This is a genomic window from Duganella vulcania (assembly GCF_009857655.1).
In the GTDB taxonomy this organism is placed as follows: domain Bacteria; phylum Pseudomonadota; class Gammaproteobacteria; order Burkholderiales; family Burkholderiaceae_D; genus Rugamonas; species Rugamonas vulcania.
Genome location: NZ_WWCX01000030.1, coordinates 1 through 57,671, shown reverse-complemented (window position 1 = coordinate 57,671; position 57,671 = coordinate 1). Strand labels below are relative to the sequence as shown.

Here is a 57,671-nt window from a genome sequence, read left to right as displayed (position 1 = left end):
GCCTCGATGGCAACCGCTCCGGCCAGTACTACCAATACCTGGTGGACGTGGTGGCGCCATCGGCAGGCCTGGTGCGCAACCTCGTTACCGATCCCTACTCGATCAGCCTCACCACAGACTCGAAGCGCAGCTACATCGCCGACCTGAACGCCGCCAACCTGAAACCCGCCGGCTGGGATAAAACCCCCGCGCCGAAAAAGGTCGCCACCCAATCCGACATGACAGTCTACGAACTGCATGTGCGCGACTTTTCGATCAATGACAGCACCGTCAGCGCCGCCAACCGCGGCAAGTACACCGCTTTTACAGAAGCCGGCTCCAACGGCATGAAGCACCTGGCTGCACTGAGCAAAGCCGGCATGACCGACATTCATTTGCTGCCGGTATTCGACATCGGCAGCGTGCCGGAAAAAGGCTGCGTCACGCCCGCCATCCCGGCAGGCCTGGCGCCGGACAGCGAAGTACCGCAAGCGCTGGTCGCAAAAACCCAGTCCACCGACTGCTACAACTGGGGCTACGATCCCTACCACTACAACGCGCCGGAAGGCAGCTATGCCACCGATCCCGCCGACGGCGCCAAGCGCATCATCGAGTTCCGTCAGATGGTACAGGCGCTGCACAAGACCGGCCTGCGCGTCGGCATGGACGTGGTGTACAACCACACCTTCATCGCCGGCCAAAACGACAAGTCGGTGCTGGACCGCGTGGTCCCCGGTTACTACCACCGCCTGAACGCAAAGGGCGCAATCGAGCGCTCCACCTGCTGCGACAACACCGCCACCGAAAACCTGATGATGGCCAAGCTGATGATCGACTCCGTCGAACAGTGGGCGGTGCAGTACAAGATCGACTCCTTCCGCTTCGACCTGATGGGCCACCAGCCGCGTACCGCGATGGAACAGCTGCAAGCCCGCGCCGACCGCGCCACCGGCCATCACATCAACCTGATCGGCGAAGGCTGGAACTTCGGCGAAGTGGCCGACGGCGCGCGCTTCGTGCAGGCCTCGCAGCTGTCGCTGAACGGCAGCGGCATCGGCACCTTCAGCGACCGCGCGCGCGACGCCGTGCGTGGCGGCGGCGCCGGCGACAGCGGCGTGCAGATGATTACGCAGCAGGGCTACATCAATGGACTGGTGTACGACGCCAATGCGCAAGCGGGCAAGCGCCCCGCCAGCGACCTGCTGCAAACGTCGGACCTGGTCAAGGCCGGCCTGGCCGGTTCGATCCGCAGCTACCCGCTGCGCACCTGGGACGGCAAGACGCAACAGCTGCAGGACATCGTCTACGGCGGCAACCAGCCGGCCGGCTACGCCAGCGAGCCGGGCGAAGTGGTCAACTACGTCGAGAACCACGACAACCAGACGCTGTACGATATCAACGCCTTCAAGCTGCCGCAATCGACCACCAGCGCCGAGCGCGCGCAGGTGCAGATGCTGGGCGCCGCCATCAACGCCTTCAGCCAGGGCGTGGCCTACTTCCACGCGGGCTTCGACATCCTGCGATCCAAATCACTGGACCGCAACAGCTTCGAATCGGGCGACTGGTTCAACCGCATCGACTGGAGCTACCAGGACAACTACTACGGCACCGGAGTTCCGCGCGCGGAGGACAACGGCAAGGACTACGCCCTGATCAAGCCCCTGCTGCGCGACGCCGCCATCAAGCCGTCGCCGAAAGACATCGCCTATGCGCGCGACGCCTTCCGTGACCTGCTGGCGATCCGCTCCAGCAGCACGCTGTTCCGCCTGCGCACGGCGGCCGACATCAAGCAGCGCCTGCGCTTCCACAACACCGGCGGCGACCAGGTGCCGACCGTGATCGTCGCCCACCTGGACGGCGCAGGTTACGCGGGGGCCAACTTCAAGTCCGTCACCTACCTGATCAACGTCGACAAAGTGGCGCAGCGCGTGACGGTCGCGGAAGAAAAGAACCACCACTACCAACTGCATCCGGTCCACACCAACATGGCCGCAGCGGACAAACGCGTGGCCCTGGAAGCCAAATACGACGCGGCCTCCGGCACGTTTGCAATTCCGCCACGCAGCGCCGTGGTATTCGTAGAAAAGAACTAAACACCGTGATATCTTTTTGGCTCCCTATCGATCCAGAAAGAGATCACCATGAGACGCAACCCTATCGCAGCACTGCTGCTACTGCTCACGCTCAGCGCCTGCGGTGGCGGCGGCGACTACGCCGCGCAGGCTAACCGCGCACCGGTCGCCGTGGCCGGTCCCGCGCAAACCGTCGCCGCCGGTACATCGATCAAACTGGCGGGCAGCGGCACCGACGCCGATCAGGATCTCCTCAGCTACACCTGGACGCTGACCAAGCCCTCAGGCAGCGGTGCAACCCTGCTCAACGCCAAAGTCGCCACGCCCACCTTCTTTGCCGACCTGCCGGGCGTGTACACCGCCACGCTGGTGGTCGACGACGGCAAACTCAATAGCGCGCCGTCGTCCGTGATCATTACGGCGCAGTAGCCGCCGTACCTCGTTTGGTGCACCTCGTTTAGTGCGCCGCCATTAAACACGGCGGCCGCCAAGGCCCGCAGGTTCCCGGCGACGGCATAGCTGCTACACTAGTTTTTCGCCCGTCACCGTCGTCCACAACATGAAACTGCACACGCTCGCGCTGCCCCTCTTCTTCTTCGCACTGACCGCTTCCGCCGCGCCCATTGCCGATCCGGTTGAATTGATCAATCCCCTGATGGGCACCGCCAGCAAGCCGGAACTCTCGAACGGCAATACTTACCCGGCCATCGCGATGCCGTGGGGGATGAACTTCTGGACGCCGCAGACCGGCAAGATGGGCAATGGCTGGGCCTACACCTATGACGCCGACAAGATCCGCGGCTTCAAACAGACGCACCAGCCCTCGCCGTGGATGAACGACTACGGCCAGTTCGCCATCATGCCGGTGACAGGGAAACTCAAGTTCACGCAGGACGACCGCGCCAGCTGGTTCTCGCACAAGGCGGAAGTGGCGAAGCCCTACTACTACAGCGTCTACCTGGCCGACGCCGACGTCACCACCGAGATCGCGCCGACCGAACGCGCCGCGCAGTTCCGCTTCACCTTTCCCAAGACCGACCAGGCCTACGTGGTGGTGGACGCTTACGACAAGGGTTCGTACATCAAGGTGATTCCGTCGGAGCGCAAGATCGTCGGCTACAGCACGCGCTACGCGCGCGGCCCGCTGCCGAAGAACTTCAAGAACTACTTCGTCATCTACTTCGACAAGCCCTTCGCCTCGACCCGCATCTGGAGCGGCGACAAGCTGGCCGGCGACGTGATGGAACTGGCCAGCGACCATAGCGGCGCGGTGGTCGGCTTCAAGACCGAAAAAGGCGAGAAGGTCGGCATGCGCGTGGCCTCCTCCTTCATCAGCGAAGAACAGGCGGAGTTGAACCTGAAGCGCGAGCTGGCCTCCGATAGCTTCGACGCCACCGCACAAAAGGGCAAGGACATATGGAACAAGACGCTGAGCCGCATCAGCGTGGAAGGCGGCAGCGACGAGCAAACGCGCACCTTCTATTCCAGCCTGTATCGCATGCTGTTCTTCCCGAATAAGCTGTACGAGATCGATGCCAACAACCAGGTGGTGCACTGGAGTCCCTACAACGGCAAGATCCTGCCCGGCTATATGTTCGCCGGCACCGGCTTCTGGGACACCTTCCGCGCGCTGTATCCCTTCCTGAACCTGATGTACCCGTCGATCAACCGCGAGATGCAGGCCGGCCTGGCCAACGACTACAAGGAAAGCGGCTGGCTGCCCGAGTGGTCCAGTCCCGGCCTGGCCGATGTCATGATCGGCAATAACTCGGCATCGGTGGTGGCGGACGCCTACATCAAGGGCCTGCGCGGCTACGATATCGAAACGCTGTGGCAAGCGCTCAAGCACGGCGCCGACAACGAGGGGCCGATGAGCGCCGTCGGCCGCGCCGGCGTCAAGTACTACAACGAACTTGGCTACGTGCCGTATGACGTCAAGATCAACGAGAACGCCGCCCGCACGCTGGAATATGCGTACGACGACTTCACCATCTACCAGCTGGGCAAGGCGCTCGGCAAGCCGCAATCGGAGATCGGCATCTACGCGCAGCGGGCGATGAACTACAAGAAGCTGTTCGACCCGGAGACGGGCCTCATGCGCGGCAAGAACAAGGACGGCAGCTTCCAGTCGCCGTTCAATCCCTTCAAATGGGGCGATGCCTTCACCGAGGGGAACAGCTGGCACTACACCTGGTCCGTCTTCCACGACGTGAACGGGCTGGTGGACCTGATGGGCGGCCGCGAGAAGTTCGTCGCCAAGCTGGATCAGGTGTTCGCGCTGCCGCCGACCTTCGACGAGAGCTACTACGGTGAAGTGATCCACGAGATCCGCGAAATGCAGATCGCGAACATGGGCCAGTACGCGCACGGCAACCAGCCCATCCAGCACATGATCTACCTGTACGGCTACGCCGGCGCGCCATGGAAGACGCAGTACTGGGCGCGCGAAACCATGAACCGCCTGTACAAGGCCACACCGGACGGCTATTGCGGCGACGAGGACAACGGCCAGACCTCGGCGTGGTATGTGTTCTCGGCGCTGGGCTTCTACCCGGTCACGCCGGCGGTACCGCAGTATGTGGTGGGCGCACCGCTGTTCAAGAAGGTCACGCTGCGGCTGGAGAATGGCAAGACGGTGGTCATCAACGCCCCGGCCAACAGCGACAGCAAGCGCTATGTGAACGCGCTCAAGGTGGACGGCAAGGCCTACTCGAAGAACTGGCTGAGCCACGCAAGCCTGATGCAGGGCGCGGTGCTGGATTTCGACATGTCCAGCCAGCCGAATAAGCAGCGCGCCACCGCACCGGCCGACGCGCCCTACTCGTTCTCCACCGACCGCTAGCGCTTACTCCTGACCGATCAGGACGACCGTGTTCTTCGTGCCGAAGTTGACGCTGCCGCCTTTGACGACGGCGGTTTTGCCCGAGTAGTAGTCCTTGACCTTCTGGCCGTTGGCGAACACCCCGTGCAGGTTGATGCTGGTGGGTTTGTCGGCCGGCAGGTCCAGCGCGACGACCACCTTGTCGTGCAGCGCACCCTTGTCATAGGTGCGCTTGAAGACATAAGGCTTCGCTTGCAGCTGCTGGTGCACGCCGGTGCCGACCGCCACGTGGGCCTTGCGGAACAAGCCCAGTTTGGCCCAGTGCGCGCGCACGTCGGCGATCTTGTAGCCGTCGCGCTGCGCGTTTTGCTGCAGCTCGTCCCAGTTCATGAAGGAGCGCAGCTTGGCGTCGCCCACCGCTTCCGCCACATCGAGCTTGCGCGCGGTTTCGTCGCCGTAGTAGATCTGCGCGGCGCCGGGCGCCAGCAGCAGCTTGTTCGCGCTTTCGAAAGGCTTCTTGCGCGAGGCGTCGAACGGCTTGTCGTAGTCGTGCGAGTCCAGGTAGTTCAAGACCGAGTAGCCATCCAGCGCGCCGCCGTGCAGCATGTTCGAATAGCTGCTGAACAGCGATTCGTAATCCTTGGCGGCGTCGTACACCATGCCGAAATTGATCATGCTGTCGAAGCCGTTCTGGTAGTAGTTGGCAGTCTGCCCGCCGCCCAGGTCGAACACCTGCCCTTGCGCGATGTTGTAGTTGAAGACTTCCGCCGTCATGAAGAACTTGTCGTCGCTAAGCCTCTTGTCCGGATTGGCGCGCTTCCAGTCCTCGTAGGCGGCGCTGGCCACCGTGCCCAACTCCTTCCACACCTTGGCTTCGACGTGCTTGACGGTGTCGGCGCGGAAGCCGTCCACGCCGTACTTGCGCACCCAGTCCGAATGCCATTTCATCAGGTAGTAGCGTGGCGCGCGCGGATAGCCGGTGCGGGCGAAGAATTCGTCCAGCTCCTTCACTTCGCGTTCGAAGCGGCCTTCGCGCTGCCACTTCGCCGCCAGGTTTTCCGGCAGCTCGACCGGAGTGTCGCTGTCGGTGCGGAAGTCGGGCAGGTTCTTCACCAGCGTGCATTCGATGGTGGTCTTGGCGTCCTTGTAGGTGCACTGCGGGCCGGTGCGCACCCAATCGTCCGGCCAGACGTAATCGGTCTCGGTGACAGGGCCGGTCTGGTTCATCACCACGTCCAGCAGCACGCGGATGCCGTGCGCGTGCGCGGCGTCGACGAAGTTGCGGAAGTCGTTCTCCGTTCCCAGGTTGGCGTCGACCGCAGTGAAGTCGGCGGCCCAGTAGCCGTGGAAGCCGTAGGACTTGCCGGTGCCTTCGTCCGTGCCTTCGTGGATTTGCTCCACCGGCGGCGACACCCAGATAGCGCTCACGCCCAGGCTGTCGAAGTAGCCCTCGTTGATCTTGGTGGTGATGCCGGCCAGGTCGCCGCCCATGAAGCCGCGCAGCGGACCGGCATCCGCCTTGCGGCCGTAGGCCAGGTCGTTGCCGACAAAGGCGTTGTTGAAACGGTCCGTCAGCAGGAAGTAGACGGTGGCGTTCTCCCACAGGAATGGCTGGCGCGCGGCCGGCTTTGCGGCCGGCGCGGCGATGGCGGTGGTGCCAACTGTCGCGGCGCCGAGCGCCAGCGCCAAAGTCATTGCAAGGGGAGTCAATTTCATGCTGTCGTCCTTAGTTGTGGTTTTAGGTGATGACGGTCGGACGCGCACGTCCAGTCCATCCGGTGATGCCGCCGACCTGCTCGGCGATGAGTATCAATGCGGCCAAAGCCTGCTGGGTGAGCAGGTGGTGGTAAGTCGGATCGGCCTCGTAACGCTCCAGGTAGACACGCAGGGTGGCGCCCTCGGTGCCGGTGCCGGACAGCCGGAACACGATGCGCGAGCCGTTGGTCATCACGATGCGTATGCCCTGCTGCACGGCGACCGAGCCGTCGACCGGATCGGTGTACTCGAAATCGTCGGCGAAATCGACCACGTAGTGGCCCAGGTCCTGTCCCGCCAGCGTGGGCAGCTTGATGCGCAGGGAGGCCATGAGCTCATTGGCCGCCTCGGAAGCGACCGCCTCGTAATCGTGGCGCGAATAGTAGTTGCGGCCGAAACGCGCCCAATGTTCGTCGACCAGCTGTTGCACCGATTTGCCGGTGACGGCCAGCAGGTTAAGCCAGAACAGTACGGCCCACACGCCGTCCTTCTCGCGGATGTGGTCCGAGCCGGTGCCGTAGCTCTCCTCGCCGCACAGCGTGGCCTTGCCGGCGTCGAGCAGCGTGCCGAAGAACTTCCAGCCGGTCGGCGTTTCGTAGCACGGGATGCCCAGCGCCTCGGCCACGCGGTCGGCCGCACGCGAGGTGGGCATCGAACGGGCGATGCCTTTCAACCCGGCGCGGTAGCCCGGCGCCATGGTCGCATTTGCGGCCAGCACGGCCAGGCTGTCGGACGGTGTGACCTCGAACTTGCGGCCAACGATCATATTGCGGTCGCCGTCGCCGTCGGAGGCGGCGCCGAAGTCGGGCGCGTCGTCCTCCGCCATGATGGCGATCAGCTGTGCCGCGTTGACGGGGTTGGGATCAGGATGGTGGCCGCCGAAGTCCTCCAGCGGCACGGCGTTGATGACGGTGCCGGCCGGCGCGCCCAGCATGCCTTCGATGATGGCCTTGGCGTAGGGACCGGAGACCGCGTGCATGCCGTCGAAGCACATGCGGAAGCCGCTCCCGAACAGCGCCTTGATGGCGTCGAAATCGAACAGGCGTTGCATCAGCTCCGCGTAATCGGCCACCGGGTCGATCACCTCCACGTCCATCTGCTCGATGCGCGACGTGGCGATGCGGTCGATGTCGATGGCCGGGGCGTCGCTGATGCGATAGCGCGAGATGGACTCGGTGCGCTGGAACACCGCCTCGGTTACGCTCTCCGGCGCGGGGCCGCCGGCGGCGATGTTGTACTTGATGCCGAAGTCGCCATCCGGTCCACCCGGATTATGGCTGGCCGACAGCACGATGCCGCCCAGCGCGCCGTGCTTGCGGATCACGCAGCTGACGGCGGGCGTCGACAGGATGCCGCCCTGCCCCACCAGCACCCTGGCGAAGCCGTGGGCCGCCGCCATGTGCAGGATGGTCTGCACCGCCTCGCGGTTGTGGTAGCGGCCATCGCCGCCCAGCACCAGCGTTTTGCCGGCGCAGTCGCCCAGCGTGTCGAACACGCTTTGCACGAAGTTTTCGAGATAGGATGGCTGCTGGAAGACGCTGACTTTTTTCCGCAAGCCGGAAGTCCCCGGCCGCTGGCCAGGGAATGGTTTGGTTGCTACGGTTTGTATGCTCATGTTCGCTCCGCACGGGTGAAGGACTGTATTCGCAGCCCCTGTTTTACCTGTTCCGGCGAAACTGCGGCGCGCAAATACATGGTCAAGCGAACAATCTTACCTCAGCGGGCTACCGGATCGGCGTTATCGCGCACGGCCAGCGTCAGCGCGCCAGCCATCACCATGCATACGCCGCCCAGCATCAGGGTCTTGATCGGATGGCCGGCGAACCAGTACTTGGTCACATAACCCAGCAGCAGGCCGCTGACGATTTGCGGGATCACGATGAAGAAATTGAAGACGCCCATGTAGTAGCCCATGCGCTTGGCGGGCAGCGCGCCGGCCAGGATCGCATACGGCATGGTCAGGATGCTGGCCCAGGCGATGCCCACGCCGACCATCGGCACGAACAGCATGTTCAGGTCATGGATGGCGTAGATGCTGAACAGGCTGATGCCGCCGATCGTCAGGCAGCTCATGTGGACGAATTTGCGGCTGGTCATGCGCGCCAGGATAGGCAGGATGAAGGCGGCCAGCGCGGACACGCCGCTGTACACCGCGAACATCACGCCCACATGGTTGCCCGCGCTCTGGAACGCGGCCGATTGCGCGTCGGTGGTGCCGAACACGTTTTCGCCGATGGCGTTGGTGGTGTAGATCCACATCGCGAACAGCGCGATCCAGGTGAAGAACTGCACGGCCGCCAGCTGCACCATGGTCTTCGGCATGCGCAGGAAGCCGCCGAGGATTTCCTTGAGCGCGTGGCCCAGGCCCTTGGTGCGGCGCTGCTCGGCGCGGAAGGCTTCCATGTCGTCTGGCGGCGTTTCCTTCGCGGTGAGCACGGTCCACAGCACGGCCAGGAAGTAAATCGCGCCGCCGCTGTAGAACGAGTAGCGCACGGTGTCGGGAATGGCGCCGCCGACCGGCACGTTGCTCACGCCCAGATGGGTGAAGATGGTCGGCAGCAGCGAGGCGATCACCGCGCCCCAGCCGATGAAGAAGGTCTGCATCGCGAAGCCGGCGGTTTGCTGCGAAGGTCCCAGCTTGTCGCCGACGAAGGCGCGGAACGGCTCCATCGACACGTTGATCGCGCCGTCGAGCAGCCACAGGACGATGGCGGCCATCCACAACGCGGAGGAATTCGGCATCAGGAACAGCGCGATCGATGCCAGCAAGGCGCCGACAAAGAAGAACGGGCGGCGGCGGCCCCAGGTCGGGTGCCAGGTGTTGTCGCTCAGGTAGCCGATAATCGGTTGTACCAGCAGTCCGGTCACGGGCGGCGCGAGCCAGAACAACGGCAAGTCGTCGGGATTGGCGCCCAGCGTGGAGAAGATCCGGCTGACGTTGGCGTTTTGCAGCGCAAAGCCGAACTGGATGCCTAAGAAGCCTAAGCTCATGTTCCACAGCTGCCAAAACGACAGTATGGGCTTGCTGCTGGAAGATTGCATGCTGCGCGTCCCGGATTATTTTGAATTTGTAGCAAAATAACACGCAGGCCGGTGCGTGTCAATTGAAAGAGTTTCCCAGTAAAATAAAGGAAACAAGCCATCCCAAGGGCAGAATTTTGTAGTCAAATGTAGCCAAACAACAAAATCATAACAACCTCAGAGACCACCACACTTACATGAAAAGCAATTCCATCGCAAAACTTGCGGCAGTCTTGCCGCTGCTGGTCGCCGGCCAGGCCGGGCACGCGCAAAACGCCGGCCGCCACTTCGACAGCGTCACCCGCCGCGACGGCCAGCTGGAAGTCCACACCAGCGACGGCAGTTACGTCATCAAGCCCTACTCCGCCGGCATCGTCGAAACCACGTTCGTGCCGAACGGCGAGCAGCTGGATCCGGCCTCGCATGCGGTGGTGCTGGCGCCGGCCAACGTCAGGACCACGCTGGTCACAAAACTGAATAGCATCGAATATGCCACACCCGGCATCGTCGTCACCATTACCAAGTCGCCGTTCCAGATTTCGTATGCCTACAAGGGCAAGCGCCTGGTCGCGGAAAAGCATGGCTACATCAAGGTCAGGGACGACGTGGCCACCGGCAGCAAGGATATCAACAAGGGCGAGGCGCGCGAGCTGGAAGGCATCGAGTTCGCGCTGGACAAGGACGAGGCCTTGTACGGCGCCGGCGAGCGCGCGGTGGGCATGAACCGCCGTGGCCATCGCTTCACCTTGTACAACAAGGCGCACTACGGCTACGACGACAAGTCCGAACAGATGGGCTATGCGATTCCGATGGCGCTGTCGTCGAAGATGTACGCGATCCACTTCGACAATCCACAAACCGGCTACCTCGATTTCGACAGCAAGAAGAACGACAGCCTGACCTACGAAACCATCGGCGGCCGCAAGACCTACCAGGTGATCGCCGGCGACAGCTGGGAGGACGTGGTGGGCAACTACACCAGCCTGACCGGCAAACAACCGTTGCCGCCGCGCTGGGCCTTCGGTAATTTCGCGATGCGATTCGGCTACCGCAACGAGGCCGTCGCGCGCGACACCGTCAACAAATTCATCGCCGACGATATCCCGCTCGACGCCATCGTGTTCGACCTGTTCTGGTTCGGTAAAGAGATCAAGGGCACGATGGGCAACCTGGCGTGGGACAAGGACAGCTTCCCCAACCCCACCGGCATGATCGCCGACTTCCAGAAAAAAGGCGTGCAGACGGTGGTGATCACCGAGCCCTTTATTCTCGATACGTCCGGCAAATGGAAGGAAGCCGTCGAGCAGAAGGTGCTGGGCACCGACGCCGCCGGCGCACCGCTGGCCTACGACTTCTACTTCGGCCACACCGGCTTGATCGACATCTTCGGCAAGCCGGGCAAGGACTGGTTCTGGAACATCTACAAGGGCCTGCGCCAGCAGGGCGTGACCGGCGTGTGGGGCGACCTGGGCGAACCGGAAGTCCACCCGACCGCCATGCGCCACGCCACCAGCAGCGCCGACCAGGTGCACAACATCTACGGCCATCAATGGGCGAAGCTGGTGGCGGAAGGCTACCAGCAGGACTTCCCGAACGAGCGCCCATTCATCCTGATGCGCGCCGGGTACTCGGGCACGCAGCGCTACGGCATCATCCCGTGGTCCGGCGATGTGGACCGGAGCTGGGGCGGTTTGCAGGCGCAGCCCGAGATCTCGCTTCAGATGGGGATGCAGGGCACGGGCTATATGCACTCGGACCTGGGCGGCTTCGCCAACCCGGTGCTGGACAATGAGCTCTACACGCGCTGGCTGCAGTACGGCGTATTCCAGCCGATCTTCCGCCCGCACGCGCAGGACGAGGTGCCACCGGAGCCGGTCTATCGCGAAGACCGCACCAAGGCGCTGGCGCGCGAGGCGATCCGCCTGCGCTATCGCCTGCTGCCGTATAACTACACGCTGGGCTTCGACAACAACCAGAAAGGCCTGCCGCTGATGCGCCCCATGCTGTACGAGGAACCGGGCAACGCCAAGGTGCGCGCGATGTCGTCGACCTACTTGTGGGGCAAGGACTTCCTTGTCACGCCGGTGCTCAAGCAAGGCGCGACGACAGCCGATGTCTACTTCCCGGCGCGCAGCGCGTGGTTCGATTTCTACAGCGGCGAGAGGCACGCCGGCGGCGCCACCGAGTCGGTGAAGCTGAGCGACGACCACGTGCCGGTCTACGTGCGCGCCGGCGCCTTCATCCCGATGGTCAAGGTGGTGCAGACCACGCGCGACTACTCGACCAAACAACTCGAACTGCACTACTACCACGACGCCTCGGTCGGCGCTGGCGCGGGCAAGCTATATGACGACGACGGCGCCACCGCGCAAGCCTACGAACAAGGCAAGTACGAACTGCTGCACTTCGCCAGCAAGCTGCAGGGCCGCAGCCTGACCCTGCGCATCGCATCGGAAGTGGGCAAGCAGTACGAACGTCCCGAGCGCAGCATCGCGCTGCAGGTGCATAACGTGACGGCCCACCCGTCGCTGGTGCGCGTCGAAGGCAAGCCTGTCATCTTCGTCTGGGACGAAGCGGCCAAGGTGCTGAACATCCAGCTGCCGGCCAGCAATCAGCCTGCCCGGAGTGTCGTCGTCACCCTGTAAGCGTGTATGATTGTCGGCCATCGAATCGACCGGTTCGATGGCCATACAAGACTACAAGGGAGATGCCAGTGTCACCAAAAATCATCAGCACGCTGTTCGCGCTTAGCGCCATGACAGCCGCCAGCACCACCGTGCTGGCTGCCCCCGCAAAAAAACCAACCGTCGCGGAAGCCGAGCGTTTTCTCGCCGACACCGAAGAGCGACTCAATAAGCTCAACAACGAACAGTCCCGGGGCGCCTGGGTCGGTTCCAACTTCATCACCGACGACACGGAAGCCATCGCCTCCTTCTTCGCCGAACGCTATCTGACGGCGGCCGGCGAGGCGGCGATCGGCGCGCGCCGCTTCAACGGCTTGAAGCTGCCGGCCGAATCGGCGCGCAAGATGATGCTGTTGCAGCAGACGCTGGTCTTCGCCGATCCGAAGGAACGCGAACAATACGCGCAGCTGCAGGCCGCGATGAACGGCGCCTACGGCAAAGCCAAGTACTGCCCGAAAAAGCCCGACGGCACGGCCGACGCCTGCATGGCGCTGGGCGAAATGGAGAAGGTCCTGGCCAACAGCCGCGACGAGGCCAAGCTGAAGGAAATGTGGACCGGCTGGCACGCGCAATCGCCGTCCTACAAACAGAAATACATCGAGTATGTCGCCCTGTCGAACAAGGGCGCCAAGCAGATGGGCTTTGTCGATACCGGCGCGATGTGGCGCGCGCAGTACGACATGCCACCGGAGGCCTTCTCCGCCGAGATGGAACGCCTGTGGCAGCAGGTCAAGCCGCTGTATGAAGCGCTGCACACCTACACCCGCTACAAGCTGCGCCAGACCTACGGCCCGGACGTGGTGCCGCTCACCGGCCCGATTCCTTCCCACCTGTTCGGGAATATGTGGAGCCAGAGCTGGACCAACCTGTACCCGATCCTGAAGCCTGCGACGGGCGCCAGCAGCTTCGACCTGACCAAGGTGCTGGAAGAGCGCAAGACCGACGCCAAGCAAATGACGCAGTACGCCGAGCGCTTCTACACCTCGCTGGGCATGCAGAAGCTGCCGGAGTCGTTCTGGGAACGCTCGCTGCTGACCAAGCCGCGCGACCGCGACGTGGTGTGCCACGCCTCCGCCTGGCCGCTGAACGAGAAGGACGACGTCCGCATCAAGATGTGCATCACGCCGACGGCCGAGGACTTCACCACGATCCACCACGAACTGGGTCACATCTACTACTTCCTCGCCTACACCAAGCAGCCCTTCCTGTTCCGCAACGGCGCCAACGACGGCTTCCATGAAGCCATCGGCGACACGGTCGCGTTGTCGATCACGCCGAACTATCTGCAGAAGGTCGGCCTGATGGACAAGGCGCCGGATGCCGACGCCGACATCGGCCAGCTGCTGGAGCGCGCATTGAGCAAGGTCGCGATCCTGCCGTTCGCCTACTCGGTCGACAAATGGCGTTGGGACGTCTACTCCGGCAAGACCAAGCCGGCCGACTACGACAAGAGCTGGTGGCAGCTGCGCGAGCAGTACATGGGCATGAAGCGCCCTGTCGCCATCGACGCCAGCGGCGCGGGCTTCGATGCCGGCGCCAAGTACCACGTGGCGGCGGACGTGCCGTACGCACGGTACTTCCTGGCCGATATGCTGCAGTTCCAGTTCCACCGCGCGCTGTGCCGCGAGGCCGGCTACACGGGTCCACTGCATCGCTGCTCGGTGTACGGCAACGCCAAGGCCGGCGCCAAGCTGCAGCAGATGCTGGCGATGGGCGCGAGCAAGCCGTGGCCTGAAGCGCTGAAGGCGATTTCGGGCGAGGACAAGATCGACGGCGGCGCGCTGCTCGACTACTTCGCGCCGCTGAAAACCTGGCTCGATACGCAGAACGCAGCTTTCGCCGCGGCGGAGAAGAAGTAAGCCACTCCTGAGTGTATGTTAAGTTAATGATTTGGCACCCCATCGAAGGGTGCCAAATCATATAACTACACATATAACCTCAGGAGATAAAATGGGTCTTGGACTGGTGAAGAACGTCGTCATCGTCGGCGGCGGCACCGCTGGATGGATGACCGCCGCCGCGCTGTCTACGCTGATTTCAAACGGATGCAAGATCCGCCTGGTCGAGTCGGACGAGATATCGACCATCGGCGTCGGCGAGGCCACCATCCCGGTCATCCGTGGCTACAACCAGCTGATCGGCGTCGACGAAAACGAATTCCTGCGCCAGACCCAGGGCACCTTCAAACTCGGAATCGAATTCGTCAACTGGGGCAAGCAAGGCGACTCCTACATCCACGGCTTCGGCGTGATCGGGCGCGATCAGCTGCTCGCCAAGTTCTACCAGTACTGGCTCAAACTGTACCAGGACGGCCAGGTACCGGACATCGAACACTACTCGATCAACACCGTCGCCGCCCGCAAGAACAAGTTCCTGCGCGCCGTCAGCGACAGCACGGGCTCTCCGCTGTCCGATATCTCCCACGCCTTCCACTTCGACGCCGCGCTGTACGCCAAATACCTGCGCGGCCTGAGCGAAAAACGCGGCGTGCGCCGCACCGAGGGCCGCATCACTGAAACCGTGCTGCGCGCCGACGACGGCCATGTCCAGGCCATCGTGCTGGAAAACGGCGAGCGCATCGAGGGCGACCTGTTCATCGACTGTTCGGGCTTCCGTGGCCTGCTGATCGAGGGCGCGCTCAACACCGGCTACGAGGACTGGTCGCACTGGCTGCCGTGCGACCGCGCGATCGCCGTGCCGTGCGAATCCGTCAGCCCGCTGCTGCCCTACACCCGCTCCACCGCCCACGACGCCGGCTGGCAGTGGCGCATCCCGCTGCAGCACCGCATCGGCAATGGCCACGTCTACTGCAGCAAATTCATGGAGGCGGAACAGGCGGAGTCCATCCTGATGAATAACCTGGACGGCAAGCCGCTGGCGCAACCGCGTCACCTGCGCTTCACCACCGGCAAGCGCAAACGCGCCTGGAACAAGAACGTGGTGGCCATCGGCCTGGCGGGTGGCTTCATGGAGCCGCTGGAATCGACCAGCATCCATCTGGTGCAGACCGGGATCACGCGGCTGCTGACGATGTTCCCGCACAAGGGCTACGACCAGCCGGACATCGACGCCTTCAACCAGGCGACCGACGAGGAATACGCCGCCATCCGCGACTTCCTGATCCTGCACTACAAGCTCAATGCGCGGGAGGGCAAGCCGTTCTGGGACTACTGCCGCAACATGGAGATACCGGCCACGCTGCAACGGCGCATGGACCTGTACCGCAGCAATGGCCGCATCATCCGGGGCAGCGATGAACTGTTCACCGAAACCAGCTGGCTGCAGGTGATGCACGGCCAGGGCCTGCGTGCCAAGGGCTACCACCCGCTGGTGGACCAGCGCTCAGCGGAGGACATCGCCGCCTTCCTGGGCAACGTCAAGGAGGTGGTGCTGCGCTGCGCCGAGCATATGCCGACGCACGAGGAATACATCGCCTCGTGCTGCGCGGCGCCACCGCTGTAAAAACGCTTAGCGCATGCCGTAGTTGGGCCGCTTCATCTGCATCGCCGCCGATGCGCAGTGGGCGTTGATGAAGTCTTCGTGGCCCGGCATCTTGGCGGCGCAGTTCTCCACCACGGTCTTGATGGCGCGCAGGTGGGCCTCGATCTGCTCCTGCGGATACAGGTCCACCAAGGGGTGGTAGGACTGCGGCCGCATGCCCTGACCCAGCATCACCTGCAACCAGCTCACGGACGCGAACATCTCGTCCTTCTCGCGGTAGAAGCGGCCGTGCTGCTTGAACAGGTCCATCTTCTGCTTCAGGCTTTCCGGCACTTCCATCGTGCGGCAGTAGTTCCAGAACGGCGTGTCGTCACGCTCCGTCGCGTGGTAGTGCAACACCAGGAAATCGCGGATCTTGTCGACTTCGAAGTGCGCCTGGCGATTGAATTCGTCGATGTTCTGCTGGTTGAAATCGCGGTCCGGGAAAAAGCTCATCAAGCGCGCGATGCTTGACTGGATCAGGTGGATGCTGGTCGATTCCAGCGGCTCCATGAAGCCACTGGACAGGCCGATCGCCACGACGTTCTTGTTCCAGATTTTCTTGCGCTTGCCGGTAACGAAGCGCAGCGGCTTGGGCTCGGCCAGCGGCGCGCCGTCGAGGTTCGCCAGCAGCTGCGCGGTGGCTTCGTCGTCGCTGATGTATTTGCTCGAGTAGACGTGGCCATTGCCGATGCGGTGCTGCAGCGGGATGCGCCACTGCCAGCCGGCGGTGCGCGCGGTGGCGCGCGTGTACGGCGTGACCGGCCCGCGCGATTCGCACGGCACCGCCAGCGCGCGGTCGCACGGCAGCCAGTGGGTCCAGTCCTCGTAGCCGGTTTTCAGCGCGCCTTCGATCAGCAGCCCACGGAAGCCGGAGCAGTCGATGAACAGGTCGGCCTCGATACGCTCGCCGTTCTCCATCGTCACCGCCGCCACATGGCCGTCGCCCTCGCGCAGGATCACGTCGGCGATCTTGCCCTCGGTGCGGACCACGCCGCGCGCTTCGGCGAACTTGCGCAGGTAGCGGGCATAGAGGCCGGCGTCGAACTGGAAAGCATGGGCGATGTGCGACACCGGTGAGTTGCCGGCATCAACCGCACGCATGAATTTGTTCTGCGGCGCGGCCACCGCCGCCAGCGAGTAGGCGCCGAAGTCCGGCGCCAGCCCTGCCTGGTGTAGCTTGAGCCAGTAGTGGTGGAACTCGACCAGCCCCATGTCCTGGCCGATGCTGCCGAAGGTGTGGATGTAGTTCTCGCCCAGCCGGCCCCAGTCGACGAACTGGATGCCCAGCTTGAAGGTGCCCTGCGTCTCGCGCAGGAAGTCGTCTTCGTCGATGCCCAGCGCCTGGTTGAACAGTTTGATCTGCGGAATGGTGGCCTCGCCCACGCCGACCGTGGAGATCTCGTCCGACTCCACCAGGCGCACCTGGTAATGGCCGCCCAGCAGTTTGGACATGGCCGCCGCCGTCATCCAGCCGGCGGTGCCGCCGCCGACGATCAGTATCTGCTTGATGCGGCGGTCCGCTTGATTGTGCTGCATGCTTGTCTCCAGCTTTTGTATTGTCCGATATTGTGCACGAAAAAAAACACCCCCTGCCGGCTGCTGCTGACAGGGGGTGTTTTGGACCGGTCCGAATTACATCTTGTAGTTCAGGCCCAGCAGCATGGTGCGGCCGTACTTGGTGTACTCGCCCGGCACTTTCAGGGTGCCGTTGCTCAGGGTGGTCTGGTAGGCGGCGTCGTTCGCGTTGATCACCTGGAACAGCAGCGACAGACCTTTGTACTGGCCTTCCTTGAACTCGTAGCCAACCTGGAAGTCCACTTGCGCGGCGCCCTTGATGTCGGTGAAGGTGCGGTCGGCGCCGAAGCCGGTCACTTCGCCACGGAAGTTGGAGCGCTCGCTGCGGGTTACGCGTGCCGAGTAGCCCGACTTCTCGTAGAAGAACTGAACGTTCGACACGGTGCGCGACAGGCCAGGCAGTGCGCCGGTGGTGCCAGGACCGTCCGGAGCGATCTCGCTCTTGGTGCGGGAGATCGAACCGGTGGCGCCGAAGCCGTCCAGGCCAGTCCACAGGACCTTGCCGTCGATGGAGCCCGACAGTTCCACACCCTTGATCGAGCCGCCGGTGCCGTTGGCTGGCTGCTTCAGCGTGCCGATGTTCGATTTCGGCGTCACGCCATCGTTAGGATAGCTGGTGAAGTCGAACGGCAGGATCTGGTCGTAGATGTAGGTGCTGAGCTTCTTGTAGAAGGTCGCGGCACTGAAGTAGGTGCTCTTGTCGAAGTACTTCTCGTACGTCAGGTCGATCGCGTTGGCGCGCCATGGCTTCAGCTTTGGATTGCCGCCGTCGCCGGACCAGACCAGCTTGGTGGTGTCCACCGACGCGCTCGACGACGCGCGCAGCTGGTCCAGGCGTGGACGGGCCATCGTCTTGCCCAGGCCGAAGCGTACGTGCTGCTCGCTGCCCAGGTCGAAGTTCAGGTTCAGGCTAGGCAGGAAGTCGTTGTACGAGGTGCCCTCTTCCGCGGTCTTCGGCTTGTTCAGGTTGCTGGTGTCGACGTTGAACGCGCTGGAGCTCTGGTTGGTGTGGATCATCTGCACACCGAAGTTGCCCTTCACCGGAACGCCCCAGGTGTCGTCGATGCCGACCTTGGCGTAGGCGGTCGAGACCTTCTCGCTGACCAGCCAGTCCTTGTTGTAGATGTCCTGGTGGATCTTAGGCGTCTGCGTGTACACGCTGTTGAGGGCGCCCATGATGTCGTAGGCCATGATGCCAGGGATGCCGGCAAAGCCCAGCGAGGTCGGGTCCTGGATCAGGTTGGACGGCACGCCGATCGGGGTGCGGCCGTTCTTCAGGTTGACCAACATCTCCGCCGATTGGCGGGTCTTGTCGCGCTTGGTGAAGTTGACGCCGATGTCCAGGTTGCTGAACATGCCGTCCAGGCTGCGCTTGGCCGAGAAGCGGGCCGATTTCAGCTTGTCGGTCACTTGCGGATACTTGACGTAGCCGTCCTGGCCCCAGCCGCCCGAATCGCTCAGCTTGACGATCGAAGGATCGGCGTAGTTCAGGCCGGTGGTCACTTGCGGCAGGCCGGTGTTGTTGTCGCGGACGATCTTGGCGGTGTCGGTGTTGGCGGCGCCAGCGTAGGTTTCCAGGATCATGTCCTGGCGGTCAGCCTTCGAGTAGCTGAAGTCGGCCATGCCGGTCCAGTCTTCGTTCATGCGCAGCTTGTTGTTCCAGCCGATGGCGAACAGCTTGTCGCGGTTGGTGTTCAGGTCGTTGCGCAGCACGGGCTTGATGCCGCCCACGGTCGCGCTCTGCAGCACCTGGGTGCCGCCGTAGCTGGCGAACACCGGGTTGGCGTAAGTCAGGCCGCCGATCCAGTTGCCGGTGCCGAACTGCATGCCACGGATGGTGGTGTCGGAATCGAATTTCGAGTAGTAGGTGTCGACCATCGACTGGAAGTCGCGGTTCGGTTTCCACTGCACGACCGCCATCAGGCCGTCGCGGGTCTGCTTGGTCGAGCCGGCGTCGATCTCGTTGCCGGAGTTGGCCAGGCCGGTGGTGCTGCCGGTCTTCGGATCGATGCCGTAGCCCCAGCTGCTCCACTTCTGGTACTGGCCAGGGGAATCCAGGCGGGCGTAGCCAACCGCCACACCCAGGGTGCGGTTGTTGAACTGGTCGATATAGATGCCGCTCAGGCGGTAGCCCTTGTCCTTGTAGCCGGCGTTCTGCTTGCCCAGCGAGTTCTTCTCGCCGCGCACGTTGATCGCCATGGTGCGGCCCGGGAACTCCAGCGGACGCACGGTCTGCAGGTCGACGGTGCCCGACAGGCCCTGGCCAACCAGCGATGCGTCAGGGGTCTTGTAGACCACGGCGCCGTTGATCAGTTCCGATGGATACTGGTCGTATTCGACGCTGCGGTTGTCGCCGGTGGACGCCTGTTCACGACCATTGAGGGTGGTGGTCGAGAAGTCTGGCGCCAGGCCGCGGATGCTCAGCACCTGGGCGCGGCCGGCCACGCGTTGCGCGGCCACACCTGGCAGGCGCGACAGCGATTCGGCGATCGACACGTCCGGCAGCTTGCCGATGTCTTCAGCGGAAATCGCTTCAACGATGGATTCGGAATTCTTTTTAACGGAGATCGCGTCTTCGATACCACGGCGGATACCGGACACTTTCACCGTCTGGATGACAGGCGCGTCGGCGGCTTGGCCGGCAGTCGCGTCTTGCGCGTAGGCGGAACCGGAAATGGCGGACAGCAGCATTGCGCAGCCGGCGGCTACCGGGCTTAATTTAAATGCAACGCTGGTCGGAGCAGGGCTTGCGCCGCGCTGGTTGGTGGATTTCATCATCAAATGTCCCTCACTCGTCTAAAAACACACCCGCGACAACTACAGCCTGCTCTCGCACCATCGACTACACGGGTTCCAAGGATTGCAAACGTTCTAAAAGACGTTCTATGAAGAATTTTGTACTAAAACTAGATTCTGTGTCAATCAGACTTCAGCCGCGCTACGCCCGCAGAGTGGTGCCTGCCCTTGGGCGGCCCGTGAAAAAGCCGTGCGCGTTGTATTTCGGCTACAGAAGCAGGCTGTTGAAAGTGTAGTGGAACTACATATTTGACCTGAATGGGACTTCGATACGTAGCATTTCCGACGCCGCCGCCACGGCAAAGTTGCTGCACGGATAATTTTAAGACAGGCTCAACAATGAAATGTACTAAAACTAGAATCCTGCATTTGATGACCCGACTCTTTCATAGTATTCTCGGGCGGAACTGCACAGAAAAACAGCTGTAGTCCGACTACCTGATGGAGACACCATGAGCAAAATCCTCGCCGCCGCGCTGCTGTCAGCGCTGCCGTTCATCGCCCACGCCGGCAATTACCGCATCGAGCACATGGACCCGCCGCTGTGGTGGACCGGCATGCACAACGGCGCGCTGCAACTGATGGTGCACGGGCCACGGATCGCCGACCTGGAGCCGGCGCTGGCCTACCCCGGCGTGCGCATCGCCTCGGTGGAGCGGGTCGCCAACCGCAACTACCTGTTCGTCAACCTGGAGATCGCGCCCAACGCCGCGCCGGGGAAGATGGACCTGGTGTTCAAGCGCGATAGCCAAGCCGTACACTACAACTACCAGCTGCTGGCGCGCGCCGCCGGCTCGGCCCAGCGCGCCGGCTTCAACAGCAGCGACGCCATTTATCAGGTGATGCCGGACCGCTTCGCCAACGGCGATCCCGCCAACGACAACGCGGCCGGCATGACGGAACGCGCCAACCGCGCCGACGCCTCCGGCCGCCATGGCGGCGACCTGCGCGGCATGGCCGATCATCTGGACTACATCGCCGGCATGGGCTTCACCACCGTCTGGCCGACGCCGCTGCTGGAATCGAATTCGCCGGCCTACTCCTACCACGGCTACGCCACCACCGACCATTACCGCATTGATCCGCGCTACGGCAGCAACGAGGAGTACCGCGCCTTTGTCGCGCAGGCGCGCGCGAAAGGCCTGGGCGTGATCCAGGACGTGGTGCTGAACCATATCGGCGACAAGCACTGGTGGATGCAGGACATGCCGATGGCGGACTGGCTGACCTACCAGGGCAAGTTCGTGCCGACCGAGCACCATCGGGTAGCGCTGCAGGATCCGTACGCGTCGGAGGAGGACAAGCGCAACTTCACCGAGGGCTGGTTTGTCGAGAGCATGCCGGATCTGAACCAGGCCAACCCGCATGTGGCGACCTATCTGATCCAGAACGATATCTGGTGGATCGAGTATGCGGGCCTGTCCGGACTGCGGGTCGATACCTACGGCTATTCCAACACCGCCTTCCTGAGCCGCTGGTCCGGCAGCGTGATGGCGGAGTATCCGAAGCTGAACCTGGTGGGCGAGGAATGGAGTCCGCTGATCCCGGTGGTGGCGCACTGGCAGGAGGGCAAGCGCAATTTCAACGGCTACGAGTCGCACATGCCGAGCATGATGGACTTCCCGCTGACCGATGCGATGCGCCGCGCGCTGGCCGCGCCGGAAGGCGCCGAGCATGGGCTGACCAATCTGTACGAGACGCTGTCGCAGGACTATCTGTATCCGAACGCCGGCAACCTGGTGCTGTTCGAAGGGAATCACGACATGTCGCGCATCTACAGCGAGCTCAATGCGGACGACGGTTTGTTCCGCATGGCGATGGCCTTCGTCGCGACGGCGCCGCGCATCCCGCAGTTCTACGCCGGCACGGAGATTCAGATGACCAGCACCACCAAGGGCCGCGACGATGCGTCCTACCGGCGCGACTTCCCCGGCGGCTGGCGCGGCGACGCGGTCAACGCCTTCACCGGCGCGGGGTTGAGCGCGCAGCAGGCGGCCGCGCAGGCGTATGTGAAGAAGCTGTTCAACTGGCGCAAGGGCGCATCCGTGATCCATCACGGGAAGATGATGCACTACGGGCCGGAGCAGAACACCTACGTCTACTTCCGCTACGACGGCGCCAAAAAAGTCATGGTAGCCTTGAACAAGAACACCACCGACACTGTGCTGAAAACCGCGCGCTTCCATGAGATGCTGAACGGCGTGCGCGCCGGCGTCGACGTCATCAGCGGCAAGCGCGTTGCGCTCGATGGCGAAGTGACGCTGCCCGCGCGCTCGGCGCTGATACTGGAGATCGAACAATGAAGCTGTCCCGCCGCCGCCTTGGCGCCTTGTCCCTCGCCCTGCCCGCGCTGGCGGCCAGCGCCGCCACCACGCTGAGCACCAGCTATCCCACTTGGGACGGCAAGCAGGAGACCGTGCGCTACACCACGCCGGACGCCGGCGCCCAGCAGCGCAGCTATAAACAATCGACCACGATGCGCGTGCGCGACGGCGGCAAGCAGGAGATCAACTACGCTGAGGCGGAGGGGCTGCCGTCCGTCCGCAGCGGCAACCTGGCCTTCGATGCCTTGTTCGCGCTGGCCGGCGCGGAGATGAAGCAGGACTCGGTCCGCGAGATCCGCGACGGCAGCTATAACAGCGGAAAGCCCATCGCCTGCGATTGCTTCGAGACCGGAGAGTTGTGGCACTACGTGTGGACGCGCGACCTGTCCTATGCGGCCTCGCTGGGACTGGGCATGCTGGACCCGCGCCGCGTGCGCAATTCGCTGGAGTTCAAGCTGTCCGGTTATCGCGATGGCGTGCGGCCGGGCGCGCATGTCGCAGGAAGCGCCGACGGTTTGCAGATCATCCAGGACACCGGCAGCGGCGGCAGTTGGCCGGTCAGCACGGACCGCGTCAGCTGGGCCTTCGGCGCGGAGGAGGCCTTGAAGGCGCTGGCGCCTGATGAACGCAAGGCCTTCGCGGCGACCGCGCTGCGCGCGCTGTCCAACACGCTGGAGAACGACCGGCTCGCCGTCTACGATACGGCGGATGGCTTGTACAACGGCGAGGAATCCTTTCTCGACTGGCGCGAGCAAAGCTATGCGAACTGGATCGCGGGCGACCTGGCCAACATGGCGACGTCCAAGGCGCTGTCCACCAACGCCGGACATTACAAGGCGCTGACGCTGGCGGCGCAGCTGGCGCGGGAACAAGGCGATGCGGCATTGGCGGACAAGTACGCGGCGTGGGCGGCGGATCTGAAGCGCGCCATCAACCAGCGCCTGTGGCAGGCCGACGCCGGCATGTACAGCAGCCTGACGGCCGGCCACTTCGACGGCGTGCCGATGTACAAGTACGACTGGCTGGGGCAATCGCTGGCGATCGTCACCGGCATCGCCGACCGCAAGCAGGCCGAGAGCATCCTGGCGCATTATCCGCATGGCCCGCTCGGGGCACCGGTGATCTATCCGCAGCAGCCGGGCGTGGCGATCTATCACAACCGCGCCATGTGGCCGTTCGTGACAGCCTTCGGCCTGAAGGCGGCGGCGATGAGCGGCAACGTCGCCGTTGCCGATGCGGCCTACGATACGCTGATGCGCGGCGCGGCGCTCAACCTGTCCAACATGGAGAACCTGGAGTGGCTGTCGGGCCAGCCGATGCTGAAGGACCGCGACGGGCAGCATGACCTGAGCGGGCCGGTGGTGGACTCGCGCCGGCAGTTGTGGTCCGTCGGCGCTTACCTGGGGATGGTGGTGGGCGGCGTGTTCGGCGTGCAGACGACGGACGACGGCATCGCGCTGCGTCCGTTCGTGACGGCCAGGCTGCGGCGCGAGGCGTTCGCGGGCAGCGATGCGGTCACGCTGAACAACCTGGCGCTGCGCGGCAAGCGTGTGCAGGTGAGGCTGTCGCTGCCGCCCGCAGCGCGTGGCGACGGTTACTACGAAGTCGATGCCGTCACGCTGAACGGCAAGCCGGCGTCGGCTTCGCTGGCCTGGTCGGCGCTGGCCGAGGACAATGTCATCGAGGTCCGGCTCGGCAAGCTGGTGGCCGGTCAGCAGCTCAAGCGCAGCGTGGATGCGCAACCGCTGGCGGCCAGTCCTGCCGTGTATGCGCCGCCGGAGCCGCGCATCGTCAAGCTGGAACGCGGGACCTACGGTTTCCCGACGCTGCATCTTGAAGGCGCCGGCAAAGGTGTGGTCTACAACGTCTACCGCAACGGCAAGCTGGCCACGCAGCGCCTGAGCGCCAAGACGTGGGCAGACCGCCGCGCCACGCTGCCGGGCCATGGCGAGAGCGATAACCTGTGCTACTCGGTGGAGGCGATGTATGCCGGCTCGGGTAACCGCAGCCATCATAGTGCGCCGGTCTGCCTGAACGATGGCATGGAGATCGGCGCCGGCGACAGTCGTGTGCAATCGAGCGTGGCCGAGGCCGACGGCCATATCGGCGGCTGGGGTGCGCCGGCCGATAGCTTCGCGGTGCGGGACATCAAGGTCGAGCGCGACGGCGACTACGCCTTGCAGCTCAAATACCGCAACACCGCGCACCAGGTCAACCTGGGCATCAGCGGCGGCGTGAAGTGGATGACGCTCAAGGACGGCAACGGCGCGGTCGTCGCGCAGGGCGTGGTGGCGCTGCCGCATTCGCCGGCCAACGCCGGGCCGTCATGGTCGACGCCGTTGAAGGCGGCGCTCAAGACGGGCAGCTACCGCATGGAGCTCGGCGACTTCTACAACATGAGCTACCTGCAGAGTAACGCCACCTATGGCGATGCGGGCGGCGTCAAGGGGCCATCGAACCGATTCGATATCCACGGCGTCCGCATCATGCCGCTGCCGCGCGCCGCGGGCGCGGCAGGCGGCGGCTAACCGGTCGCGTCCACCGGCGCCGCCAGGCGGCGGCGGTTCACCAGCAGCGTCTCCAGCTCGTCCGGCGGCACGGCGGCGCTCAGGCAGAAGCCAAAGGCTTCGTCGCAGCCCATCGCCGTCAGCTGGTCCAGCTGCTCCCCGGTTTCCACGCCGCCGGCGATCACCTGCATGTTCAGCGTGTGGGCCATGGCAATGATGGCGCGCACCATCGCGCCCTCGTCCGCCGCCCTGCCGTCGCCGTGGCGCTCGGCCGGATGCAGGGTCGTGCGGCGCAGGTCGTCAACGAAGGAGTTGTTGATCTTCACCATATCTACCGGGAAGCGCCGCAGGTAATTGAGCGACGCATAGCCGGTGCCGAAATCGCTGATCGAAATGCGCATGCCCAGCTCCTTGAACTGGCGCAGCACAGCCTCGCAATTCTGGTTCTTGTCGATCAACATGCCCTCGGTGATTTCCAGTTCGATGTAACGCCCCGGCACGCCGGCCCGCTCCAGGATGTCGGCAAAGACGCCGGCGATATCCTTCTGGTAGAACTGGCGCTGCGACAGATGCACCGACACCGCCAGCGGATGGCCCAGCTCCATCCAGCGCCGCGCCTGGGCGGCGGCGGTGGCCAGCACCCACGCGCCCACCGGCAGGATCAGCGCGCTGTCCTCCAGCACCGGCAGGAAGTCCGGCGGCATCACCAGCCCCAGTTCCGGATGACGCCAGCGCAGCAGCGCCTTGACGCCGGTGATCTTCTGCTCGTTCAGATTCAGCTTGGGCTGGTAGGTCAGCACGAACTCGCCGTGCTCCAGCGCGTGGCGCAGCGCGGTCTCCAGCACCACCCGCGAGTACGCCTTGGCCTGCATGCTGGGCGCGAAGCGCACCCCGGCGCCCTTGCCGCGCTGCTTGGCCGCGTACATCGCCAGGTCGGCCTTCTCCAGCAGCGCCTCGATGTCCAGGTCGTCGTCGGGATAGACGGCGATGCCGATGCTGGCGGCCACCGCCAGCGTCTCGCCGTGGACCAGGAACGGCGAGGCGATCGCCGCGTTGATCTTGTCGGCCACCTGCTGCGCGTCCTGCGCGCAGCGCAGCTCGGTCAACAGCACGATGAACTCGTCGCCACCCTGGCGCGCCACCGTGTCCACCTCGCGCACGCACTGGCGCAGGCGCTGCGCGAACTGCACCAGCACCTGGTCGCCGGCATCGTGGCCGAGCGTGTCGTTGATGGCTTTGAAATGGTCGATATCGACAAACAACACCGCCAGCAGGCTGCCATGCCGGCGTGCGTAGGCGATGCCATGCTCCAGCTGCAACTGGCATTGCAGCCGGTTGGGCAGGCCGGTCAGGTTGTCGTGGTGGGCGATGTAGTCCAGCCGCATTTCCGCGTCGCGGTGGGCCTCCAGCGCCGATTGCAGCTGAGCGCAGCGGGCGCGCATGCCGCGCACCCGCAGTTCACCGTACCACAGCGCCAGCAGACTGAATGCAACGCCGGCCAGTACCGGCAATAGACTGTTCATGCTGTCCCTTTCCGTCCCGGGGAAGAGGGAAGCATACTCAATAGATCAGCAGTTCCAAGCGTGTTCGCGCCCGTATTTGAGCGGCATCAAAAGACGCACCGCAATCACGCCGCTCCGGCCACCTGCAACCTGCGCCGCGGGGCTGCCGGCGCGTGGGGCGCATGCCGTTGCCCCTGCAGCTTGAACACGCTTACCGCCGCCGCCAGCCCGGCCGCCTGCTGCTCCAGCGCGTCGGCCGCCGCAGCGGCCTCTTCCACCAGCGCGGCGTTCTGCTGGGTCACGCTGTCCATCTGGCTGATGGCGATGCTGATCTGTTCGATGCCGTCGCGCTGCTCGACGCTGGCGACCGAGATCTCGCCGATGATGGCGGTCACGCGCTGCACGCTGGCCACCACCTCGCCCATGGTCTCGCCGGCCTGGCCAACCAGCCGGCTGCCGGCCTCCACCCGCCCCACCGAATCGCCGATCAGTTCCTTGATTTCCTTGGCGGCCGCCGCCGAACGCTGGGCCAGGTTGCGCACCTCGGAGGCGACCACGGCGAAGCCGCGTCCCTGCTCGCCCGCGCGCGCGGCTTCCACCGCCGCGTTCAGCGCCAGGATGTTGGTCTGGAACGCGATGCCGTCGATCACGCCGATGATGTCGACAATCTTGCGCGACGATTCGTTGATCGACCCCATGGTCCGCACCATCTGCTCGACCGCGTCGCCGCCCTTGGCCGCCACGCTGGAGGCGGTGTCGGCCAGCTTGCAAGCCTCGGCCGCATTGGCATTGTTCTGCTGCACGGTGGTGGTCAGTTGCACCATGGCGGCCGCGGTTTCCTCCAGCGAACTGGCCTGCTCCTCGGTGCGGCCCGACAGATCGAGATTGCCGGCGGCGATGTCCACCGCCGCGCCGTGGATGGCGTCGGTGCCGACGCGCACCTGGCCGACGATGTGGCTCAGGTTGCCCTGCATGCGCTTGAGCGCGCCAAGCAAGACCCCGATCTCGTCGGTACTGCGGACGTGCACCTCGCTGCTCAGATCGCCCGAGGCCACGGTCTCCGCCATGCTGACCGCCTCGTGCAGCGGCACCGTGATGCTCTTGATCAGCCACAGCACCGTGACGCAGCCGACCACCAGCGTGACCAGCAGCGTGACGCCCATGGCCAGCATCGCCCGTGCATGCTCTGCCTGGTTCTCGGCCTCCATCTCGACGATCATGCGCTGCGATTCCTTGCCGATGAAGGCGACGATGTCATCGATCTTCTTGGTCGGCTCGCGGTCCATGCCCTTCACCAGCGCGTCGACCACGTGGGCACTGTCCTGGCTGGCGGGATCGTATTTTTCCAAGGCCCCCATATAGCGCTTCACCAGCTCGTTCTGGGTAGCGATCGCCTCGTCCATCAGCGGCGTTTTCAGGTCCAGCCTGGCCAACAGCGCGTTCAGCTTCTGCAATTCGCCGCGCGTGGTTTCGCCGCCCTTGACGAAGGCCTTGCTGTACTTGTCGAAGTTGGCAGGATCGTTGCCGCGCAGCAGGGTGTTCTTCCACTCCTGGACCTGGATCTTGAATTCGACCTGGGCGCTGCGCGCCATGTCGACAGCCTGCGTCAGCGCTTGCATGCGTTGCATGGCGACCGCATTGGCCGCGTTGCTGGAATCCAGCGCACGCCAGCCGCCGGTGGCGACCACCAGCAGCGAGACAAAGAAGAAGCCGCCCAGCAAACCCAGCCGCACGCCTATGTTCAGGTTGGCGAGTTTCATTAGTATCCCCTTCGGTAAACATTCAACCCGTACAAGACCCGCGCGACGGTGTGGCCGCCGCGAATGTGTGACTTATATTTTTTGAATTGCCGCCGTTTTTTGGGGACCAGGCAACCTTTAGTTCTTAAAATCCATCATGCGCCCACGCGCCAGAAAATCCAAGCCACCCCTCTCAAAAAGCTATCGAATTCCCGCCGTTGCAACAGATCAAGTAATCAGTCCTGCAACTCGATGCGGTAAATATTGGTAGGACGCTCATGCGGCGGCAGCTTGCGCAGCTCGACAAACTCCAGCCCCAGCTTTTGCAGCAGCCGGATCGAATTGAAGTTGCCCGGATCGGTCAGGCCCAGCAGGCGCTTCATGCGCAGCCGGTCGCGCGCGTAGGCCACCACGGCCACCGCCGCCTCGTAGGTGTAGCCCTGGCCGAACCAGGCCGGGCGGATCGCGTAGCCGATGTCGACGTCATCCAGGCCGTCGCGCTTGATCAGGCCGCACAAGCCCAGCGGCGCGCCGTCGCTCTTGCGCTCCATCACGTACAGCGAATGGCCCCGCTGCTCCTGCATCGCGCGCGGCCCTTCGATGATGGCCTTGCGCGCATCGTCGATGCTGCGGATGCCCTTGTCGCCGATAAACTCCAGCCAGGTCGGATCGTTGACCAGGTCAAAGTAAAAATGCGCGTCATCGACGGTGATGGTGCGCAGGCTGAGGCGTTCGGTTTCCAGTATCTTCATGCATCGGGCCAATGAGAAGGATCGTCCAGCAACTGGTACATGACGTACACGTCGACATAGCCGAGATGGGCGTGATAGTAGGCGCGCGGCAGCGTGCCGACGATGGTGAAGCCCAGCTTCTTCCACAGCAGCACGGCGGGCACGTTGGAGCTGACCACGTAGTTGAACTGCATCGCCAGGTAGCCTTGCGCGCGGGCGCGGTCCAGGCAGTCGCCGCCCAGCAGCTTGCCGACGCCGACGCCCTGCGCCGCCGGGCTGACCATGAAGGAGGCGTTGGCCACGTGCGCGCCGCGGTCGCGCTGGTTGGCGATCAGGCGGTACATGCCGACCAGCCGTTCGCCGTTCAGGACCGCCACATACGATTGCACGCCGGGACCGAACCAGTACGCATGGCAATCCTCGCGGCTGGTGTCGGCGGCGAAATAATAGGTGTCGCCGGTGGCGATCAGTTCCTGGAAGATTTCCCACATGGCGCCGAAGTCGGCTTCCGAGGCGGGACGGATGGCGATTTCTTTCAAGTCGGCTCCAGGCGGATTAAACAGTGTTTGATTGTCAGGTATTTCCGATGGCAAGTCCAGCCTCAGCGCCCCAGGCGGAAGTCCACCGTGGCCGGCCGGCCCGGCAAGCTCAGGCGCGCCTGCGCGCGCGGCGCCTCGGCAATGACCTTGCCGCGCCGCATCACCAGGCGGCGCGCCGCGCGCAGGCGGATCGCCTCCACCGGATCGGCCGCGTCCAGCAGCACCAGGTCGGCGTGGCAGCCCACCGCCACGCCGTAGTCGCGCAGGCCGAGGATGCGGGCCGGCGCCGCCGTCACCGCCTGGTAGCAGGCGCGCATGGCGTCCTGCCCGGTCATCTGCGCCACGTGCAGGCCCATGTGCGCCACCTCCAGCATGTCGCCCGAGCCCAGGCTGTACCACGGGTCCATCACGCAGTCGTGGCCGAACGCGACCTCGATGCCGGCGGCCAGCATCTCCGGCACCCGCGTCATGCCGCGCCGCTTCGGATAGCTGTCGTGGCGGCCCTGCAGCGTGATGTTGATCAGCGGATTGGCGATGGCCGCCACGCCCGCCTCGCGGATCAGCGGCAGCAGCTTGCTCACATAATAGTTGTCCATCGAATGCATGGACGTCAGGTGCGAGCCGGCCACGCGGCCGTGCAGGCCGAGGCGGTTGCTGTGGTAGGCCAGCGTTTCGATGTGGCGCGACATCGGATCGTCCGACTCGTCGCAATGCATGTCCACCATCAGGCCCTGCTCGGCGGCGAACTCGCACAGGATGCGCACCGACTCGGCGCCGTCGGCCATGGTGCGCTCGAAGTGCGGGATGCCGCCCACCACGTCCACGCCCATGCCGACCGCGCGCTTGAGGTTGGCCAGCGCGGTCGGGCTGCGCAGCACGCCGTCCTGCGGGAAGGCCACCAGCTGCATGTCCAGATAGGGCGCGACCAGGCGCTTGACCTCCAGCAGCGCCTCCACCGCCAGCAGGCGGTCGTCGCAGATGTCGACGTGGGTGCGGATCGCCAGCAGGCCGCGCGCGGCGGCCCAGTCGCAATACTGCAGCGCGCGCCCGACCAGCGCCTGCTGGGTCAGCTCGGGCTTGAGCTCGCCCCACAGCGCTATGCCTTCAAGCAAGGTGCCGGAGGCGTTCACGCGCGGCAGGCCATAGCTGAGCGTGGCGTCCATGTGGAAGTGGGCATCGACAAACGGCGCGCTGAGCAGGTCGCCGCCGGCGTCGATTTCCTGCGCGCCCTTGAGCGGCAGCGCCGGACCCACGGCGGTGATGCGGCCGTGTTCGATGGCGACGTCCACGCCCCGTTGTCCATCGGCCAGGCTGGCGTTCCGTATTACCGTCTCGATCACCGCATCCATCCGCGCTCCCGGTTTATTTTTTTGTCCAGTATGAAAATTCCGACTCGTAGCAGACCGTTTCGATCTCCGCGATCTTTTCCTGCATCGCCGCCTGGGCGTCGAGGATGGCCTGATTGTAGACAGACGGGCCGATTTCGCGCAAACAATAATCGAGCAGCAGGCGCGCCTTCAGCTCGCCCACCTCCTCGTCCATGTTCTCGGCGCAGTAGCGCTGGATGGAACCCAGCAGGCGTTGCTCGACTTCCTTGTTCAGTTTGATGGCCATGCGTTTCCTTTTTCATTGAATTCGATAACTTGTTGCAGCGCAGTAATCCAGACTTTTTTCCTGTCTGCATTGCGGTAGATCAACATCCGTGCGGGTAGTGTCCATGCGGCATGTTTCCTTGTTGTGGGCTTTGCGACATGGCAGATAAAATAACTTTCCAAGCCCGGCTTTCGCCGCTAGAATGGGCATATTGCAATGCATCATAATGCACCCCGCGTGCGCAGCTTGACCGACATTCTAATCGTCTCAGGAGAAACCATGTCTTCGATCACCGAACAGTTTTCCGCAGCTACGAAGTCCCAGTTGGAAGCCCAATTCAAGATCTTCAACACGTTTGCCAGCACCGCCGTCGAGAGCGCGGAAAAGGTCATCGCGCTGAACATCAGCACCACCAAGGCTTCGGTGGAAAAATCGTCGGCAGCGGCAAAAAAACTGCTCGGCGCCAAGGACCCGCGCGAATTCTTCAGCCTGAGCGCCGCCGAACCGGCCAGCTTCGACAACCTGCTGGCCTATGGCCGTGAACTGTACAGCATCGCTTCCGGCGTCCAGAACGAGTTGATCCAGAGCGCGCAGTCCACCATCAAGCAAGTCTCCGACCTGGCCGCCGCGCCGGTCACCGCGCTGAAGGCCGGCGTCAAGGCGGCCGCGCCCGCGCCGGTAGCCGCAGCGCCAGTCACCCCGGTGGCAGTGGCTGCCGCGCCGGTCGTGGTGGCGCCGCCGGTGGTCGCAGCAACGGCGGCGCCGGCCAACGAGCCGGTCGCCGCGCCGGAAGCCAAGGCGGCCAAGGCGCCGGTCAAGCCCAAAGCCGCCGAGGAAGCGCCGGCGCCGGAGGAAGTCAAGGCCGCCGTCAAGCGCTCGTTCCCGGCGCCGCCTGAAAAACCGGTGGCCGCCGCCGTCGACAGCAAGCCGGAACTGAAGTCCGTGCCGGCGCCCAAGGTCAAACCCAGCAGCAAGCAGCTCGACATGCTGAGCAGCAGCAAATCCAAGAAGTAAGCTAGCGCCGCGTTGGCGCCGGGCACGTCCGGCGGGCATGTTGTATCCTAGCGGACTACGCGCTAATCCGAGGCAACATGTCTAAACTTTCCGTGCTGATCGGCGGCTTTGTCCGCCAGCACAGCCGTGCCTACGCCCTGTCCGGCGCCATGCTGGCCGGCGTGGCCATCCTCACCATCTGGGTGCCGCGCAAGGTCGGCGCCATGATCGACGGCCTGGCCGCCCACACCCTCGGCGGCAACGCGCTGCTGATGGAGATCGGCGCGCTGCTGCTGATCGGCGCCGGCATCTATTTCCTGCGCGTGGCCTGGCGCCAGATCCTGTACGGCGCCGCCTACCAGCTCGGCGTGTCGCTGCGCACCCGCCTGTACAACCGCCTCACCGTGCAGGGCGCCGCGTTCTACCAGCGCCAGCGCACCGGCGACCTGATGGCGCTGGCCACCAACGATATCGACGCCATCGAGATGGCCGCCGGCGAAGCCATGCTGGCCGGCTTCGACGGCGCGCTGACACTGGTGATGGTGCTGGGCGTGATGCTGCTCGGCGTCGACTGGCGCCTGGCCTGCATCGCGCTGCTGCCGTTCCCGCTGATGGGATGGGCGTTCTGGTACATCTCCGGCCACATCCACACCGCCTCCACCGATTCGCTCAAGCGCTTCAGCGCCCTCAACGACCATGTGCAGGAAACCCTGTCCGGCGTGCGCACCTTGCGCGCGCTGGGCCTGGAGCAGCGCAGCGCGCGCCAGTTCGGCGAGCTGGCGCAAAAGGCGTCCGACGCCAGCCTGCGCGCGCAGGTGTGGGAGGCGGCCTACGAACCGGCGGTCGGCCTGACGCTGACCGCGGCCGGCGGCCTGACGCTGGGCCTGGGCGGCTACCTGGTCTGGCAAAACCAGCTGACCATCGGCGCGCTGACCAGCTTCACCATGTACCTCGGCCAGCTGATCTGGCCGATGTTCGCGGCCGGCTGGGTGCTGTCGCTGATCGAGCGCGGCCGCGCCGCCTGGCAGCGCCTGCATCCGATGCTGGACGCGCCGCTGGCCATCGACGACCACGGCACGCTCACCGCCGTCGCGCCCGGCCCGCTGTCGCTGCACAACGTCACGTACGCCTACCCCGAGCAGGGCGCGCCGGCGCTGGGCGGCATCACGCTCGAACTCAAGCCGGGCCAGACGCTCGGCCTGGTCGGCCCCACCGGCTGCGGCAAGTCGACCCTGCTGCGGGTGCTGCTGCGCCAGCTGACGCCGCAATCGGGCAGCGTGCGCTGGAGCGGCCACGCACTGGACGAATACAAGCTGCACGCGCTGCGCGCCGCCATCAGCTGGGTGCCGCAGGAATCGTTCCTGTTCTCCGCCTCGATCGCCGACAACATCGCGCTGGCGCGACCCGGCGCCACGCGCGCGCAGGTCGAGCACGCGGCCACGCTGGCCGCCATCCACGACGACATCCTGCAGTTCCCGCAAGGATACGAGACCGAGGTGGGCGAGAAAGGCATCACGCTGTCCGGCGGCCAGCGCCAGCGCGTCGCCATCGCCCGCGCGCTGCTGGCCGATAACGACCTGCTGCTGCTCGACGACGCCCTCTCCGCCGTCGACACCGGCACCGAGACGCGCATCCTGCGCCACCTGGAAGAGCTGCGCCAGGCGCGCCACGGCCGCAGCGCCGTCATCGCCAGCCACCGCCTGAGCGCGGTGGTCAACGCCGACCTGATCGTCGTGCTGCGCGACGGCCGCGTCAGCGAAACCGGCAGCCACGAACAACTGCTGGAGCAGGACGGCTGGTACGCCAGCCAGTGGCGCTATCAACAATTGGAAGCCAGCCTCAATGCCCTTTAAGCCCGAACCCACCTCCGCGCGCCGCCAGACCTGGCAGGCGTTCTCCCTGCTGCGCCGGGCCGCCCTGCCCGACCAGCACCACCTGGGCTGGGCCGTGCTGTGGCTGGTGCTGGCCGCGCTGCTGGAAGTGTCCGGCCCCATCATGGGCAAGGCGCTGATCGACGAGCACCTGCTGCCGCACCACCTGGACTGGCCGCGCATGGCCGGCCTGCTGGCCGGCATGGTGCTGACCGGCTGGATCGCCAGCGGCCTGCGCTACCTGCAGCTGGTGCGCCTGTCCGGCCTGGCGATGCGCTCGGTGATGCGGCTGCGCGAGATGGTCTACACCCATGTGCTGCTGCTGCCGATGGCCTTCTTCGACCGCGCCATCACCGGCCAGCTGGTCTCGCGCGTGACCAACGACACCGAGGCCGTCAAGACGCTGTACATCCAGGTGCTGTTCGTGATGCTGGACTCGACCATCGTGCTGGTCGGCACGGTGGCGGCCATGGCCTGGCTGGACTGGCACCTGATGCTGATCGTGCTGGCGCTGCTGCCGGCGGTGCTGCTGATCGTCTGGCTGTACCAGCGCTGGAGCGCGCCGGCGGTCACGCGCGCCCGCGCGCTGCGCAGCGACATCAACGGCCAGATGGCCGAATCGATCGGCGGCATGAGCGTGCTGCAGGCGAACAACGCCGAGGCGCGCTTCGGCCAGCGCTTCGCCGCCACCAACCAGGACCACTACACCGCCCGCCTGGCCGAGCTGCGCGCCAACGCCTGGCTGCTGCGGCCGGCGCTGGACCTGTTCAACATCATCCTGCTGGCGGCGGTGATCTACCTGTTCGGCCAGCGCGCCATGACCGCCGCCGAAGTGGGCGTGCTGTACGCCTTCATCAGCTACCTGGCGCGCGTGATCGAGCCGCTGATCCAGATCACCATGCAATTCAGCCAGCTGCAGCAATCGGTGGTGGCCACCGCGCGCGTGGCCACGCTGCTGGACGAGGCCACCGCCACCGAGCACGCCAGCCACGGCCACGACGCCGGCCTGGCCACCGCGCGCACCGCCGCCAACGACGCCAACGCGCCGGCGGTCGCCATCCGCCACCTGAGCTTTGCCTACAACGAAGGCCATCCGGTGCTGCACGACCTGTCGCTGGAGATCCCGCAGGGCGCCTTCGTCGGCATCGTCGGCCACACCGGCAGCGGCAAGTCCACGTTGCTGTCGCTGCTGCTGCGCTTTTATCCGGTGCGCCAGGGCAGCATCGCCATCCACGGCATGCCGCTGGACGCCATCGCCAACGAGCGCTTCCGCGCCGACGTCGGCCTGGTGCCGCAAGACCCCTTCCTGCTGGCCGCCTCGGCGCGCGAGAACATCGACATGGGCCGCGGCCTGACGCAGGCGCAGATCGAGGCCGCCGCGCGCGCCGCCCACGCGCACGACTTCATCGCCGCGCTGGACCAGGGCTACGACACGCCGCTGGGCGAAGGCGGCTCGCGGCTGTCGGTCGGCCAGAAGCAGCTGATCGCCATCGCCCGCGCGCTGGCCGGCGCGCCGCGCATCCTGCTGCTGGACGAGGCCACCTCGCACATCGATTCGCAGACCGAGCAGATCGTGCAGACCGCGCTCGACGAACTGCGCGGCACGGTGACGGTGATCGCCATCGCGCACCGGCTGTCGACCATCCGCGACGCCGACCGCATCATCGTGCTCAACCACGGCCGCATCGCCGAGACCGGCCCGCACGAGCAGCTGATGCAGATAGACGGCGGCCTGTACCAGCGCCTCTACCTGCTGCAGCAGCTGGCCGCCTAGCTTTCATGTTCTGACAACTTTGTAAAAAACATTGCTATTCAACTGGCAAGATCGGCCATTTTCTTGCTATTTCCGCCACGAATAGTGTGCATTTCCGGGTGAAAAATCACGGTTTCACGGGCTTTCTCGTCTGCAACAAGAATATAATTGTCTAGACACTTTGCACGTGCAATGGACAACCGGGAGCGTCAGTTGGCGGGTATCAGAAATGGCTGGTGGCTAGTCCGCGCGGGACCGCGTGCCCTCGCGGCCGCCGCGGCACTCGCCCTGACGCCGGCGGCGCCGCACGCCGAGCCGGCCTCGCTGTATGACCGCATCATCGAAGTGCGCGAACAAAGCCGCTTCGTGCCGGACAAGGCCTTGACGCAGCTGCTCAAGCTGCAGGCCGAGGCGGCCAACGCGCCGCCGGCCACCCAGGCCGAGCTGCTCAACCAGCTGAGCGTGGCGAACATGCGCGCCGGCCACAGCGACGCCGCCCTGGCCGCGGCCGACCAGCTGATCGCCTACGGCAAGTCGCTGCGCGACAACGCCATCATCGCCAAGGGCCAGATGGCCAAGGGCTATGTGCTGTTCGACCGCGCCGAGGTCGAGGCCTCGCACCAGCTGTCCTTCGACGCCGAGAAGACCGCCGCCACCAGCAGCAACCTGGCCTTGCGCTCACAGGTCGCGATCACGGTCGGCCAGACCTATGCCGAGATGGGCGACTTCCCGGCCGCGCTGGCCAAGCTGCAGAACGGCGTCGACATGGCGCGCCAGGTGAACGACGATCCGGTGATGCTGGTCGGCGCGCTCAACGCGCTGGTCACGCTGTACACGCAGATGAAGGAATACGACAAGGCCTCGGCCGCGCTGGAAGAGCTGCTGACCGAGACCGAGAAGCTGCGCTCGCCGGGCCGCATGGCGATCGCCAAGAACACCGAGTACGGCCTGGCCATCGACTCGGGCCAGCCCAAGCGCGCGCTGCGCGCGCTGCTGCAAAGCCTGGACCTGGAGCGCAAGCTGGGCGCCGAGCGCATGATAGGCGTGACCCTGGTCAACCTGTCCGACAGCTACCTGAAGGAGCACGACTACCCGCGCGCGGCCCAATACGCGAACGAATCGCTGCGCTCGACCCAGCTGACCAACGACAAGTCGGTGGAGGCCACCGCGCGCGTCAACCTGGGCCAGGCCTACCTGGGCATGGGCCGCGTCGCCGAGGGCAAGAAGCAGTACGAGGCCGGCATGGCGCGCTACGAGCAGGAGAACAACAAGCCCGACCTGCAGGCCGCCCTGCGCGAATATGGCGAAGCGCTGGAGCGGGTGGGCGACCTGGGGGGCGCGGTGGCGGCCTACCACCGCGAGCGCGCGCTGTCGAACGAGCTGTTCGAGAAGCAGCGCCGGCAGGCGATGCTGGAGCTGCAGGAAAAATACGAGACCGAAAAAAAGCAGCGCCAGATCCAGCTGCTGAGCCAGGAGAACCAGGTCAAGGGCGCCGAGATCGACAACCGCCGCCTGCAGCAGCGCGTGTGGTGGCTGCTGGCCCTGGTGTTCGCGCTGGCGTCGATGGTGGTCGGGCTGTTGTACCGCAAGGTGCGGCACGCCAACGCCCAGCTGGAGGTGAAGAACCTGGAGCTCAAGGCGCAGTCCACCCTCGATCCGCTGACCTTGCTGTACAACCGGCGCCACTTCCAGGACTTCATGCGCGAGCGGCTGTCCGCCGGCCAGCCGCTGCCGGACAAGCGCACCCCGCACGGCGACGACGTGGTCGGCGCGCTGTTCCTGCTGGACGTCGACCACTTCAAGCACATCAACGACCGCTACGGCCACGCGGCCGGCGACGCCGTGCTGCGGATGATCGCCGAGAACCTGCGCGTGGTGCTGCGCGAGACCGACATGATCGTGCGCTGGGGCGGCGAGGAGTTCCTGGCCTTCCTGCCGGCGCTGCCGCGCCACGGCATCGACGAGGTGGCGCGCCGCATCCTGTCGGGCATCTCGTCGCAGGTGATCCGCTACCAGGAGCAGCAGATTTCGGTGAACGTGTCGGTCGGCTTCTCGCCGTTCCCGCTGGCGCCGGCCAACGAGGCGCTGCCGTGGGAGCGCGCGGTCAACCTGATCGACATGGCGCTGTACCTGGCCAAGGCCCACGGCCGCAACCGCGCCTACGGCGTGCGCGGCTTCAACAACTTCCAGCACACCTCGATGGAGCAGATCGAACAGGACCTGGAAGGCGCGTGGCGGGCCGGCTTCGTCGACCTGAGCGTGGTGTTCGGCAGCGAGCAGGAGCAGCGGCTGGCCGAGCACAACAACGTGGTCCCGCTCAAGCGCGCGCCGCAGGAGCCGGCGAAAACCACACCTCTTTGACTTTCCAAATTTCAACTCAGATATAGTAAGCTGGGTTTTCTGGAAAATTTCAAAGCGAGGGGCGGCAGGCGGTGATCAAGTCAGGGAACAGGTGGACAGGGGTGCGGGCGCGGCTGCGGTGCGCCGCCCTGCTGCTCGCGCTGGCGCCGGGAGCGGCGCTGGCGCTGTCCGAGCTCGACCAGCGCATCGCGCAGTTGCAGGAGCAAAGCAACCTCGATCCCGACAAGGCCCTGGCCCAACTGCTCGAACTGCAAGCGCAGATGGCGGCCGCGCCGGCCCGGACCCGTGCCGAACGGCTGGTGCAGGTCAGCGCCACGCAAAGCTATCTGCGCCGGTATGACGCGGCGCTGGCCACCGCGGCCGAGCTCACCGCCCTGGGCCGCGCGCAGCACGACGACGCCATCGTCGCCCTGGGCATGCGGGCGCGGGCGATCGCGCTGGCCGCCAGCGACCATGCCAACGAGGCGTACGCGCTGGCGCTGCAGGCGGAAAAGCTGGCCTACACCACCGGCGACAAGGCCGCGCAGGCGCGGGCCGCGACCACCGCCGGTTCGCTGAGCACGGCGCAGGGCAATTTCCTGACCGCGCTGGACCAGCTGCAGGCGGCGGTCCAGCTGGCGCGCCAGGCCAGGGACGTCCCGGTCCTGCTGCCCAACGCGCTGCAGCAATTGATCCATCTCCACGTGCGCACCGGCGAGCGCGAGCAGGCCTACGCCGCGCTGGCCGAGATGGAAAAAGCGGTGGCGGCGCAGCCGGCGCCGTCGCTGGCGATCGACGCCAAGTTCATGGAATACGAGGTGGCCAACCGCTTCGGCCAGCCGCAGCGCGCGCTGCAGGCGCTGCTGGACAACCTGGCGCTGCTGCGCAAGCTGGGCGAGCGGCGCATGCTGATCGCCATGCAGGTCAACATCTCCGACCTGTACCTGAAACAGCACGACTACGCGCAGGCCGCGCACTACGCATCCGAAGCCCTGCGGGAGGCGACCGACCGCCAGTCCGTGCGGGGCATGGCGAAGTCGCGCATGAACCTCGGCCACGCCTACCTGGGCATGCGGCGCGTCGCCGAGGGCAGGAAGTTTTATGAGGCCGGCCTGGCCTCGCTCGACCAGAGCGGCCGCAACGCCGACCTGCAGGAAGCGTTGATGGAATACGGCCAGGCGCTGGAACAGGCGGGCGACATGGCGGGCGCGGTGCAGGCCTATCACCGCGAGCGCAAGCTGTCGGACGAGATGGAGGAAACCCAGCGCCGCAAGTCCATGCTGGAGCTGCAGCAGAAGTACGAGACCGAGAAGAAGCAGCGCCAGATCGAGCTGCTGCGGCGCGAAAGCCAGGTCAAGGGCGCGGAGCTGGAGAACCGCCGGCTGGAGCAGCGCGTGTGGTGGCTGGTGGCGCTGGCGTGCGCGCTGGCCTCGGGCGTGGTGGGGCTGTTGTACCGCAAGGTGCGTCACGCCAACGCCCGGCTGGAGGTGAAGAACATCGAGCTCAAGGCGCAATCGACGCTGGACCCGCTCACCGCGCTGTACAACCGCCGCCACTTCCAGGACTACATGCGCGCCCTGCCGGACCCGCGCGCGCCCGGCGCATCGCAGGCGGCGCAAGGCGCGCCGCACGGCGACGACATCGTCGGCGCCCTGTTCCTGCTGGACGTCGACCACTTCAAGCATATCAACGACCGCTACGGCCACGCGGCCGGCGACGCCGTGCTGCGGATGATCGCCGAGAACCTGCGCGTGGTGCTGCGCGAGACCGACATGATCGTGCGCTGGGGCGGCGAGGAGTTCCTGGCCTTCCTGCCGGCGATCCCGCGCCACGGCGTCGACGAGATCGCGCACCGCATCCTGGTCGGGATTTCATCGCAGGCCATCCGCTATCAGGAACACGAGATTTCGGTGAACGTGTCGGTGGGCTTCTCGCCGTATCCGCTGGCGCCGGACGGCGCGCCGCTGCCGTGGGAGCGTGCGGTCAACCTGGTCGACATGGCGCTGTACCTGGCCAAGTCGCACGGCCGCAACCGCGCCTACGGCGTGCGCGGCTTCGAAAACTTCCACCTGACCACGATGGAGGCGATCGAGCAGGATCTGGAGAGCGCCTGGCGGGCCGGCTATGTGGACCTGAGCGTGGTGCTGGGCGGCGAGCCGGACACGCCGTCGCCATCGCCGTCGGAACATCACAACGTGGTGCCGCTCAAGCAGGCGGCGCAGAAGAACGGCCGCTGAGCTTTATTTGGCCGGGCCGGACGCCTCGCGTTCGCGGGCTTTTTCCTGCATTTTTTCGCCGGCCTGCTCCAGCTTCTTGCCGGCCTGCTCGGTGGCCTGGTTGAGTTTTTCGCCGGCGGCCTCGGTGGCCTTGTCGATCTGCTGGCTGGTTTCCTTGGCGGCGTCGGTGATCTGCTGGTTGGCCTGCTGCGCGGCCTCGGTCAGCTGGCGGCCGGCCTTGTCGGTGGCCTGGTCGAGCTTGCGGCCGGCCGTCTCGGCCGGGCCTGGGGTGGTGGGATCCTTCTTCTGGCAGCCGCCCAGCAGCGCCAGCACCACCATCGCGGCGGCCGCGCCGCGCACCGTTGTCATCGCCGTCATCGCCATCTCCTCAAGGAATCAAACATTCCCGACAGCATACAACGCCCGGCCCCGGAACAGCGCACCACTGCGTTAATTGTCCGGCTCGCCGGACGTGGACAAAGGCTCACGTCGTTCATGCTCAATCGCAACAATCTCGACTTGCTTACCGTGCACCAAATAAAAGACCCGAACAGGGAAGCGATGCAGCGACCAACTGCGCAAGTTCTTTCCAGGAAAAAGGTGGGCAAAGCGGCGAGAACCGATCTCGGGTAGCGACGCGATCAGGTCGCAGACAGACTGGAAGTCGTTACTGAAGTTCTCCGCCACCGAGGGCGAAGCGACACGGGCGTAATAATCGTAGGAGGCTTCGAAATCCGCTGCTGCTCGCGGCCGGATGACGACGGTGAACAAGGTCAGCCTTTTCTTGCCTGCTTGTTTTTCAGCCGTTCAAAGAAGCCGGCATCGACCGGTATAGCGGGGCCGCTCGCCAGCCCGGCATTCACCAGATCGATTATCCGCCGTTCCTCCTCGGTGCAAGGCTGAACGCCCCCCTCCGTTGCGGGCGAAACGGGCTGGGTATTGCCGGAGGGGCGGATCGGATCGGTCATGTCCTCAAGTTTAGCAAAAGCCACGCCGAAAACCACGCCCGTCACTTGATCCCGCGCAAACAGCCTTTACTTGTAGATGCCCACGCCGATGACGTAGTCGCCGACTTTTTCCACGTAGGTGTTTTTCTCTTCGAGGTTCTTGCTGATCGAGTTGGGCCACATGTACTTGACCCAGCCCTTGCCGGCCGGGCTGGCGCCGATCTTGAGGAATTCCTTGATCGGATAGACGCCGCCGGCGCTCAGCTCCAACAGGTTCTTGTTGACCATCTTGGCGTTCTGGCCGTGCGCCAGCGCCACGCCGGCCTTGTCGAACATGAACACGTACAGGTCGCCCTGGATGAACTCGCCCTTGGGATCGTTGAACGCGGCCACCGCCTTGTCCTTGCCGTTCTTTTGCAGGTACTCGCCGGCGCGCTTGACCATTGCCACCGCCTCGTCGGCGGTGCCGCGCCGGGGCGCGTCCTGCGCCGAGGCGGCGCCGGTCAGGCTCAGGGTCAGTGCGGCGGCCATTAACAACTGGAACAGATGCTTCATCGTGTATCTCCTCAGTGCGTGCGCCGCGGCGGCGTCGGTCAGGTGATCTTCTTGGGCGGGGGCGGCGGCGTGAAGACGATGTTCTCGGACTCCGGCGCGCCATCGAGCGCCTCGGACGCCTCCAGCCACTTCATCAGTTTTTCCATGCGGCGGATCAAGATGCCCTTGCTGCTGATGTAGCCGACCTGCTCGAAATTCTCGGGCTTGCTCACCATCTTGGACACGGTCGGCAGGTTCTCGGCCAGGCGCTCAAACGCCTTGCGCGCCTTCTGCTCCCATTTGGCCAGGTTCGGTTCGTTGAAGCGGTTGCTCTCGTAGTAGATGGTCAGCGTGCGGTCGTGGTTGCCGAAGCCGACAATCGCCGCCCCCTTGCGCACCGTCTCCAGCACATCGTCCTTGATGTTCGCGGTCGGCACGAACAACGCTGCGCGGCCGGTGGCGTCCGGTCGCTCCAGCGGCAAATCCTGTCCCATTATTACGCTCATCACGCTTCCTGTTGTCGTCGCCGGAGTTGCTGCTAGGCTATATTTGTGATTCTATCTCGCGCCCCTGCCCAATACAAGGAGAAACCGCGCAGGCGTGGCGCAACGGGTAATCGCGCCTGCCGAGCCCGTATAATGCGGGCTGATCCTTTTTGCCCGCCACGCCATGACGTCGTCCCCCCTCCCCGCCGGCTCCCGCTTCGGCGCTATTCCCGAACACGCGGTCGACACCGCCGAGCGCAACGTGCGCGACACGCTGGCCGTGGCCATCGAGCACGCCGCCCCGCACGCCGCGCTGATCGTCCACGACACCCGCACCGACCTCAACCGCGGGCTGACCGAAGCCTACCGCCGCGTGGTGCCGGACGCCGAGTTCGTCGACTTCGACGGCACCACGCCCGAGCAGGTGCTGGCCGCCTTCGCCCGCCTGCACGCGGGCGACCTGGTGGTGCTGATCCAGTCGACCAGCTTCCGGCTGGAGGCGTTCCGCATCCGCATCGAGCTGTTCAAGCGCGGCCTGAAGGTGATCGAGCACGTCCACCTGTCGCGCATGCCCGGCGAACAGGGCCTGCACTACATCGCCTCGCTGGCCTACGACCCGGCCTACTACCGCGGCGTGGGCCACGCGCTCAAGGCGCGCATCGACCGCGCGCAGCACGGCGTGGTCGACAGCGGCGACGGCGCGCGGCTGGTGTTTGGCTCGCCGTTTGAATCGGCCAAGCTCAACATCGGCGACTACAGCGGCATGAACAACGTCGGCGGCCAGTTCCCGCTGGGCGAGGTGTTCACCGAGGCGCGCGACCTGGAGGCGGTCAACGGCCGGGTGCGGATCTTCGTGTTCGGCGACACCCACTTCCTGGTCAACCAGCCGGCCACGCCGGTCACGCTGATCGTCGAGAAGGGCCGCGTGGTGGGCGCCGAGAACGCCACGCCGGAGTTCGACAACATGCTGGCCATCATCCGCGCGCACGAGGGCGAGGTATGGCTGCGCGAGCTGGGCTTCGGCATGAACCGCGCCTTCTCGCGCGAGCGCATGGTCGACGACATCGGCACCTACGAGCGCATGTGCGGCATCCACCTGTCGCTGGGCGCCAAGCACGGCGTGTACGCCAAGCCGCAGTTCAGGCGCAAGGACGCGCGCTACCACGTCGACGTGTTTGCCGTGACCGAGGCGGTCTACCTGGACGATGAGCGGGTCTACCAGGACGGCGCCTGGCGGCTCGACACCGCCCAAAAAACCGGATAAAAGTTTAATAGATTATAATAATTCTTTACGGAAATTTTTCTCAGAAAGAATTATTTTGCGCCATTCCTCCGTCCCCCTCTTGTCCACCGCCGCCCTGCTGCTGAGCGCCTGCGGCGGCGGTTCCGGCTCCGCTCCCGCCTCCACGCCCGCGCCGGCCCCCACGCCGGTGTCGGCGACGCCATTGGCGGTCGGCGCGGCCATCCCGGCGCCCGGCGGCGCCAGCGGCACCGACGCCACGCCCAGCCTGATGTTCAACCAGGCGCTGGACACGACCACGGTGAGCGTCGCAGCGCTCACGCTGAGCAGCCCCATCGGCCCGGTCAACAGCAGCCTGGCGCTGAACGGCAGCACCGTCACGCTGACGCCGACGCAGCCGCTGGTCTGGGGCAGCCACTACCAGCTCAGCGCCGCCACATCGCTGCGCGCCACCGCCGGCGGCGTGCTGGCCGCGCCCTACAGCACCGGCTTCGACACCCGCATGCCGGCCTGGAGCGCCACGGTCAAGTCCCCGGTCAGCAAGCCCGCCATGGGCAGCCTGCAGACCGCCGGCGCGCGCAATGGCGATGTCCTGGCGGTCTGGACCGAAGTGGGCGCCAACGGCGCCTCGCAGGTGACCTCGACCCGCTACACCGCCGCCACCCAGAGCTGGGGCACGACCACCTCCATCCAGGGCACCGAAAAATGGGGCGACTCGCCGGTGCTGCGCGCCGACGACGCCGGCAACGCCTGCGCGGTGTGGGAGGAGCAGCTGGACAACGGCAAGTACGCGATCAAGGCCGCGCGCTACAACGCCGCCACTGGCCGCTGGTCGGCGCCGGCGGTCGTGTCCCGGCCGGGCGAATATTCGTCGCGCTACTCCGGGGCGACCGCCGCCATCGGCCGCACCGGCGACATCATCGTCGCCTGGAAGCAGTACCACAGCACCGTGGTCAGCCAGGCCACCATCGATATCGCCCGCTTCGACGCGGCCAGCCTGCAATGGACGCCGGCCCGTTCGCTGCAGGACAGCCCGACGGACACCGGCTTCCCGGTCGCCGCCATCGACGCCGCCGGCAACGGCATGGTGCTGTGGTCGCAGCGCGGCCCGACCGTGGGCGTCACGCAGGCCTACGCGGCGCGCTACGACGCCCGCGCCCGCAACTGGGGTCCGAACACCCTGATCGTGCCGAACGCCGCCGGCGGTTCCAGCGTCCAGCAGTTCGTCTTCGACGCCGCCGGCGACGCGCTGGCGACCATCAGCCTGGCGACAGCGCCAAGCCCCAGCTCCGTGCACGCCATCCGCTACACCGGCGCCAGCAATACCTGGGGCCAGCCCGAGCTGATGGACACGGCCTACCATGACTCCACGCTGGCGGTCGACGCCGCCGGCAACGCGCTGCTGGTGTGGGCCACCTACACCGTCCCCTCGACCTTCAACATCAACAGCCGGCGCTATCAGCGCTCGACCGGGACCTGGACCGCGCTGCCCAACATCTCCAGCTACACCGGCTCCATCATGCCGCTGGCGTTCGACCCGGCCGGCAACGCGCTCACCTCGTGGGTGAACTACGACGGCGGCGTGTATTCGATGGTCACCATGCGCTTCAACGCCGCGGCGGGCAAATGGGATGCGCCGGTGTCGCTCGCCTCCGGCACCTCGGCGATGGGCGATCCCGCGCTGTCGCTGGACCAGAGCGGCCAAGCCATGCTGCTGTGGGCGCAGTACGCCAACCTCTACAGCTCGCCCGTGCAAGCCTCCTACGCCCGCCTGACCGGCCGCTAGCGGACTAGGCCAGCAGGCCGTGGGAGCGCAGCTCGCGGTCCCACGGCGGCACCGGCTGGTATTCGGCCACCAGGAAATCGATCAGCGCCCGCACCTTGGCCGACGGCTGCCGGCTGGCCGGATACAGCGCGCTCAGATGGTTGAGCGGCAGCTCCCAGTCGGCCAGCACCGGCACCAGCGTGCCCTCGATCAGCGCGCGCCACGCCAGGAAGGTGGTGTTGTAGACGATGCCCAGCCCGCGCTGCGCGGCGCGCTGCAGCACCACGCCATTGTTGGCCGTGAACGCCGCCTGCACCCGCACCGTCTGCCGCTCCGCGCCGCGCGTGAAGTGCCATTGCGTGCCGTCGGTCAGGTGGCTGAAGTGCAGGCAGCGGTGCTGGTGCAGGTCCTGCGGCGACTGCGGCACGCCGTGGCGCGCCAGGTAGGCCGGCGACGCGCACAACACGCCCCGGCACGGCGCCAGCTGCCGCATCGCCAGCGCGTGCACGTCGGGAATGCCGCCCACCCGCACCGTCAAATCGAAACCATGCTCGATCGGATCGAGCAGCGCGTCATCCACGTACAGCATCGGCGACAGCTGCGGATGCGGCACGCTGAAGCGCGCCACCGCGTCGGCCAGCCACTCGCTGCCAAAGCTGGACGGCGCCTGTATCCGCAAGGGGCCCGCCAGTTCGGCGCCGGCCTGGGTGGCCTGGCTCAGCGCCCGCGCCGCCTCCTGCGACTGCTCCACCGTCGCGATGCACGGCGCCAGATAGGCCTGGCCGGCGTCGGTCAGGCTCACCTCGCGGGTCGAGCGGTGCAGCAGGCGCGCCTGCAGCTTGTCCTCCAGTTGCAGGATATGCTTGCTGACCATGGCGCGCGTCAGCCCCAGGCGGCGGCCCGCCTCGCTGAAGCTGCGCTGGCGCGCCACCTCGATGAAAATCTCCATTGCGCGTAATTGATCCATATCACATTGTCTTCATTCCGGAGACAATGTGTCAACCTTTTACGGATTGTCCCGCTCCGGCGCGCGCCCTACAATGCGTCATCCCTTCCCGCACTTCGGAGCCCGCCATGCTGACAGACGCACAAAAACAACAATATCAACGCGACGGCTACATCGTCCTGCCCAACTTCAAGACGCCGCAGGAGATCGCCGCGCTGCGCGCACGCGCCGCGCAGATTGTCAACGATTTCGATCCCAGCGCCAAATCCGGCATCTTCAGCACGATCGAACAGGAAAAGACCAACGACGACTACTTCCTCGGCTCCGACAACACGGTGCGCTGCTTCTTCGAGGAAGAGGCGTTCGGCCCGGACGGCCAGCTGAAACAGGACAAGTCGCTGTCGATCAACAAGATCGGCCACGCCATGCACGACCTGGACCCGGTGTTCCGCGCCTTCTCCACCGACGTGCGGCTGGCCGCCGTGGCGCATGACCTGGGCCTGTCGCAGGCGCAGGTCTGGCAGTCGATGTACATCTTCAAGCAGCCCGGCATCGGCGGCGAGGTGCGCTGGCACCAGGACGCCACCTACTTCGACACCAACCCGGTCAGCGTGACCACCTTCTGGTTCGCGCTGGAAGACGCCACCCTGCAGAACGGCTGCATGTGGGCCGAACCGGGCGGCCACCGCGGCCCGATGCGCGAGCGCTTCCTGCGCAACGGCGACGAGGTGCGCATGGAAAAACTGAGCGACATGCCGTGGCCGGACGACAGCACCGCCGTGCCGCTCGAATGCAAGGCCGGCAGCCTGGTATGCTTCCACGGCCTGCTGCCGCACTACAGCGCGCCGAACCGCTCGGCCGTTTCGCGCCACGCCTACACGCTGCACGTGACCGACGCCGCCACCGAATACTCGCCGCAGAACTGGATCCAGCGCGACGCTTCCTTCCCGGTGCGGGGCTTCCTGTAATGCGGGTCGAGATTTTCGCCGCCCACTGGGGCAACAACGACCTGGCGCCGCAGGTGTTCATCGACCGCGTCAAGCAGGCCGGTTTCGACGGCATCGAGATGTCGCTGCCGCTGGACGCCGCCGCCCGCGACGACTGGACCGGCCGCATCGCCGCCGCCGGCCTGGGGCTGATCGCCGCCCAATGGGAGACGGTGTTCCATCCAACCTTCGAACCGCACCGCGCAGCGCTGGCCGAACTGCTGCACAACGCCTGCGCCGCCAGGCCGCTGCATGTGAACTCGCACACCGGCAAGGACTACTTCACGCCGGCGCAGAACCGCGAGCTGCTGGAACTGGCCGCCGCCATCTCGCGCCAGCACGGCGTGCCCATCGTGCACGAGATCCACCGCAGCCGCTTCAGCGGCCATCCGATGCTGCTGCTGCCCTACCTGGAGCAGATGCCGGAGCTGGAGCTGACCGCCGACCTGTCGCACTGGTGCTGCGCCTGCGAATCGCTGCTGGAGGACCAGCCGCACACGCTGGCGGCGACGCTGCCGCACGTGCGCCACATCCACGCGCGCGTCGGCCATCCGCAAGGGCCGCAGGTGGCCGACTTCCGCGCGCCGGAAGCGCAGGCCGCGCTGCAGGCGCACCTGGCGTGGTGGGACGAGGTGATACGGCTGCGCCGCGCGGCCGGCGCGCAGCGCATGACGCTGACGCCGGAATTCGGCCCGGTGCCGTACACGCAAACGCTGCCCTACACGCAGAAGGAAGTGTCGAACGCGTGGGAGCTGAACGTGGCGATGCTGGCGCTGCTGCGGGCCCGCTACGCTGCCTGAGATTCAAGCGGCGCCTCCTGCGGCGCCCGCATCGGCAGCATCAGCGTGACGGTGGTGCCGGCGCCGGGCGAGGAGTCGACCCGTATCGTCCCGCGCAGCACGCCGGTGACAATGTTATAAACGATATTCATCCCCAGCCCCGAGCCGCCCTGTCCCAGCTTGGTGGTGAAGAAGGGATCGAAGACCTTGTGCAGCGTGCCGGCCGTCATGCCGGCGCCGTTGTCGGAGAAGGTCAGCTTCACCGTGTCCGCGCCCTCGCGGCGCGCCTCGACCGCGATGGCGCCGTGCCCGCGGCCGTCGAAGCCGTGCAGCAGCGCGTTGCCGATCAAATTGCTCAGCACCTGGCTCAAGCTGCCCGGATAGGAATCGAACTCCAGTCCCGGCGGCACGTCGACGCGCACCTCGCAGCCGTTGCGCCGCAGCTGCGCCGCGTAGGTGGCCAGCGTATCGTGCACCACCTCGTCGAGCTGGAAGCGGCGCCGCTGGCCGCTGGCCTGGTCCACCGCCACCTGCTTGAAGGACGTGATCAAATCGGCCGCCCGCGTCAATGAGCTGTTCATGATGTCGCAGGCCTTGCGGGCGTCGTGCAGGTGCGCCTCCAGCACCGAGCGTTTCAGGCCGCCCTCCGACGCCAGGCGCCGTTCGAAATCGCGCACCATGTCGCTCAGCGCGCTGGCGGTCAGCAGGCTGTTGCCGATCGGCGTATTGAGCTCGTGCGCCACGCCGGCCACCAGCGCGCCCAGCGACGCCATCTTCTCCGATGTCAGCAGGTTGGTCTGCGCCTGCTTCAGCGTTTCCACCACCACCGCCAGGTCGCTGCGCGCCTGCTCCACGTTGGCCTTCTGCCGTTCCAGCTCGGCCAGGCTGTAATCCAGTCCGTGCTTGGCGTCGATCACGCGCCGGGTCGACACCAGCAGCGCCGCGATCAGCGCGCTGATGATGAAGCCGGCGACGCCGATCAGCAGCACCGGCAGCGGCGAGCGGCCGTATCGCCCGCCGCCGTAGCCCTCGAAGCGCATCAGCCAACGGCGCTGGCCGACCATCAGCGCCTTCTGCGACACCAGGCTGTCCAGCGGCGCGCGCACTCCGGCCGCTCCGGCGCTGTTGTAGAGCAGCGTGTCGGCGCTGGACGCCTGCACTGCCTTCGAGTCGAAATAGCCGTCGTCGTCGATGCGCACGTGCAGATGCTCCAGCAGCGGCGCATCGATCACCTCGCGCATCAGCGTACTGACGCGGAACACGATGGCGACGAAGCCCACCAGCGCGTCGCGCCGCTGTTCGACCGTCTGCAAGGGCAGGCCGCCGCGATAGACCGGCGTGCGCGCCACGAAACCCGGTTCGCCGGTGGCGTCCTGCACCAGCGTGATGCGCTCGGTGGCGACGATTTCGCCGGTGTCGCGGCCCAGCTCCAGCGCCTTCAGATGCGGCGGCAGCGCCGACAGGTCCAGGCCGAAGGCGTTCTCGTTGCCCTTCAGCGGCTCGGTGTATTCGATGATGAAATGCGGGTCGCGCAGGTTGGCCGGGTGCACCAGGAAACCGGGATAGCCGCGGGCCTCGATCGAGGTGTCGCCCTTGACGGCGGCCACGAACGGCGCCAGCCGCGCCTGCGGCACGGCGCGCACGAACTGGATCGCCTGGAAGCCGGGATAGCGGCGATCGAGCTTGAGCTCCGCCACGAAGCGGTGGAAGCGCAGGCGGTCGATGTCCTGGTCCAGCGCGTACATGCCCTTGATGGCCAGCAGCACGTCGAAGTAGGTTTGCAGCCGCACCTCGGTGTCGTGCGCCACCTTGTCGGCGTCGCGCTGGAAGTTCGCCTGCACCTGCTGGCGCTGCGTCATGACCACGAAGCCGCAGGTCGCGGCGGTGACACAGATACCTACAATGAACGCAAGGTAGCCGCGCGATCGCATGATGGGACGGCGGCGCCTATGCCGCGATGTGCGGCGTCGCCGCGCCGCTGGCCGGATGGTCGCTGTAACGCTCGGCGATGGCCATGAATTCCTCCTCGATGGTCAGCATGGCGTCGACCACGTCGGGATCGAAATGCTCGCCACTGGCCTGCCTGATCATCTCCATCGCCGTCTCGTGGGTGAAGGCCGGCTTGTAGACGCGCTTGGAGATCAGCGCGTCGTAGACGTCGGCCACCGCCATCAGCCGCGCCGACATCGGGATGGCGTCCCCCGCCAGGCCTTGCGGATAGCCGGAGCCGTCGTACTTCTCCTGGTGCGAGTACGTGATCTCGCGCGCGTAGCGCAGGAAGGTGTTGGTGTAGCCCAGGTGGTTCTCGACGTTGACGATGGCGTCGCGGCCGTACACGGTGTGCATCTTCATCACGGCGAACTCCTCGTCCGTCAGGCGGTCCGGCTTGAGCAGGATGGCGTCCGGGATCGACACCTTGCCGATGTCGTGCAGCGGCGCGGCCTTGAACAGCGACTTGATATTGGCCTCGCTCAGTTCCTCCCGGAAGCGCTTGTGCGATTGCAGCTGGCGGCCCAGCGCGGCCACGTAGTGCTGCACGCGGCGCAGGTGGTTGGCGGTTTCGTATTCGCGCGTCTCGGCCAGCGAGGCCAGGGCCCAGATCATCGCGTCGAGCATCTGGCTCAGCTCCGCCGTGACTTCCTCGACCACGTGCTCGAGCAGGTTGCGCTGCTGCTTGAGCAGCTCGCGCGAGTGGCGCAGCTGCAGGTGGGTGTCGACCCGCGCGCGCAGCACGTCGGCGACGATCGGCTTGTGCACCACGTCGGCGCCGCCGGCGCGGAAGGCGCGCGCCTCGTCGGCGTGACGTTGCAGAAAAATGACAGGAATGTCGGCGGTGTCGGGGCTGGACTTGAGCTGCTGGCACACGCTGTAGCCGTCCACCTCGGGCAGCGCGGCGTCCAGCACCACCAGGTGCGGGCGCGGCACCTGCTGCATGAGGTCCAGCGCGGCGCGGCCGCTGTTGGCCAGCTTGACCTCGTACTGGTCCTGCAGCAGGCCATGCACCAGGATCAGGTTGTCCGCCGCCTCGTCGGCGACGAGCACGATGGCCTTTTTGATATTCATGTGCCACTACTCCCGATATTGGTCTTTGTCGATATCATCATAACCGAGGCGTTTTGCCTGCAAAACATTTTTCTCGGCTAGCTTGCAATTGTATAGCGCACTATCTATACTGTAACCATGGATACCAAAACACCCCCCGCCGCCCCTTCCGCCGTGCCCCAGCTGGATGGCCAGCTGTGCTTTGCGCTGTACTCGACCTCGCTCGCGATGAGCAAGCTGTACCGCAAACTGTTGCGCGGCCTCGGCCTGACCTATTCCCAGTACCTGGTGATGATGGTGCTATGGGAGAAAAACGAACTGACCGTGTCGGAGGTGGGCGAGCGCCTGTTCCTCGACTCGGCCACGCTGACGCCGCTGCTCAAGCGCATGGAACAGGCCGAGCTGCTCACCCGCACCCGCGCCGCCAACGACGAGCGCCAGGTCATCATCTCGCTCACGCCGCACGGCGACGCGCTGCGCCACGAGGCGGCCAAGCTGCCGCCGTCCATCCTGCAAGCGACCCGCTGCACGCTGGACGAGGTGGTCGGCATGAAGCAGCAGCTCGACGCGCTGCGCACCAGCCTGATGTCCGCGAGCTGAGCGCGCCGATGACGACCTCGAACCCGATCTACACCCATCCCCTCCATGTGGCCGAGGCGCTGCGCAAGGACGGCTACGCGGTCATGCCGCCGCAGGACGTGGCGGCGCTGGCCGGCGTGACGCTGGCCGAACTGAACGCGCTGGCGCCCAGCTGGGACGCGCTGGAACTGGACAACTACCTCAAGGACGGCGGCCGTTACCGGCGCCGGCGCCACTCGTGCTTCGTGCAAAACGGCGCCGAGCTGACGCAGTCGCCGCACCGCGCGCACTGGCAGCCGCTCGAATACAACGCCCTGCACGGCGGCATGAACCGCCTGTTCGAGCCGATGCTGCCGGCCACCGTGGCGCAGCCGGCGTGGCAAAAGCTGGTGCGCGGCATCGGCCAGTTGTGCAGCGCGGCGCGCCGCAGCAGCGCGCCGTGGTATGTTGAGGCGCACCAGTTCCGCATCGACACCACCGACGGCATCGGCCGGCCGACGCCGGAAGGCGCGCACCGCGACGGCGTCGATTTCGTCGCCGTGCTGCTGGTGGGCCGCGAGCAGATCAAGGGCGGGGAGACTCGCATCTTTGAAGCCGACGGCCCGAACGGCAAGCGCTTCACGATGACCGAGCCGTGGACCATGCTGCTGCTGGACGACGCCGCGGTGATCCATGAATCGACGCCGATCCAGCCGCTGGCGGAACACGGCCATCGCGACACGCTGGTGCTGACCTGGCGGGCGGACGGTTTCCAGGGCCAGGAAAACGCACCCTGACGGGCCAAATCCGATATAGTCACACCAGCCAAATACGCAATCAGGAGGGTCGTCCGTGGACACCAGCTACGAAATCCAGCCCGACGAGATCGAGATCCTCATCGTTGAAGACAGTCCGACCCAGGCCGAGCGTCTGCGGCGGCTGATCCAGTCGATGCGGTACGGCGCGCGCGTGGCCGGCAACGGACAGCTGGCGCTGGAGGCGATCCGCGACCGCAAGCCGGACCTGGTGCTGTCCGATATCGTGATGCCCGAGATGGACGGCTACACGCTGTGCCGCGCCATCAAGACCGACCCCGACCTGCGCGACATCCCGGTGATCCTGGTGACGTCGCTGATGGACCCGAAGGACATCATCCGCGGCATCGAATGCGGCGCCGATAACTTCATCCGCAAGCCCTACGCCGAGGACTACCTGCTCAACCGCATCGGCCACATGCTGATGAACCAGAAGCTGCGCAGGAACCAGAACATGGAGATCGGCATCGCCCTGTACCTGGGCGACCAGAAGCACTTCATCAACGCCGAGCGGCAGCAGATCCTCGACCTGCTGATCTCCACCTACGAGCAGGCGGTGCAGGTCAACAGCGAGCTGCAGGCGCGCGAGCGCCAGGTGATCGAGCTGAATATGCGGCTGGCGCACCACGCGGGCGAACTGGAAACCATCAACCGCGAGATCGCGCTCAAGAACCTGGAGCTGGCCGAGGCGAGCCGCATGAAGTCGGCCTTCATCGCCAACATGTCGCACGAGCTGCGCACGCCGCTCAACGCCATCATCGGCTTCACCGGCGCGCTGCTGATGAAGCTTCCCGGCCCGCTGACGAACGAGCAGGACAAGCAGCTCAACACCATCCGCACCAGCGCGCGCCATCTGCTCTCGCTGATCAACGACATCCTGGACGTGGCCAAGATCGAGGCGGGCAAGGTCACGCTGGAGCTGGAGACGGTGCAGTGCCAGCACCTGGTCAACGACGTGGTCGACACCTTGCGTCCGCTGGCGCTGCAAAAGGGTCTGGGGCTGGAGGTGGAGCTGGCGCCGGACGCCATCGTGCTGCAGACCGACCGCCGCGCGCTGACGCAGATCCTGCTCAACCTGGCCAACAACGCGATCAAGTTCACCGAATCGGGCAAGGTGCGGGTGACGCTGTCGCAGCGGCCGGGCGATGGCCATGACACCGTCGAATTCTCGGTGGCCGACAGCGGCGCCGGCATCCGCGAGGAAGACCAGGCCAAGTTGTTCCAGGCCTTCTCGCAGCTGGACTCCACCTCGACGCGGCACGCGGAAGGCGCGGGCCTGGGGCTGTACCTGTGCCAGAACCTGGCCAACCTGATCGGCGGCTCGCTGTTCTTCAAGAGCGATTTCGGCCAGGGCAGCACCTTCACGCTGGCGCTGCCGCTGCGCGGCGCGTGAGCAAGCTTGGCTTTTTTATACTGTAGAAACTTGGACACCGTAGTTCTACGGTATTGCACCGCAACATAAATCGGCATATAGTTGGAACTGTCTCCTCCAACCGTTCGCTGAACATTGGAATTAAGCCCGCCCCGTCAAGGTAGCGGGCATTTTTTTTGTCAAACGAGATCGAGCCGCCCGGCGCGCGGCATCGATGGGAAGACCTGCACCAGCTGCTTGTCGCCCAGGCGCAGGTGGCGCTCGGCGATGGTGGCCAGCACGGTGCGGAAGTCGGTCGTCACCGGCAGGTCGCGGCCCTCGTTCAACTCGGCGTCGCCGACGCCGCGCCAGTCGCCCAGCACCTTGCCGCCTTTGACGCCGCCGCCCAGCACCCACATCGCATTCCCATGGCCGTGATCCGTGCCGCCGTTGCCGTTCTCGCGCGCGGTGCGGCCGAACTCCGACATCACCACGATGGTGGTCTGCTCGAACAATGGTCCGAGCCGCTGCGCCAGCACCGCCAGGCCCTGCCCCAGCGGCTGCAGGCGGTTGGCCAGCTGGCCGCGCGCCGAACCCTGGCTGGCGTGCGTGTCCCATCCGCCCAAGGCCACGAAGGCCAATTGGATATTGGGGTCGTTGCGCATCAGCGCCGCCAGCCGCGCAGCATCGTCGGGGAAGCCGTTCGGCAAAGGCGCGCCGCCGTTCGCGGCCTGCATCTCCGCCGACATTCCGCCACCCATGCCGCCGCCGGCCATCTTGCCGGCCGCCGCGTCCATCACTTCACGGTGCGCGTCCTGGCCCTGCTGGTAGGCGGCGCCGAAGCGCGCGTTGTCCGCGTACAGCTGGTCGAAGGCCTTGCCCACCGCCGGCCGGTCCAGCACATTGGCCTTGGTGCCGGCCGCGCCGTTGGCCAGGTTGACCGCCGCCGCATGGCCCGACAGGATGCGCGGCATGGTCGGGCCGATGCTCAACGCGCGCGTCGGCGTGGTGGTGCCGGGCAGCGCCGCCACCAGCCGGTTCATCCAGCCGTCCGCCGTGCTCTTGATGCCGGGCGTGGCCGATTCCATGTAGTCCTGCGCGTCGAAGTGCGAGCGGGTGATGTCCGGCGAGCCGCTGGCGTGGATGAAGGCCAGCTTCTTCTGCTCCCACAAGGGCAGCAGCGGCGCCAGCGCCGGATGCAGGCCGAAGTAGCCATCCAGGTTCAAGGCGCCGTTGTCCTCGCCCGGCCGTCCCAGCGCGATGGTCGGACGCAGGCGCGCGTAGTTGGCGTCGGCCACCGGCGCCACCACGTTCAAGCCGTCCACCGCGCCGCGCAGCATGACGACGATCAGCTTGCGGCTGGTGGCGTCGATGTTTGGCGTGGCGCCTGCTGTGGCTGCGGTCGCGGCCCAGGCGTGGCGGCCCAGCGGTATCATCAGGCCGGCGCCGGCGGCCAGCGCATTCAGGAAGTCTCTGCGTTGCATGGTGTTCTCCGTCTGGTGATTAGCGCTGCATGAAATCGGGACTGCCCAGCAGCATGGCCGCGCGCAATGGCGGCGGGCTGCCGGCGATGGCGTTCCGCGTCTTCGGCGAGATCGAACCGGCCAGCGTGGCCTGCAAGGCTTGCGCGTCCAGCGCCGGCGACAGCTGCGTGGCGAAGGCGATGCGCCGGCTCAGCGCATCGGGATTGAGCCACGCGTCCTGCGTGTTCTTGTAGCCGTCCGGTGTCTGGCAGCCGTACAGCGGCATGCCGAGGCGGTTCAACACGCCCAATGTCTGCTTGATGTCCGTCGGCGCCGTGTCGCTGGCGCGCGCGGCCGAGATCACGTATTGATATGGCGTCTTGAACTTCGCGCCTACCGCTTCCGGCGCCATGAACTCCGCGCTGGCGAACAAGGTGCGCAGCACGCTGCGGATGTCGCCCTTGCTTTCGATGTAGGTCTTGGCCATGCGGTCCACCAGCGCCGGCGGCGGCTGGTCCTGCACGAAGTACTGCGCCAGCTGGAAGCTCAGGTGATGCGCGGTGGCCGGCAGCATCGCCAGCACGTCCAGCGCGTACTCGCCCTCTTCCTGCCCGCCGGCCTTGATGCGGCGGCCCAGCCAGACCTTGTCGTCGCGGTCGTGGCGCGCGGGGTCGAAGGCGAAGGTGCGGTTGCGCTTCACCAGTTCGCGGTTGTCATAGGTCCAGCCAGTCAGCATGCGTGCCAGTTCGGTCACGTCCTTCTGCGTGTAGCCGCTGTCGACGCCCATCGTGTGCAGCTCCATCAGCTCACGCGCATAGTTTTCATTCAGACCGCTGCTCTTGGCTTTCTGGCCGCCCTGCTTCTTCCCGCGCGGGACGTAGCCGTTGGCCGTGGAGACCCAGTTGTCCAGGTAGTACAGCATGGCCGGATGGTGCGCGGTGGCGCCCAGCAGGTCGCGGAAATTCCCCAGCGCGTAGGGGCGGATCGCGTCGCGCTCGTAACTGGCGATCAGCGCCCGGTCGACGCCCTTGCCGGAGAAGACATTGAAATGGTTGAACCAGAAATCGACCATCACCTCTTCCAGCTGGTTCGGGCTGTCGATGGCGCGGGCGATGCGCGCCTCCGCCGTCTGCTGCGCGATGGCGGTGACCACCTCGCGGCGCTTGGCCTTGTCGCCGTCCGATTCGTCCTTGGCCATGGCGCGCACTTCCAGGAAGCGCTTCATCACCACGCCGGCCGGCTCCTGCGCCGCATCCAGCCCGGCCAGGCGCGCGCTCAGCGCCGGCGGCAGCGGCATGCCCGCGTTGAGCTGCGCGTCGATGTAGCGCTGCACGCCCATCTGCGTCACCCGTTGGATGTCGCCCGGCTTGGGACCGTAGGCGATGCGGTTGAGCACATGGGCGGCGGCCTGCTCGGGCGTCAGCGGCTCGGCCGCAGTGGCGGCGGTCGCGGAGACGGCCATGGCGGCAACGGCGATCCAGCGGGAGAAGTTCATGGCGGTGCTCCTGTCGAAAAATATATTTACTTTATAACGCAATATTGTTGCTCCCCAAACGACTGCCATGTATCGGTTGTAAGCGGCTGTTAGCGTTGCTTCATCAATAAATTAAACAACTGATTTAGTTATATCAATTGTTTAAATTATGTGATGTAATGCCGCCCATGAACGCTAAACCTACTTCCATCGATACCAGCCAGCCAGCCGAAGACGGCCGCAAGCCACGTTCGGACGGCGAGCAATCGCGCGAGCGGATGCTGCTGGCGGCCATGCGCCTGTTCGCCGCACAGGGTTTTTCCAGGACCTCGACGCGCGAGATCGCGCAGGCGGCCAATGCCAACGTCGCCGCGATCAGCTACTACTTCGGCGACAAGGCGGGGCTGTACCAGGCCTGCTTCAGTTTCATGTGCCAGCCGGAGCCCGACAACATCGCGCAGTTCGCGCAGCCGCACTTCACGCTGAGGCAAACGCTGGAGGGCTTCTACCGGCAGATGCTGGCGCCGCTGACGGCGGGCGGCGATGCGCAGCTGATGCTGCGTTTGTTCTACCGCGAGATGCTGGAGCCGACCGGCCTGTGGCAGCAGGAGATCGACAACAACATCAAGCCGGAACACCTGGCGCTGGTCGATGCGTTGTGCCGTCACCTGGGCGTGGAGCAGCCCACCGACGACGTGCACCGGCTGGCCTATGCCCTGGTCGGCATGGCGGTGCAGCTGATGGTCGGACGCGACATCATCGGCTCGATCACGCCGCACCTGCTGGACGGGCCGGAAGCGATAGAAAAGTGGGCGCAGTACCTGGTCGGCTTTGCCGAAGCCCTGGTGCTCGCCGAGAGATCCAAACTTCAACAAGGATAACCATGAAGATATTCCTACGGGCGGCGGCGCTGGCCGTCGCCGCGTCGCTGAGCGCCTGCGCCACGCAGGCCCCCGCGCCGCACGTGGCCGCGCAAGCGCCGCAGCACTGGC

Annotated in this window: 42 protein-coding genes (1 of these 42 running past the window's edge); 21 read left to right on the top strand and 21 right to left on the bottom strand. The window is 65.6% G+C overall.

What is annotated here, in order from left to right; genetic code table 11:
• From pulA to GTP90_RS17550, 3 genes are all read left to right on the top strand, one after another.
• Nucleotides 1–2,072 carry the 3' portion of a pullulanase-type alpha-1,6-glucosidase gene (pulA, locus tag GTP90_RS17560; protein ID WP_161084767.1) on the top strand. 715 nt of this gene lie to the left of the window's left edge, so the window shows 2,072 of its 2,787 coding nt (coding positions 716–2,787); its start codon lies off the left edge, out of view; its stop codon occupies nt 2,070–2,072.
• A gap of 48 nt (nt 2,073–2,120) precedes the next feature.
• On the top strand, nt 2,121–2,480 hold the full coding sequence (locus GTP90_RS17555) for a PKD domain-containing protein (RefSeq protein ID WP_161084766.1): 360 nt from the start codon (nt 2,121–2,123) through the stop codon (nt 2,478–2,480).
• Between the two features lie 130 nt (nt 2,481–2,610).
• A complete protein-coding gene (locus tag GTP90_RS17550) occupies nt 2,611–4,893 on the top strand; it encodes a GH92 family glycosyl hydrolase (RefSeq protein WP_161084765.1) in 2,283 nt (760 codons plus the stop codon).
• Between the two features lie 3 nt (nt 4,894–4,896).
• Here GTP90_RS17550 and GTP90_RS17545 read toward each other — a convergent pair whose 3' ends face one another.
• The 3 genes from GTP90_RS17545 to GTP90_RS17535 form a co-directional block, all read right to left on the bottom strand.
• Nucleotides 4,897–6,588: an alpha-amylase family glycosyl hydrolase gene (locus tag GTP90_RS17545; RefSeq protein WP_161084764.1), complete on the bottom strand. Its 1,692-nt coding sequence runs from the start codon at nt 6,586–6,588 to the stop codon at nt 4,897–4,899.
• Between the two features lie 22 nt (nt 6,589–6,610).
• On the bottom strand, nt 6,611–8,242 hold the full coding sequence (locus GTP90_RS17540; protein ID WP_161084763.1) for an alpha-D-glucose phosphate-specific phosphoglucomutase: 1,632 nt from the start codon (nt 8,240–8,242) through the stop codon (nt 6,611–6,613).
• A 101-nt stretch (nt 8,243–8,343) separates the two neighbouring features.
• A complete protein-coding gene (locus GTP90_RS17535; RefSeq protein ID WP_161084762.1) occupies nt 8,344–9,669 on the bottom strand; it encodes an MFS transporter in 1,326 nt (441 codons plus the stop codon).
• A gap of 176 nt (nt 9,670–9,845) precedes the next feature.
• Between GTP90_RS17535 and GTP90_RS17530 the strand changes: the two genes are divergently transcribed.
• From GTP90_RS17530 to GTP90_RS17520, 3 genes are all read left to right on the top strand, one after another.
• Complete coding sequence (locus GTP90_RS17530) at nt 9,846–12,293, top strand: glycoside hydrolase family 31 protein (RefSeq protein ID WP_161084761.1); 2,448 nt, start codon at nt 9,846–9,848, stop codon at nt 12,291–12,293.
• A gap of 62 nt (nt 12,294–12,355) precedes the next feature.
• Entirely contained in the window at nt 12,356–14,191 is a 1,836-nt protein-coding gene (locus tag GTP90_RS17525; protein WP_161084760.1) for a M2 family metallopeptidase, read from the top strand.
• Nucleotides 14,192–14,282: 91 nt separating this feature from the next.
• Nucleotides 14,283–15,794 (top strand): tryptophan halogenase family protein, encoded by a 1,512-nt coding sequence (locus GTP90_RS17520; protein ID WP_161084759.1) that lies wholly within the window; start codon nt 14,283–14,285, stop codon nt 15,792–15,794.
• 6 nt (nt 15,795–15,800) lie between these two features.
• Here GTP90_RS17520 and GTP90_RS17515 read toward each other — a convergent pair whose 3' ends face one another.
• Both GTP90_RS17515 and GTP90_RS17510 read right to left on the bottom strand, forming a co-directional pair.
• On the bottom strand, nt 15,801–17,351 hold the full coding sequence (locus GTP90_RS17515) for a tryptophan halogenase family protein (protein ID WP_161084758.1): 1,551 nt from the start codon (nt 17,349–17,351) through the stop codon (nt 15,801–15,803).
• 96 nt (nt 17,352–17,447) lie between these two features.
• A complete protein-coding gene (locus GTP90_RS17510) occupies nt 17,448–20,168 on the bottom strand; it encodes a TonB-dependent receptor (protein ID WP_254451913.1) in 2,721 nt (906 codons plus the stop codon).
• Nucleotides 20,169–20,638: 470 nt separating this feature from the next.
• On the opposite strand from GTP90_RS17510, the gene GTP90_RS17505 reads away from it, so the two are divergent.
• Nucleotides 20,639–22,489: a glycoside hydrolase family 13 protein gene (locus GTP90_RS17505; protein ID WP_161084757.1), complete on the top strand. Its 1,851-nt coding sequence runs from the start codon at nt 20,639–20,641 to the stop codon at nt 22,487–22,489.
• Nucleotides 22,486–25,038: an MGH1-like glycoside hydrolase domain-containing protein gene (locus tag GTP90_RS17500; protein ID WP_161084756.1), complete on the top strand. Its 2,553-nt coding sequence runs from the start codon at nt 22,486–22,488 to the stop codon at nt 25,036–25,038. Before GTP90_RS17505 ends, GTP90_RS17500 begins: the two co-directional genes overlap by 4 nt.
• On the opposite strand, the gene GTP90_RS17495 is transcribed toward GTP90_RS17500, so the two are convergent.
• The 6 genes from GTP90_RS17495 to GTP90_RS17470 all read right to left on the bottom strand — a co-directional run bounded on the left by GTP90_RS17495 (nt 25,035) and on the right by GTP90_RS17470 (nt 31,142).
• A complete protein-coding gene (locus GTP90_RS17495) occupies nt 25,035–26,540 on the bottom strand; it encodes a putative bifunctional diguanylate cyclase/phosphodiesterase (RefSeq protein ID WP_161084755.1) in 1,506 nt (501 codons plus the stop codon). The genes GTP90_RS17500 and GTP90_RS17495 overlap by 4 nt on opposite strands.
• Before the next feature lie 104 nt (nt 26,541–26,644).
• A complete protein-coding gene (locus GTP90_RS17490; RefSeq protein ID WP_161084754.1) occupies nt 26,645–28,279 on the bottom strand; it encodes a methyl-accepting chemotaxis protein in 1,635 nt (544 codons plus the stop codon).
• A 215-nt stretch (nt 28,280–28,494) separates the two neighbouring features.
• Nucleotides 28,495–29,010: a GNAT family N-acetyltransferase gene (locus tag GTP90_RS17485; RefSeq protein ID WP_161084753.1), complete on the bottom strand. Its 516-nt coding sequence runs from the start codon at nt 29,008–29,010 to the stop codon at nt 28,495–28,497.
• Nucleotides 29,007–29,528 (bottom strand): GNAT family N-acetyltransferase, encoded by a 522-nt coding sequence (locus GTP90_RS17480; protein WP_161084752.1) that lies wholly within the window; start codon nt 29,526–29,528, stop codon nt 29,007–29,009. Before GTP90_RS17480 ends, GTP90_RS17485 begins: the two co-directional genes overlap by 4 nt.
• A gap of 62 nt (nt 29,529–29,590) precedes the next feature.
• Nucleotides 29,591–30,865 carry an amidohydrolase family protein gene (locus GTP90_RS17475; RefSeq protein ID WP_161084775.1) on the bottom strand — a complete coding sequence of 425 codons (1,275 nt, stop codon included), beginning with the start codon at nt 30,863–30,865 and terminating at the stop codon, nt 29,591–29,593.
• A 25-nt stretch (nt 30,866–30,890) separates the two neighbouring features.
• The gene (locus GTP90_RS17470) at nt 30,891–31,142 is read right to left on the bottom strand and encodes a DUF2164 domain-containing protein (RefSeq protein WP_161084751.1); all 252 of its coding nucleotides are present in this window, start codon (nt 31,140–31,142) and stop codon (nt 30,891–30,893) included.
• A 258-nt stretch (nt 31,143–31,400) separates the two neighbouring features.
• Here GTP90_RS17470 and GTP90_RS17465 point away from each other — a divergent pair, with 258 nt between their 5' ends.
• The 5 genes from GTP90_RS17465 (at nt 31,401) to GTP90_RS17445 (ending at nt 40,315) form a co-directional block, all read left to right on the top strand.
• Nucleotides 31,401–32,135: a phasin family protein gene (locus GTP90_RS17465; protein ID WP_161084750.1), complete on the top strand. Its 735-nt coding sequence runs from the start codon at nt 31,401–31,403 to the stop codon at nt 32,133–32,135.
• 77 nt (nt 32,136–32,212) lie between these two features.
• The gene (locus GTP90_RS17460) at nt 32,213–33,967 is read left to right on the top strand and encodes an ABC transporter transmembrane domain-containing protein (protein ID WP_161084749.1); all 1,755 of its coding nucleotides are present in this window, start codon (nt 32,213–32,215) and stop codon (nt 33,965–33,967) included.
• On the top strand, nt 33,957–35,759 hold the full coding sequence (locus GTP90_RS17455) for an ABC transporter ATP-binding protein (RefSeq protein WP_161084748.1): 1,803 nt from the start codon (nt 33,957–33,959) through the stop codon (nt 35,757–35,759). The genes GTP90_RS17460 and GTP90_RS17455 overlap by 11 nt, the downstream gene beginning before the upstream one ends.
• 192 nt (nt 35,760–35,951) lie before the next feature.
• Nucleotides 35,952–38,099, top strand: a complete 2,148-nt coding sequence (locus tag GTP90_RS17450; protein ID WP_254451912.1) for a tetratricopeptide repeat-containing diguanylate cyclase — start codon at nt 35,952–35,954, stop codon at nt 38,097–38,099.
• Nucleotides 38,100–38,200: 101 nt separating this feature from the next.
• Nucleotides 38,201–40,315: a tetratricopeptide repeat-containing diguanylate cyclase gene (locus GTP90_RS17445; protein ID WP_371875074.1), complete on the top strand. Its 2,115-nt coding sequence runs from the start codon at nt 38,201–38,203 to the stop codon at nt 40,313–40,315.
• 3 nt (nt 40,316–40,318) lie between these two features.
• Here GTP90_RS17445 and GTP90_RS17440 read toward each other — a convergent pair whose 3' ends face one another.
• The 5 genes from GTP90_RS17440 to GTP90_RS17420 form a co-directional block, all read right to left on the bottom strand.
• The gene (locus tag GTP90_RS17440) at nt 40,319–40,672 is read right to left on the bottom strand and encodes a F0F1 ATP synthase subunit B family protein (protein ID WP_254451911.1); all 354 of its coding nucleotides are present in this window, start codon (nt 40,670–40,672) and stop codon (nt 40,319–40,321) included.
• 72 nt (nt 40,673–40,744) lie between these two features.
• The gene (locus GTP90_RS17435; protein ID WP_161084744.1) at nt 40,745–41,065 is read right to left on the bottom strand and encodes a type II toxin-antitoxin system RelE/ParE family toxin; all 321 of its coding nucleotides are present in this window, start codon (nt 41,063–41,065) and stop codon (nt 40,745–40,747) included.
• 2 nt (nt 41,066–41,067) lie between these two features.
• Nucleotides 41,068–41,262: a hypothetical protein gene (locus GTP90_RS17430; protein ID WP_161084743.1), complete on the bottom strand. Its 195-nt coding sequence runs from the start codon at nt 41,260–41,262 to the stop codon at nt 41,068–41,070.
• A 66-nt stretch (nt 41,263–41,328) separates the two neighbouring features.
• Nucleotides 41,329–41,796, bottom strand: coding sequence for a cache domain-containing protein (locus GTP90_RS17425; RefSeq protein ID WP_161084742.1), 468 nt, complete (start codon nt 41,794–41,796; stop codon nt 41,329–41,331).
• Nucleotides 41,797–41,834: 38 nt separating this feature from the next.
• On the bottom strand, nt 41,835–42,281 hold the full coding sequence (locus tag GTP90_RS17420) for a hypothetical protein (RefSeq protein WP_161084741.1): 447 nt from the start codon (nt 42,279–42,281) through the stop codon (nt 41,835–41,837).
• A 163-nt stretch (nt 42,282–42,444) separates the two neighbouring features.
• On the opposite strand from GTP90_RS17420, the gene GTP90_RS17415 reads away from it, so the two are divergent.
• Both GTP90_RS17415 and GTP90_RS17410 read left to right on the top strand, forming a co-directional pair.
• The gene (locus tag GTP90_RS17415) at nt 42,445–43,524 is read left to right on the top strand and encodes a M29 family metallopeptidase (protein WP_161084740.1); all 1,080 of its coding nucleotides are present in this window, start codon (nt 42,445–42,447) and stop codon (nt 43,522–43,524) included.
• Nucleotides 43,525–43,579: 55 nt separating this feature from the next.
• Nucleotides 43,580–45,286 carry an Ig-like domain-containing domain gene (locus GTP90_RS17410; protein ID WP_161084739.1) on the top strand — a complete coding sequence of 569 codons (1,707 nt, stop codon included), beginning with the start codon at nt 43,580–43,582 and terminating at the stop codon, nt 45,284–45,286.
• Nucleotides 45,287–45,290: 4 nt separating this feature from the next.
• Here the strand turns inward: GTP90_RS17410 and GTP90_RS17405 are convergent, their stop codons facing one another.
• Nucleotides 45,291–46,232 carry a LysR family transcriptional regulator gene (locus tag GTP90_RS17405; protein WP_254451910.1) on the bottom strand — a complete coding sequence of 314 codons (942 nt, stop codon included), beginning with the start codon at nt 46,230–46,232 and terminating at the stop codon, nt 45,291–45,293.
• 107 nt (nt 46,233–46,339) lie between these two features.
• On the opposite strand from GTP90_RS17405, the gene GTP90_RS17400 reads away from it, so the two are divergent.
• Both GTP90_RS17400 and GTP90_RS17395 read left to right on the top strand, forming a co-directional pair.
• Entirely contained in the window at nt 46,340–47,179 is an 840-nt protein-coding gene (locus GTP90_RS17400) for a phytanoyl-CoA dioxygenase family protein (protein WP_161084738.1), read from the top strand.
• Entirely contained in the window at nt 47,179–47,997 is an 819-nt protein-coding gene (locus GTP90_RS17395) for an IolE/MocC family protein (RefSeq protein WP_161084737.1), read from the top strand. Before GTP90_RS17400 ends, GTP90_RS17395 begins: the two co-directional genes overlap by 1 nt.
• On the opposite strand, the gene GTP90_RS17390 is transcribed toward GTP90_RS17395, so the two are convergent.
• Complete coding sequence (locus tag GTP90_RS17390) at nt 47,985–49,907, bottom strand: CHASE domain-containing protein (protein ID WP_175048126.1); 1,923 nt, start codon at nt 49,905–49,907, stop codon at nt 47,985–47,987. The genes GTP90_RS17395 and GTP90_RS17390 overlap by 13 nt on opposite strands.
• Nucleotides 49,908–49,923: 16 nt before the next feature.
• A complete protein-coding gene (locus GTP90_RS17385; protein WP_161084736.1) occupies nt 49,924–51,039 on the bottom strand; it encodes an HD-GYP domain-containing protein in 1,116 nt (371 codons plus the stop codon).
• Between the two features lie 117 nt (nt 51,040–51,156).
• On the opposite strand from GTP90_RS17385, the gene GTP90_RS17380 reads away from it, so the two are divergent.
• The 3 genes from GTP90_RS17380 to GTP90_RS17370 are packed head-to-tail and all read left to right on the top strand — an operon-like array spanning nt 51,157 to nt 53,784.
• Nucleotides 51,157–51,618, top strand: coding sequence for a MarR family winged helix-turn-helix transcriptional regulator (locus GTP90_RS17380; protein ID WP_161084735.1), 462 nt, complete (start codon nt 51,157–51,159; stop codon nt 51,616–51,618).
• Between the two features lie 8 nt (nt 51,619–51,626).
• Nucleotides 51,627–52,373 carry a 2OG-Fe dioxygenase family protein gene (locus GTP90_RS17375; protein WP_161084734.1) on the top strand — a complete coding sequence of 249 codons (747 nt, stop codon included), beginning with the start codon at nt 51,627–51,629 and terminating at the stop codon, nt 52,371–52,373.
• A 55-nt stretch (nt 52,374–52,428) separates the two neighbouring features.
• Nucleotides 52,429–53,784 carry a hybrid sensor histidine kinase/response regulator gene (locus GTP90_RS17370; RefSeq protein WP_161084733.1) on the top strand — a complete coding sequence of 452 codons (1,356 nt, stop codon included), beginning with the start codon at nt 52,429–52,431 and terminating at the stop codon, nt 53,782–53,784.
• Nucleotides 53,785–53,942: 158 nt separating this feature from the next.
• Here GTP90_RS17370 and GTP90_RS17365 read toward each other — a convergent pair whose 3' ends face one another.
• Nucleotides 53,943–55,226 (bottom strand): DUF1501 domain-containing protein, encoded by a 1,284-nt coding sequence (locus GTP90_RS17365; RefSeq protein ID WP_161084732.1) that lies wholly within the window; start codon nt 55,224–55,226, stop codon nt 53,943–53,945.
• Nucleotides 55,227–55,245: 19 nt separating this feature from the next.
• Complete coding sequence (locus tag GTP90_RS17360) at nt 55,246–56,700, bottom strand: DUF1800 domain-containing protein (protein ID WP_161084731.1); 1,455 nt, start codon at nt 56,698–56,700, stop codon at nt 55,246–55,248.
• Between the two features lie 167 nt (nt 56,701–56,867).
• On the opposite strand from GTP90_RS17360, the gene GTP90_RS17355 reads away from it, so the two are divergent.
• On the top strand, nt 56,868–57,560 hold the full coding sequence (locus GTP90_RS17355) for a CerR family C-terminal domain-containing protein (protein WP_161084730.1): 693 nt from the start codon (nt 56,868–56,870) through the stop codon (nt 57,558–57,560).
• The last annotated feature ends 111 nt before the right edge of the window (nt 57,561–57,671 follow it).

Excerpts from the sequence above, each read along its gene's own strand:
- GTP90_RS17400 (WP_161084738.1), top strand. The coding sequence starts at position 46,340 with ATGCTGACAGACGCACAAAAACAACAATATCAACGCGACGGCTACATC.
- GTP90_RS17395 (WP_161084737.1), top strand. The coding sequence starts at position 47,179 with ATGCGGGTCGAGATTTTCGCCGCCCACTGGGGCAACAACGACCTGGCG.
- GTP90_RS17490 (WP_161084754.1), bottom strand. The coding sequence starts at position 28,279 with ATGAAACTCGCCAACCTGAACATAGGCGTGCGGCTGGGTTTGCTGGGC.
- GTP90_RS17515 (WP_161084758.1), bottom strand. The coding sequence starts at position 17,351 with ATGCAGCACAATCAAGCGGACCGCCGCATCAAGCAGATACTGATCGTC.
- GTP90_RS17455 (WP_161084748.1), top strand. The coding sequence starts at position 33,957 with ATGCCCTTTAAGCCCGAACCCACCTCCGCGCGCCGCCAGACCTGGCAG.
- GTP90_RS17555 (WP_161084766.1), top strand. The coding sequence starts at position 2,121 with ATGAGACGCAACCCTATCGCAGCACTGCTGCTACTGCTCACGCTCAGC.
- GTP90_RS17505 (WP_161084757.1), top strand. The coding sequence starts at position 20,639 with ATGAGCAAAATCCTCGCCGCCGCGCTGCTGTCAGCGCTGCCGTTCATC.
- GTP90_RS17365 (WP_161084732.1), bottom strand. The coding sequence starts at position 55,226 with ATGCAACGCAGAGACTTCCTGAATGCGCTGGCCGCCGGCGCCGGCCTG.
- GTP90_RS17405 (WP_254451910.1), bottom strand. The coding sequence starts at position 46,232 with ATGGATCAATTACGCGCAATGGAGATTTTCATCGAGGTGGCGCGCCAG.
- GTP90_RS17485 (WP_161084753.1), bottom strand. The coding sequence starts at position 29,010 with ATGAAGATACTGGAAACCGAACGCCTCAGCCTGCGCACCATCACCGTC.
- GTP90_RS17530 (WP_161084761.1), top strand. The coding sequence starts at position 9,846 with ATGAAAAGCAATTCCATCGCAAAACTTGCGGCAGTCTTGCCGCTGCTG.
- GTP90_RS17470 (WP_161084751.1), bottom strand. The coding sequence starts at position 31,142 with ATGGCCATCAAACTGAACAAGGAAGTCGAGCAACGCCTGCTGGGTTCC.
- GTP90_RS17430 (WP_161084743.1), bottom strand. The coding sequence starts at position 41,262 with ATGACCGATCCGATCCGCCCCTCCGGCAATACCCAGCCCGTTTCGCCC.
- GTP90_RS17375 (WP_161084734.1), top strand. The coding sequence starts at position 51,627 with ATGACGACCTCGAACCCGATCTACACCCATCCCCTCCATGTGGCCGAG.
- GTP90_RS17540 (WP_161084763.1), bottom strand. The coding sequence starts at position 8,242 with ATGAGCATACAAACCGTAGCAACCAAACCATTCCCTGGCCAGCGGCCG.
- GTP90_RS17380 (WP_161084735.1), top strand. The coding sequence starts at position 51,157 with ATGGATACCAAAACACCCCCCGCCGCCCCTTCCGCCGTGCCCCAGCTG.
- GTP90_RS17510 (WP_254451913.1), bottom strand. The coding sequence starts at position 20,168 with ATGATGAAATCCACCAACCAGCGCGGCGCAAGCCCTGCTCCGACCAGC.
- GTP90_RS17495 (WP_161084755.1), bottom strand. The coding sequence starts at position 26,540 with ATGAACAGTCTATTGCCGGTACTGGCCGGCGTTGCATTCAGTCTGCTG.
- GTP90_RS17465 (WP_161084750.1), top strand. The coding sequence starts at position 31,401 with ATGTCTTCGATCACCGAACAGTTTTCCGCAGCTACGAAGTCCCAGTTG.
- GTP90_RS17360 (WP_161084731.1), bottom strand. The coding sequence starts at position 56,700 with ATGAACTTCTCCCGCTGGATCGCCGTTGCCGCCATGGCCGTCTCCGCG.
- GTP90_RS17425 (WP_161084742.1), bottom strand. The coding sequence starts at position 41,796 with ATGAAGCATCTGTTCCAGTTGTTAATGGCCGCCGCACTGACCCTGAGC.
- GTP90_RS17545 (WP_161084764.1), bottom strand. The coding sequence starts at position 6,588 with ATGAAATTGACTCCCCTTGCAATGACTTTGGCGCTGGCGCTCGGCGCC.
- GTP90_RS17390 (WP_175048126.1), bottom strand. The coding sequence starts at position 49,907 with ATGCGATCGCGCGGCTACCTTGCGTTCATTGTAGGTATCTGTGTCACC.
- GTP90_RS17415 (WP_161084740.1), top strand. The coding sequence starts at position 42,445 with ATGACGTCGTCCCCCCTCCCCGCCGGCTCCCGCTTCGGCGCTATTCCC.
- GTP90_RS17525 (WP_161084760.1), top strand. The coding sequence starts at position 12,356 with ATGCCAGTGTCACCAAAAATCATCAGCACGCTGTTCGCGCTTAGCGCC.
- GTP90_RS17355 (WP_161084730.1), top strand. The coding sequence starts at position 56,868 with ATGAACGCTAAACCTACTTCCATCGATACCAGCCAGCCAGCCGAAGAC.
- GTP90_RS17440 (WP_254451911.1), bottom strand. The coding sequence starts at position 40,672 with ATGACGGCGATGACAACGGTGCGCGGCGCGGCCGCCGCGATGGTGGTG.
- GTP90_RS17420 (WP_161084741.1), bottom strand. The coding sequence starts at position 42,281 with ATGAGCGTAATAATGGGACAGGATTTGCCGCTGGAGCGACCGGACGCC.
- GTP90_RS17520 (WP_161084759.1), top strand. The coding sequence starts at position 14,283 with ATGGGTCTTGGACTGGTGAAGAACGTCGTCATCGTCGGCGGCGGCACC.
- GTP90_RS17460 (WP_161084749.1), top strand. The coding sequence starts at position 32,213 with ATGTCTAAACTTTCCGTGCTGATCGGCGGCTTTGTCCGCCAGCACAGC.
- GTP90_RS17535 (WP_161084762.1), bottom strand. The coding sequence starts at position 9,669 with ATGCAATCTTCCAGCAGCAAGCCCATACTGTCGTTTTGGCAGCTGTGG.
- GTP90_RS17385 (WP_161084736.1), bottom strand. The coding sequence starts at position 51,039 with ATGAATATCAAAAAGGCCATCGTGCTCGTCGCCGACGAGGCGGCGGAC.
- GTP90_RS17500 (WP_161084756.1), top strand. The coding sequence starts at position 22,486 with ATGAAGCTGTCCCGCCGCCGCCTTGGCGCCTTGTCCCTCGCCCTGCCC.
- GTP90_RS17550 (WP_161084765.1), top strand. The coding sequence starts at position 2,611 with ATGAAACTGCACACGCTCGCGCTGCCCCTCTTCTTCTTCGCACTGACC.